General features: G+C 67.2%; 45 protein-coding genes (2 of these 45 running past the window's edge). 23 read left to right on the top strand and 22 right to left on the bottom strand.

All coding sequences use genetic code 11. The annotated features are described in order from the left end of the window. Positions 1-719, top strand: partial view of an amidohydrolase family protein gene (locus IT361_06770; GenBank protein MCC6317382.1) — the 3' portion only. The gene continues 646 nt to the left of window position 1, outside the view; 719 of the gene's 1,365 nt are visible here — the last part of the coding sequence; its start codon lies off the left edge, out of view; its stop codon occupies positions 717-719. Between the two features lie 55 nt (positions 720-774). On the opposite strand, the gene IT361_06765 is transcribed toward IT361_06770, so the two are convergent. Beyond that, positions 775-1,344, bottom strand: a complete 570-nt coding sequence (locus IT361_06765) for a Uma2 family endonuclease (protein MCC6317381.1) — start codon at positions 1,342-1,344, stop codon at positions 775-777. Between the two features lie 367 nt (positions 1,345-1,711). Here IT361_06765 and IT361_06760 point away from each other — a divergent pair, with 367 nt between their 5' ends. Further along, positions 1,712-2,668: a glycosyltransferase family 2 protein gene (locus IT361_06760; GenBank protein ID MCC6317380.1), complete on the top strand. Its 957-nt coding sequence runs from the start codon at positions 1,712-1,714 to the stop codon at positions 2,666-2,668. A 200-nt stretch (positions 2,669-2,868) separates the two neighbouring features. On the opposite strand, the gene nhaA is transcribed toward IT361_06760, so the two are convergent. The 4 genes from nhaA to IT361_06740 form a co-directional block, all read right to left on the bottom strand. Further along, positions 2,869-4,200 carry a Na+/H+ antiporter NhaA gene (gene nhaA, locus IT361_06755; protein ID MCC6317379.1) on the bottom strand — a complete coding sequence of 444 codons (1,332 nt, stop codon included), beginning with the start codon at positions 4,198-4,200 and terminating at the stop codon, positions 2,869-2,871. A 181-nt stretch (positions 4,201-4,381) separates the two neighbouring features. After that, on the bottom strand, positions 4,382-4,564 hold the full coding sequence (locus IT361_06750; GenBank protein MCC6317378.1) for a hypothetical protein: 183 nt from the start codon (positions 4,562-4,564) through the stop codon (positions 4,382-4,384). A 95-nt stretch (positions 4,565-4,659) separates the two neighbouring features. Continuing rightward, positions 4,660-5,934 (bottom strand): multicopper oxidase family protein, encoded by a 1,275-nt coding sequence (locus IT361_06745; protein MCC6317377.1) that lies wholly within the window; start codon positions 5,932-5,934, stop codon positions 4,660-4,662. 132 nt (positions 5,935-6,066) lie between these two features. After that, positions 6,067-6,672, bottom strand: a complete 606-nt coding sequence (locus IT361_06740) for a hypothetical protein (GenBank protein ID MCC6317376.1) — start codon at positions 6,670-6,672, stop codon at positions 6,067-6,069. A gap of 106 nt (positions 6,673-6,778) precedes the next feature. On the opposite strand from IT361_06740, the gene IT361_06735 reads away from it, so the two are divergent. After that, positions 6,779-7,210, top strand: a complete 432-nt coding sequence (locus IT361_06735) for a hypothetical protein (protein ID MCC6317375.1) — start codon at positions 6,779-6,781, stop codon at positions 7,208-7,210. 120 nt (positions 7,211-7,330) lie between these two features. Next, positions 7,331-7,945 (top strand): cyclase family protein, encoded by a 615-nt coding sequence (locus IT361_06730; GenBank protein ID MCC6317374.1) that lies wholly within the window; start codon positions 7,331-7,333, stop codon positions 7,943-7,945. On the opposite strand, the gene IT361_06725 is transcribed toward IT361_06730, so the two are convergent. Both IT361_06725 and IT361_06720 read right to left on the bottom strand, forming a co-directional pair. Continuing rightward, a complete protein-coding gene (locus tag IT361_06725) occupies positions 7,927-8,736 on the bottom strand; it encodes a helix-turn-helix domain-containing protein (GenBank protein ID MCC6317373.1) in 810 nt (269 codons plus the stop codon). The two genes, IT361_06730 and IT361_06725, sit on opposite strands and share 19 nt — an antisense overlap. Before the next feature lie 194 nt (positions 8,737-8,930). After that, a complete protein-coding gene (locus tag IT361_06720) occupies positions 8,931-9,518 on the bottom strand; it encodes a hypothetical protein (protein ID MCC6317372.1) in 588 nt (195 codons plus the stop codon). A gap of 26 nt (positions 9,519-9,544) precedes the next feature. Between IT361_06720 and IT361_06715 the strand changes: the two genes are divergently transcribed. The 3 genes from IT361_06715 (at position 9,545) to IT361_06705 (ending at position 13,012) form a co-directional block, all read left to right on the top strand. Continuing rightward, complete coding sequence (locus IT361_06715; protein MCC6317371.1) at positions 9,545-10,966, top strand: hypothetical protein; 1,422 nt, start codon at positions 9,545-9,547, stop codon at positions 10,964-10,966. 383 nt (positions 10,967-11,349) lie between these two features. Next, on the top strand, positions 11,350-11,793 hold the full coding sequence (locus IT361_06710; GenBank protein MCC6317370.1) for a nuclear transport factor 2 family protein: 444 nt from the start codon (positions 11,350-11,352) through the stop codon (positions 11,791-11,793). Between the two features lie 292 nt (positions 11,794-12,085). After that, a complete protein-coding gene (locus tag IT361_06705; GenBank protein MCC6317369.1) occupies positions 12,086-13,012 on the top strand; it encodes a sulfite exporter TauE/SafE family protein in 927 nt (308 codons plus the stop codon). On the opposite strand, the gene IT361_06700 is transcribed toward IT361_06705, so the two are convergent. Next, positions 13,002-15,116: a S9 family peptidase gene (locus IT361_06700; protein MCC6317368.1), complete on the bottom strand. Its 2,115-nt coding sequence runs from the start codon at positions 15,114-15,116 to the stop codon at positions 13,002-13,004. The two genes, IT361_06705 and IT361_06700, sit on opposite strands and share 11 nt — an antisense overlap. Before the next feature lie 249 nt (positions 15,117-15,365). Here IT361_06700 and IT361_06695 point away from each other — a divergent pair, with 249 nt between their 5' ends. Next, positions 15,366-16,178 carry a substrate-binding domain-containing protein gene (locus IT361_06695; GenBank protein MCC6317367.1) on the top strand — a complete coding sequence of 271 codons (813 nt, stop codon included), beginning with the start codon at positions 15,366-15,368 and terminating at the stop codon, positions 16,176-16,178. A 120-nt stretch (positions 16,179-16,298) separates the two neighbouring features. On the opposite strand, the gene IT361_06690 is transcribed toward IT361_06695, so the two are convergent. The 3 genes from IT361_06690 to IT361_06680 all read right to left on the bottom strand — a co-directional run bounded on the left by IT361_06690 (position 16,299) and on the right by IT361_06680 (position 19,870). Continuing rightward, positions 16,299-16,970, bottom strand: coding sequence for an alpha/beta hydrolase (locus tag IT361_06690; protein MCC6317366.1), 672 nt, complete (start codon positions 16,968-16,970; stop codon positions 16,299-16,301). A 3-nt stretch (positions 16,971-16,973) separates the two neighbouring features. Next, positions 16,974-18,146, bottom strand: coding sequence for a bifunctional glutamate N-acetyltransferase/amino-acid acetyltransferase ArgJ (gene argJ / locus IT361_06685; GenBank protein MCC6317365.1), 1,173 nt, complete (start codon positions 18,144-18,146; stop codon positions 16,974-16,976). Positions 18,147-18,229: 83 nt separating this feature from the next. Further along, positions 18,230-19,870: a DEAD/DEAH box helicase gene (locus IT361_06680; protein ID MCC6317364.1), complete on the bottom strand. Its 1,641-nt coding sequence runs from the start codon at positions 19,868-19,870 to the stop codon at positions 18,230-18,232. A gap of 635 nt (positions 19,871-20,505) precedes the next feature. Between IT361_06680 and IT361_06675 the strand changes: the two genes are divergently transcribed. From IT361_06675 to IT361_06665, 3 genes are all read left to right on the top strand, one after another. Beyond that, a complete protein-coding gene (locus IT361_06675; protein ID MCC6317363.1) occupies positions 20,506-20,934 on the top strand; it encodes a hypothetical protein in 429 nt (142 codons plus the stop codon). Positions 20,935-21,024: 90 nt separating this feature from the next. After that, positions 21,025-24,315: a SusC/RagA family TonB-linked outer membrane protein gene (locus IT361_06670; GenBank protein ID MCC6317362.1), complete on the top strand. Its 3,291-nt coding sequence runs from the start codon at positions 21,025-21,027 to the stop codon at positions 24,313-24,315. A 16-nt stretch (positions 24,316-24,331) separates the two neighbouring features. Beyond that, positions 24,332-25,702 carry a hypothetical protein gene (locus IT361_06665; GenBank protein MCC6317361.1) on the top strand — a complete coding sequence of 457 codons (1,371 nt, stop codon included), beginning with the start codon at positions 24,332-24,334 and terminating at the stop codon, positions 25,700-25,702. A gap of 248 nt (positions 25,703-25,950) precedes the next feature. Here IT361_06665 and IT361_06660 read toward each other — a convergent pair whose 3' ends face one another. The 3 genes from IT361_06660 to IT361_06650 all read right to left on the bottom strand — a co-directional run bounded on the left by IT361_06660 (position 25,951) and on the right by IT361_06650 (position 31,786). Then, complete coding sequence (locus IT361_06660; GenBank protein ID MCC6317360.1) at positions 25,951-28,659, bottom strand: prolyl oligopeptidase family serine peptidase; 2,709 nt, start codon at positions 28,657-28,659, stop codon at positions 25,951-25,953. A 147-nt stretch (positions 28,660-28,806) separates the two neighbouring features. Next, complete coding sequence (locus IT361_06655) at positions 28,807-30,300, bottom strand: oligosaccharide flippase family protein (protein ID MCC6317359.1); 1,494 nt, start codon at positions 30,298-30,300, stop codon at positions 28,807-28,809. Positions 30,301-30,376: 76 nt separating this feature from the next. Next, positions 30,377-31,786 (bottom strand): M20/M25/M40 family metallo-hydrolase, encoded by a 1,410-nt coding sequence (locus tag IT361_06650; protein ID MCC6317358.1) that lies wholly within the window; start codon positions 31,784-31,786, stop codon positions 30,377-30,379. Between the two features lie 166 nt (positions 31,787-31,952). On the opposite strand from IT361_06650, the gene IT361_06645 reads away from it, so the two are divergent. Continuing rightward, positions 31,953-33,248: an MFS transporter gene (locus tag IT361_06645; GenBank protein ID MCC6317357.1), complete on the top strand. Its 1,296-nt coding sequence runs from the start codon at positions 31,953-31,955 to the stop codon at positions 33,246-33,248. On the opposite strand, the gene IT361_06640 is transcribed toward IT361_06645, so the two are convergent. Both IT361_06640 and IT361_06635 read right to left on the bottom strand, forming a co-directional pair. After that, the gene (locus IT361_06640) at positions 33,249-33,677 is read right to left on the bottom strand and encodes an SET domain-containing protein-lysine N-methyltransferase (GenBank protein MCC6317356.1); all 429 of its coding nucleotides are present in this window, start codon (positions 33,675-33,677) and stop codon (positions 33,249-33,251) included. A gap of 40 nt (positions 33,678-33,717) precedes the next feature. Beyond that, complete coding sequence (locus IT361_06635) at positions 33,718-34,233, bottom strand: histidine phosphatase family protein (protein ID MCC6317355.1); 516 nt, start codon at positions 34,231-34,233, stop codon at positions 33,718-33,720. 91 nt (positions 34,234-34,324) lie between these two features. Here IT361_06635 and IT361_06630 point away from each other — a divergent pair, with 91 nt between their 5' ends. The 3 genes from IT361_06630 to IT361_06620 are packed head-to-tail and all read left to right on the top strand — an operon-like array spanning position 34,325 to position 38,605. After that, positions 34,325-35,404 carry an SCO family protein gene (locus IT361_06630; protein MCC6317354.1) on the top strand — a complete coding sequence of 360 codons (1,080 nt, stop codon included), beginning with the start codon at positions 34,325-34,327 and terminating at the stop codon, positions 35,402-35,404. A gap of 7 nt (positions 35,405-35,411) precedes the next feature. Continuing rightward, the gene (locus IT361_06625; GenBank protein ID MCC6317353.1) at positions 35,412-36,221 is read left to right on the top strand and encodes a cytochrome c oxidase assembly protein; all 810 of its coding nucleotides are present in this window, start codon (positions 35,412-35,414) and stop codon (positions 36,219-36,221) included. Between the two features lie 29 nt (positions 36,222-36,250). Then, complete coding sequence (locus tag IT361_06620; GenBank protein ID MCC6317352.1) at positions 36,251-38,605, top strand: carbohydrate binding family 9 domain-containing protein; 2,355 nt, start codon at positions 36,251-36,253, stop codon at positions 38,603-38,605. A gap of 6 nt (positions 38,606-38,611) precedes the next feature. Here IT361_06620 and IT361_06615 read toward each other — a convergent pair whose 3' ends face one another. Together IT361_06615 and IT361_06610 are read right to left on the bottom strand one after the other, a co-directional pair. Next, positions 38,612-39,499, bottom strand: a complete 888-nt coding sequence (locus IT361_06615) for an MBL fold metallo-hydrolase (GenBank protein ID MCC6317351.1) — start codon at positions 39,497-39,499, stop codon at positions 38,612-38,614. Positions 39,500-39,624: 125 nt separating this feature from the next. Next, a complete protein-coding gene (locus IT361_06610; GenBank protein ID MCC6317350.1) occupies positions 39,625-40,377 on the bottom strand; it encodes an ABC transporter substrate-binding protein in 753 nt (250 codons plus the stop codon). 94 nt (positions 40,378-40,471) lie between these two features. Here IT361_06610 and IT361_06605 point away from each other — a divergent pair, with 94 nt between their 5' ends. Further along, positions 40,472-45,139, top strand: a complete 4,668-nt coding sequence (locus tag IT361_06605) for a diguanylate cyclase (protein MCC6317349.1) — start codon at positions 40,472-40,474, stop codon at positions 45,137-45,139. A gap of 122 nt (positions 45,140-45,261) precedes the next feature. On the opposite strand, the gene IT361_06600 is transcribed toward IT361_06605, so the two are convergent. After that, positions 45,262-45,723, bottom strand: coding sequence for a hypothetical protein (locus IT361_06600; protein MCC6317348.1), 462 nt, complete (start codon positions 45,721-45,723; stop codon positions 45,262-45,264). Positions 45,724-45,837: 114 nt separating this feature from the next. On the opposite strand from IT361_06600, the gene IT361_06595 reads away from it, so the two are divergent. Together IT361_06595 and IT361_06590 are read left to right on the top strand one after the other, a co-directional pair. Then, a complete protein-coding gene (locus IT361_06595) occupies positions 45,838-46,062 on the top strand; it encodes an AbrB/MazE/SpoVT family DNA-binding domain-containing protein (protein ID MCC6317347.1) in 225 nt (74 codons plus the stop codon). Between the two features lie 6 nt (positions 46,063-46,068). Continuing rightward, complete coding sequence (locus IT361_06590) at positions 46,069-46,473, top strand: type II toxin-antitoxin system death-on-curing family toxin (GenBank protein ID MCC6317346.1); 405 nt, start codon at positions 46,069-46,071, stop codon at positions 46,471-46,473. A 122-nt stretch (positions 46,474-46,595) separates the two neighbouring features. Here the strand turns inward: IT361_06590 and IT361_06585 are convergent, their stop codons facing one another. Both IT361_06585 and IT361_06580 read right to left on the bottom strand, forming a co-directional pair. Then, positions 46,596-47,075: a hypothetical protein gene (locus IT361_06585; GenBank protein ID MCC6317345.1), complete on the bottom strand. Its 480-nt coding sequence runs from the start codon at positions 47,073-47,075 to the stop codon at positions 46,596-46,598. Next, positions 47,072-47,896: a hypothetical protein gene (locus IT361_06580; protein MCC6317344.1), complete on the bottom strand. Its 825-nt coding sequence runs from the start codon at positions 47,894-47,896 to the stop codon at positions 47,072-47,074. Before IT361_06580 ends, IT361_06585 begins: the two co-directional genes overlap by 4 nt. A 609-nt stretch (positions 47,897-48,505) precedes the next feature. Between IT361_06580 and IT361_06575 the strand changes: the two genes are divergently transcribed. The 5 genes from IT361_06575 to IT361_06555 all read left to right on the top strand — a co-directional run bounded on the left by IT361_06575 (position 48,506) and on the right by IT361_06555 (position 55,787). After that, positions 48,506-51,709: a hypothetical protein gene (locus tag IT361_06575; protein MCC6317343.1), complete on the top strand. Its 3,204-nt coding sequence runs from the start codon at positions 48,506-48,508 to the stop codon at positions 51,707-51,709. Positions 51,710-51,900: 191 nt separating this feature from the next. After that, entirely contained in the window at positions 51,901-53,493 is a 1,593-nt protein-coding gene (locus IT361_06570) for a carboxypeptidase regulatory-like domain-containing protein (GenBank protein ID MCC6317342.1), read from the top strand. 353 nt (positions 53,494-53,846) lie between these two features. Further along, complete coding sequence (locus tag IT361_06565; GenBank protein MCC6317341.1) at positions 53,847-54,680, top strand: helix-turn-helix transcriptional regulator; 834 nt, start codon at positions 53,847-53,849, stop codon at positions 54,678-54,680. Positions 54,681-54,798: 118 nt separating this feature from the next. Continuing rightward, a complete protein-coding gene (locus IT361_06560) occupies positions 54,799-55,218 on the top strand; it encodes a DinB family protein (protein ID MCC6317340.1) in 420 nt (139 codons plus the stop codon). Beyond that, entirely contained in the window at positions 55,215-55,787 is a 573-nt protein-coding gene (locus IT361_06555; GenBank protein MCC6317339.1) for a methylated-DNA--[protein]-cysteine S-methyltransferase, read from the top strand. Before IT361_06560 ends, IT361_06555 begins: the two co-directional genes overlap by 4 nt. A 1-nt stretch (position 55,788) precedes the next feature. Here the strand turns inward: IT361_06555 and IT361_06550 are convergent, their stop codons facing one another. Continuing rightward, positions 55,789-57,671 carry the 3' portion of an ABC transporter permease gene (locus IT361_06550; GenBank protein ID MCC6317338.1) on the bottom strand. 880 nt of this gene lie beyond the right edge of the window, so the window shows 1,883 of its 2,763 coding nt (coding positions 881-2,763); its start codon lies off the right edge, out of view; its stop codon occupies positions 55,789-55,791.

Raw genomic sequence — 57,671 nt, 5'->3', positions numbered from 1 at the left:
CAAAGAGCTACGCCGAGCAGGTGCAGCAGATCAAGGATTGGTTCTCGGAGGCGCGCGCGTACCGCGATGCGATCAAGACGGGCCAATCAGTGCGCACCGACACGCGTTATGCGGCGATGATTCCCGCGCTGGACAAGGCGATCCCCGTCGTGGTGGCCGCCGATGGCGCCGCGCAGATCAACGACGCCATCACGTGGGCAAAGCAGGAACAGGTGAAGCTGGTGATCCGCGGTGGGCGCGACGCGCTGTTCGTCGCCGATCGTCTAAAGGCCGAAAACGTGCCGGTGATCCTCACGAGCACCATGGCGGCGCCGGACCGGCAGTACGAGGGCTACGACAATGCGTACGCCACGCCGGGCAAGCTGCACGCCGCCGGTGTGAAGTTCGCCATCTCCGGTGGCTCGGGTGGACTGTACAGCAATCGTCTGCCGTGGGAAGCCGGCGTGGCGGTCGCGTTCGGCCTTCCTGAGGACGAGGCACTCAAGGCGGTGACGATCAACGCCGCGGAGTTCATGGGCGTCGCGGACAAGGTCGGATCGCTGGAGGTGGGCAAGGAGGGAACGCTGCTCATCACCACGGGCACGCCGCTGGACATGACGAGCGACATCATTCAGTCCTATATCCAGGGCCGCGAGATCAACATGATGGACATCCACAAGTGGTTCTTCCAGAAGTACATGGAGAAGATCAAGCAGCAGCAGCCGAAGATCGTGCCGTAACGTCGGCTGCTTGTGGATGAATGGCGGGCACCGGCGCAGGTCGGTGCCCGTTTCGCTACAAGCCCAATTGACTCTCGATCGACACGAAGAGCTCGTTCAGCTCCATCGAGAACACCTCGCCCACTCCCGCGGGCGCCCAAACGAGGCGCTCGCGCTCGACCACAGGCGCCTCTGCCTCGGGCGTCCAGATTTCCGCTGTGCGGCTGCGCGGATCGATCACCCAGTACAGGGCAACGTTGCGATCCTGGTAGACGCGGCGCTTGTCGAATCGATCGTACGTGCGAGTCGCTGGACTCAGGATCTCCGCGACGAGAGGGACGTGTCGCACCTCCTCCCACCCGCGCGCATGCCGATCCGCGGCGCCCATCACAAAGATGTCAGGCTGTACCAGGACGTCGCGTCGGCCCCACGTGAGATCGGCGATCACGCCGAACGCCTCGCCGAGCCCGTGACGATCACAGAAAACGTGAAGCGCCATCGCGAGTTTCCTGACAATGCGCTCGTGCTGCAAGGTGGGCGCGGGACTCACCAGCAGCCTGCCGTACACGAGTTCATACCTCTGACCGTCGCTCGGGATGGCGAGGACGTCGTCGACCGTGTGGAACCCGAGATCGTGCGCTGGCATGCCCATAGACTCGGCTCGGCGGGACTGGATCCGCAAGTGGGTGGAGGAGGCCCGACCATGTCCAATGTTGCGCTGCCCACCGTGGAGCAGCGTCACCATTCCGCCTCGGGTTGTATCCAGTTCGTGCGTTTGGGTTCGCCCGCGCATATCCAGCCCCGCTGGGTTCGGGCGCCTGGACGCCTGGCGTGCCCACCACGTCCACGGGTCCGCTGGAACGAGCGCACGCGTGCATCGTCCTGTTGTCGGGCACCGGGCGCGAGCATACTACCCTGGCACCGTGCGCAGGCTGCGACACGTGCATCGCTCGACGCCCGGTCGACCTGCCTCGCGCCGAATCCGGTCCCGCCGTCCACTCGTCCGTCGTGACATGATCTCGCTCGTCGTTCCTGCCTACAACGAAGAAGACGGTCTCGAGGAGCTGTATCGCCGCGTGTCCGCCGCGTCGACCAGCTGGGGCGAGGCGTGGGAACTCGTCATCATCGACGACGGAAGCCGCGACCGCACGCTGGAGATTCTCGAACGGCTCGCGGACAAGGACCCGCGCGTGAAGGTCGTCTCGCTGAGTCGCAACTTCGGTCACCAGGCCGCGGTCACCGCGGGCCTGCAGCACGCCGGCGGCAGCATCGTCTGCGTGATGGACGCCGACCTGCAGGATCCACCCGAGGAGCTGCTCCCGTTCATCGAGAAGATCCGCGAGGGCCACGACGTGGTCTACGCGATCCGCACGAAGCGCAAGGAAGGACTGTTCAAGCGCATCGCGTACCACACCTACTATCGCCTGCTCAAGCGACTTGCCACGCTCGACATTCCGCTGGACTCGGGCGACTTCTGCGTGATGCGCGGCGAAGTGGTCGACGCAATCAATGGCCTGCCGGAGCGCAATCGCTTCGTGCGCGGCTTGCGCACGTGGGTCGGGTTCCGCCAGACCGGCCTCGCCTACGAACGCGCGGCGCGATTCGCCGGGGAGCCCAAGTACACGCTGCGCAAGCTGTTCAAGCTCGCCGGCGACGGCATCGTGAACTTCAGCTATCGACCGCTGCAGGCGATCATGCTGCTCGGATTCTTTGTGGGCACGGTGGCGGTGGCGCTAGGTCTCGTAGTGCTCGCCCAGTACATCGGCAACTTCCCGATCCTGGGCTACAACCCGCGTGAGGCACGAGGGTGGACCTCGCTCATCCTCGTGCTCCTGTTTTCGTCGGCCGTCCAGCTGTTTTGCCTCGGCATCCTTGGTGAGTACCTCGGCCGGCTGTTCGAGGAGACCAAGCGCCGCCCCGTGTACCTGGTGAAGAAGCGCATCGGTATCTCGGAGCGTTCAGCGGCGTAGGCGCCCTTCCGGGGAGATGCGCGCACGGGCTGTGGATGACCGTGCTGGTCACACGCCGGCAGAAAGGCCGTGGCGCTCGACCGGTGCGAGGTGGCGCATGACCTTGTCGTCGCTCTTGCCGCTCGCGCGCGACGCCGAGGATGGCGACGATGGCGACGTCGCTGGCCACGCCGATCAGCTGCTGGCGACCCCGCGGCTTCCTACGCCCGCTGGCGTCGCAGCATGAGGTAGCCAGCGACGCCGCTCAGTGTCGAGGCGATGAGGATGCCGATCTTGGCGTCTTCGTTGAGGTCCGCGCTGTCGTACGCGAGCCCGGCGATGAAGAGCGACATGGTGAAGCCGATGCCGCCCACCATGGCAGCGCCTCGCATGTGTCTCCAGGTCACGCCCGCGGGTAGCGCCGCAAGCCTGAGCCGCGTCCCGATCCACGCGAAGACCGAGATCCCGACGACCTTGCCGATGAAGAGGCCGAGGATGACGCCCCAGGTCACCGGCGTGCGAAGCGCCTGGCCCACGGCGCCAAGTGTCACGCCGGCGTTCGCCAGGGCAAACAGGGGCATGAGGCCGTACGACACCACGCTGTTCAGGGCGTGCTCGATGCGGAGGAGCGGTGCATTCGCCCGAGAGGCGGCCAGGTCGAGTGCGAACATCGCGTCCTGCTGCCCTCGGTTGGTGATGACACGCCCATCGCCGGTCTCGTGTCGATCGAAGTCGTCGAGCAGCGAACGCGCCTGCGCCGAAAATGCCGAAGAACCCATGGTGGCGAACGCGGGCACCGTCATCGCGAGGAGCACGCCGGCTATCGTCGCGTGGACGCCGGATTGCAGGACGAAGTACCAGAGCACCACACCGAAGGCGAGGTATGGCCAGATCGCCATCACGCGTGCGCGGTTCAACGCGACGAGCACCGCGAACGTGAGGCCCGCACCTGCCAGCGCCGCGCCATTCAGCGCTGAGGTATAGAACAGCGCGATGACGAGCACCGCGCCCAGGTCGTCGACGATGGCGAGCGCGGTGAGAAAGACCTTGAGCCCGACCGGAACGCGCGGTCCGAGGATCGTCATGATGCCGAGCGCGAAGGCAATGTCGGTCGCCATGGGCACGCCCCAGCCGTGAGCACCCGGCCCGCCGGCATTGAGGGCTGTGTAGAGCAATGCCGGCACGATCATCCCGCCGAGTGCCCCGGCGATCGGGAGCGCCGCCTGACGAGGCGATGCCAGTTCGCCGACCAGGAGTTCGCGTTTGATCTCGAGCCCAACCACCAGGAAGAACACGGCCATGAGGCCGTCATTGATCCAATGGTGGAGCGACATGCGCATCGGGCTGTCGGCCGGTCCGATGGCAAGTTGGACCTCCCACAATTGGTGGTAGGTGGCGGCCCACGGGGAGTTGGCCCAGACGAGGGCGACGATGGTGGTGGCCATGAGCGCGATGCCGCCCAGGGCACCGGTGCGGGCAAATTCGGCGAAGGGCGCCACGAGACGCGCTCGGAGCGCGGTCCGTGCCGATGCCCGAGGGGGCGGCTGGCTCATCAGGTGGCAAGGTAGGTCGCGGAAGGGGGCAAAGCGACACCCGGCGGTATGATCTCCGGCGGAGCGAAGCGCAGGCCCCAGCGCCGGAAACGCCAATCAATCGGGGGTCACCGAGGGTTCGCCACCCTTCCTCACCAGGCATGGCGCGATCTTGGTCACTGCGGGTTCCTTCGATGAGACGTCACGCGAGGCAGGGTTCCGGCCCCGCATGCATCATCGCGGCGCCGCGGGCAAGGGCGAGGCCGTCGGCGAGCGACGAGATCGCCGCAGCCTGCGATTCTACCGGTGCATCAACAATCCGCTCTGCCGTGCACGGACGGCGGCCGTGAAACCGATCCCCGCTTGCCCACAGGGCGTCGAACATGCCTTGGTCGAGGCCACCGGCCGCTCCGATGACTGCAACGTGACGAGGCAGCTGGCGCGACTCCACTGCTGCGGAGGCTCTGCGGAGTTGCGATGTCATGACGGTTCCTGCTGTGCGCGATCGTCACGAACGACCTCGAAATGCGACATCATTCCGGCTGCGTGATGTTCGAGGATATGGCAGTGGTACATCCATCCGCCGGGCCTGTCGTCAGGCAGCCACGCGAGGCGCACGCTACCCCAGGCCGACACATTCACCGTGTCTTCCCATGAGAGTTTGTCGGTCGGTTTGCCGTTCACGGCGAGGATCTGAAAGAAGTACCCGTGCAGGTGGAACGGATGGTGAACCGGCGAACGATTGACGACGTCCCAGACCTGCAGATCGCCAATGCGGACCGGTTCCGCGTGATCATGTTGCTTGTGGTCGATGTTGAACTCGACGCCGTGTTTCGTCCCGAGTCCGAAGCCGAGTCGTATGGTGCGATTCGGCGTGACCGGGCCCCTCACCAGCGGCTCGATCTCTCGCAACCGTCCGGGAAGCTGTGTCATCGATGGCGCCGGAGCCCCAATACGCACGGTCGCGAATAGTTCAGGCTTCCTGTGCGCCTTGAACGAGCCACGATTGAAGGGGAGCGCCTCAATCCGTAGTGTCTCTCCCTTGGCGAATGGGCCGACGACAAGTTCAGTGCGATTCGCTGGGACAAGGAGCACTTCGGTCGCCGCAACAGGCGAAGGAATGAAGCCGCCACCGGTGCCGATGATTCTGAATGGCCGACCACCCACTGACAGTCGCACATAACGAGCGCTCGCAGCATTCACAAAGCGCCACCGTTCGATCTGCCCTGCTGCCATCCGGATCTCTGGTTGCTGTCTGCCGTTGACAAGGCGCGTGCTTCCTTCTCGGCCATCGTGTGACTCGATCCACCAGCCGGGTGACTTGATCTCGCCGTCCCTCTCAAGCTCGACGTCGTCCAGCACGAACGTACGATCGGCGTCGAACACCGGCTCATCCGCAGCGCGCACGATCAGCGCGCCGTACAGACCACGCTCCAGCTGCACCGTCTCGTTGAAGTGCGAGTGGTACCAGAACGTGCCCGCGTCTGGGACGCGAAACCGGTAGGTGAAGGTCTCCCCGGGCGCGATTGGGTTCTGCGTCCGCTCCGTCCCGTCCATCACGGCCGGGATCCGCAGTCCGTGCCAGTGTACGACCGTCGGTTCGGGGAGGTGGTTGATGACGCGAATCTCGAGGACGTCGCCAACCTGGGCCTCGATCGTCGGGCCAGGAACCTGGCCGCCAAACGCCCAGGCACGCGTCCGCTGCCCCGGCACGAACTCCCAGTCGATCTCCCGCGCCTCGAGGTCTACTCGCATGACCGACCTTCCTTCGTCAGCCCGCGCGGACTCATAGGCCTGCATGTACTCGTCGTCTGACGGCGTGCTGTTTCCGTGCCGATGGGAATCCATGGAAGTCTCCGGTTCGCGAAGGAGGGTGATCAGCGAGAACTACAGGCCGACGGCGAAGCGCAGGCCGACGAACGTTGAGCTGAATTCTGAGATCCCACCCCGCTCCTTTTCGCCGAAGATGTTGACTCGCTTCGCGAACAAACCGGCCTCGCTCCGACCGAACCTGCGGCCGACATCAACCGACGGCGCCACGAACAGGCCATTGCCCTTGTAGTACGACCCGGCCGTTGCCCCTTGGGCAGGCTCGGAGCCCTGGCGCGACATCGCGTTTACGATCACTCCACCCATGTGCAGGCCGCCCGAAACGAACCACGACTTGCCGTACGACAGTTCAATGACCGGACCGGCAGCCTGGTAGTTCATCGTCGTCGCCGCAGTCTGGTCCGAGTTGGAGACGAGTGTCTCGATGCCAATGCGCAGGAACGGCCGCACCTTGATGAGAAAGAAGAACCCCGACATGTGCGGACCCTTTGGGCCATCGGGTGCCAGATCCCCAAACGCGGGGTCCAGGCCAGACAGTTCCATCGTGCCGACGATCAGGGCCGACCGAATCCCCACGACGTACTTTCGATCGACATCCTGGGCCGCTGCCTGTGCAGCCACGGTGGCTACCAGGAGACCAGTCAGTGCAAGTGCTCTTACCACGTGTCACCTCGCTGTTGGAGTGTGGAGTCAGGATCGCTCCGCGAGGTCCCGGATGATTGAACAAAGGGGCTGACTACTGCCGCCCGCTCACCGTACCATTGGGGCCATGCCGTTTCTCATAGGGACCGGGATTGCTCTGGCGGTCGGGGTGTTCGGAACGATCACCGAGCTCGATAGGGAACGCGCGTTCTATCCGACGGCGCTTGTTGTCATCGCGTCGTACTACATACTGTTTGCCGCGATGGCTGGCTCACGCTCAGCCCTCGGCCCGGAGCTTCTCCTCTTTTCGCTTTTTGCGGCGATGGCGGCCTTGGGATTCCGGCACGACCTCCGGATCGTGATCGCCGGTCTCGTTGCCCACGCGATGCTGGACTACTTCCACGGCGGGATCATATCGAATCCTGGTGTCCCGTCCTGGTGGCCGGCCTGGTGTGCCGGCTACGACGTCGCGGCACCAGCCTACCTCGCGGTTCTCATCTGGCGAGGGCGGGTTCCGGCACGTCCAATCGGCCGCGACCAGGTGAGACCGAAGACGTAGCCCCTCCGTTCAAGCCCCGCGCATCGGTCCTTGGCGTTCGTTCCTGCACGCCAACACGCGGAGGACGCAGTGAGCACACGACAGCGACTGGTCGATGTCAGTCACGTCATTGAGGACGGGATGGTGACCTACCGAGGACTCCCCGCGCCGATCGTCTGTGATTGGCGCAGCCGCGAGGAGTCGCGCGCGATCCATGATGGCGCCGAGTTCCAGATCGGGAAGGTGGAGATGGTCGCGAATACGGGCACGTATGTCGACAGCCCCTTCCATCGTTACGCGGACGGAAATGACTTGTCGGAACTGCCGCTCGAGTCAGTGGCGAATCTTGCCTGCGTTGTGGTGCGCATCGACCCAGCCAGAGGACCCGCGATCAACGAGATGACGCTGTCGGACCGTGAAGTCAGCGGCAAGGCCGTTCTTTTCCACACGGGGTGGGATCGGCTCTGGCGCACGGACGCCTACTTCGAGTCGCACCCCCACCTCACCGCGCGCCTGGCTGAACGACTGGCGAAAGCAGGCGCAACGCTCGTCGGGATCGACTCCATGAACATCGATAGCACCGCAACCGGCACGAGGCCAGTGCACACGATTCTGTTAGGCAGGGAGATCCCGATCGTCGAGCATCTGTGCGGGCTCGCCGCGGTTCCGCCGAGCGGCGGCCGCTTCTCAGCGGTGCCGGTAAAGGTGAAAGGGTGCGGAACGTTCCCGGTGCGAGCCTATGTCGACTTGGGGTGAGACTCCGCAAGCATCGCCTTCGGGTCTGGTGTCGCGAGAAGCTGAATCCCGGACGGAGCAAAGCCGAATGCCTTCACGGACGTCCGGGTCAGGTGCGCGGCGTCAGCGAAGCCGGCGGCGTGCGCAGCTTCGGAGAGGTTTCTGCCATTCATGAGCAGCTCCCAAACGAGGAGAAACCGCCTCCATAGGATGTACGGCCGCAACCCCATGCCCGTCTGCTCCCCGAACACGTGACGGAACCGGCTTGGCGACAGACAGGCGTACGACGCGACTTCATTGAGTGTGATTGCGCGGTCGAGATGCTGGTTGATGTAAACGATGGCACTCATGATGCGCGGATCGGTCACGTCGGCGCTGTCGACGGTGGCGCCCAGCGTTGTCACGAGTCGGCGCGCGTTCGCCACCGTCTCATCCTTTCGTTCGTGAAGCCACGCGCCGAACATGGCGTCCGAGATCTCGCGCAAAGCAGAGGTGCCGACCTCGGTGATGCCGCTGGCGCACCGTTGCGTAATGGCGCGACCATTGCGGGTCTCGGGCTCAACGAAGATGACGGCACCGTAGTCTGAGGCGGTGACGTCTATGGAGTGCGGCTGGCGCGTCCCTATAGCGGCGATGGAGTAGGTCGCCCAGGGCTCACGGTCACTCGCGCGCACCTTGTGATCGCCCGCTGACGCCACCACAAACTGCATTGACTGGTGGGCGTGGAGCGGGAGCGGCCGATCATGATGTCCGATGAAGAGGCATCCTCCTTCCCACGCGAAGAACTGCCCCACGCCTATGCGCTTGGTCATCGCGGCGAAGGTACGCTGGGCTCGGCGCCGCCGTCAGTAGTCGAATCAGCCACGCGTGAGGCGGAATGAACTCCGCGGGAGCGGAAGGGTTGCTGCACCTCGACGCTGTCGTTCTCGCGCACTAGTCTGGGCGTGCGAGAGACCGCGTTCGCAGAGTTGCCTTCAAACCCCGCACCGACGGCAACCAGCGAACGTCAGGCGGCGCGGGCATGCCCTTCGTTGCGAAACCACCTGGCAAAGCCAACGGCTGTCGCTGGGAGGAATACCGCGGATCCCAGAACACCGATCATCTGCAGCCGCATCTTGCCGACGGCAGCACCAACGAGTCCGATCAGGCACAGGGCACCGGTGATCACGACCAGGCGGCGCAACAGGGGTGGCGCTCGCATCGGATCCAACGCGACAGCTACAAAGATCTGAGAGATGCATAGGAAGAAGTCCCATGCCAACAGCTCGACCGCGTAGGGAGCGGATGGCCATACCAGGCCGTGGGAGCCGAGCTGACGACCAGCCGTAAGCTCGACGAGATGCACACCACAGGTCGTGCCGGCAAACATCACGCTGAAGGCCAGGCCGAGAATCCCCCACGCGCGCCTCTCGACCGGAACGACAAGGAGAACCGCAGTCGTCAACAGTACGAGCGGCAGCGCGGAAGCCACGGTCAGCAGCTCCATCACGGCAAGAAGCGGGTCGCCGATGGGCTCATCTGAGCGGCCTGCGGGTGCAGGCTTGTGACGATCAGCCGGGTCAGACTGTCTGGCGTATATCTTGCGCATGAACACACGCTAAACCGCCACCCGAGACCCAAATGATCCGCTGGTCAGGCGTCCGCACGCTCCCACTCCTCGTCGTCCTCGCCGCTGCCTGCGCGGACGAGGACGCCAATACCCTAAGCCCGACGCCACCGGAATCCGGGGTGCTGACGGACGCGCAGGTCGATGGAGCGCTTTCTCGCGTGCTCGCCTCTCACGGCTTCTCCGGTCGGATCAGTGAGCGCCTCACGCAACGCCTGGGTCGTCCGCTGAACACGGCGCTCTCGGACGTGGGTCGCCTGCTCTTCTTCGACCCGTTGCTGGGGCTCAACAACGACAACTCGTGCGCCGGCTGCCACGCCCCGCAGCACGGCTTTGGCGATTCGCAGTCCATCGCGATCGGGATCCAGAACAATGGGATGGTGGGTCCGGGCCGCACGGGCCCGCGCAACCAGCGGCGCACACCCCACCTGCTCAACGCCGCCTTTTACCCGGCGCTGATGTGGAACTCGCGGTTCCTCGCACGTTCCGGGAACCCATTCGACAACTCGTCGTCGTTTGTCTTCCCGGACCCCGAGGGCACCTCGCTGTCGGGTCTGCCGCACCTCCTCACCGCTCAGGCGTTCATCCCGCCCACCGAGCGCGTGGAGATGGCGGGGTTCGACTTTGTCGGTGACAACGATGCCATCCGCGCCGAGGTGACTCGACGAATCAATCAGGTCTCGGACTACAAGGCGCGCTTTGGTCAGGTGTACGAGACCGTGCGCGCCGGTCAGAACATCACCTATGAACACGTCGGCCACGCCATCGCCGAGTTCACGTTCTCGCTCAACTTCGCCAACGCGCCGATCGACCAGTTCGCGCGCGGATCAACGGGCGCCATGTCGCTGGCGCAGAAGCGCGGCGCCCTCCTGTTCTTCGGCAAGGCCGGTTGCGTGGGCTGCCACGCCGTGGCGGGTCAATCGAACGAGATGTTCTCCGACTTCCGTCCCCATGTGGTCGCCTGGCCGCAGGTCATGCCGGCGAACGCCAACGTTACTTACGATGGCGATGGCGCAAACGAAGACTTCGGCCTCGAGCAGGTGACGCGCAACCCGTCGGATCGCTACGCGTTCCGTACCTCGCCGCTGCGCAACATCTCCCTGCAATCTGCGTTTGGTCACAACGGCGCGTACACCCGCCTCGAGGATGCGATTCGTCATCACCTCGATGCCACGCGCTGGGCCGCGTCATACAGCCCGGCCACGGCCGGCGTCGCCGCAGACCTGCGGGGCCCGATGCCGCCGAGCCAGCCGGTGATTGATCGACTGGATGCCCGGCTACGCACGCCGATCGCGCTCTCGACGGAGGAGTTCCAGCAGCTCGTGGAGTTCGTTCGAACCGGCTTGCTCGACCCGAAGTCGGCCCCGGCCGAGCTGCGCAAACTGATTCCCGCAACGCTGCCAAGCGGAAAGACGCCGCACACCTTCCAGCCGTAGCGCGGTGCCGGAGTTTGCCAGTACACGAGGCGCCACCCGATTTCGCGTGGCGCCTCTTGTTCGCGCGGTTCGAACGCGCGGGGTGCGGCCGGGAGGGTGGTTCCAGGGAGGCAGACTACCCCACCTCACACCGCTACAAGAAGTCAGCGATCCCTGCGACGTACTCGACGTCCTCGCGGCGCCACCGGGACCCTTACGGTGCTCCACATAGAAGGCCTTCGTCAGGATGGTGTCGCGCGTACCGCTCCGCTCGCAATGGCCCGCGGAAGGCAAGGGACGGCACGCACCGGTGAGCTTTGCTCGCGGGGTGCCCCGCATGAGCTGCGTCGTGGCATTCCGTGGCCGGGATGCATAGCGTTCGAGGCCTCGGACCCAGGCGGCCCATGCGCTCATACCTGACACGCTTCGCTGTTGCGGCGGTCGTCGCGACCACGGCGATCTCGCCACCAGCCGCCGCGCAAACCGCGGCCGAGTCCGCGCTCCTGCGCCTCGCACGCTGGCATTTCGAGGCCGACTTCAAGGCGGATCGCACCGCGCTCGACACCTTGCTGGCCGACGACCTCTCGTATGGCCGATCGAGCGGTGCGCTGCACACCAAGGCCCAGGTCCTTGCGCTCGTCGGTGCCAGCGGGCCCTTCGCGCTCGACTACTCCACGCCGGACTCGTTGGTGGCGCGCGCGTACGACGACGCTGGCGTCGTTACCGGGCGCCTCACGGTCAAACTCACGGCGCAGCCGGCTCCATACACCCTTCGCTTCACCGAGACGTGGGTACGGCGCGGTGGGCGCTGGCAACTCGTGGCGTTCCAGGCCACCAGGTTGCCGTGACGCTCGCGACTGTGTGCGGCGCTTCCACGGCTGACCGCGCACTGTTGGTGGCAACACGGCGGCGCGCTGACGGCGCATACCTGCGTGACCCGGTAAGATGACAGCGTCGTTCTCGATGCCACGCTTCGGGTAGCGCTGATAGGTGGAGCAGGACAATCTTGCGCCTTGACCGGGAGATTGTTGGTGACGGCGTGCCACCCGCGGCGATCGGCCCTGGCCCTTGGCGTCGGCCCTAGCCCTTCGCATTGACGGCGCCCATACTCCCGCGCCTCCTACCCGGACCCCCTTCTCCATGCAGGATTCGACCGCCCAGGCCGCCGCGACCCACGGCCCGGACATCGCCAAGTACGCTCTCCTCGGCCTGCTCGCGCTCGTCGCGCTCTACTACATCGTCGCCTTCGCACGCGCGATCGCGGCCCAGCGCGCGTCCGGCTCCTCGGACGGTAAACCGACGGCGCTCGGCCTCGGGCTCGGGTTCGTCACGAACTTCTTCGACACCCTGGGCATCGGATCCTTTGCGCCAACCACGTCGGCGTTCCGGTTTCTCAGGATGGTCCCGGACGAAAAGATCCCGGGCACGCTGAACGTTGGACACACGCTGCCCACGATCGCCCAGACGTTCATCTTCACCACGGTCGTGCCGGTGGAGTCCAAGACGCTGATCCTGATGATCGTCGCCGCGGTCCTGGGCTCGTGGCTCGGCGCTGGCGTGGTCTCAGGACTGTCCCGCACCAAGATTCAGGTGGGAATGGGACTCGCGCTGCTCACCGCGGCGCTGCTGCTCGTTTCCTCGCTCCTCGGGCTGACGCCCGCCGGTGGTACCGCGCTCGGCGTGAGCGGTGGCCTGCTCGTGGCGGGACTCGTCGGCAACTTCATCCTCGGCGCGTTGATGACGCTCGGCATCGGCCTCTATGCGCCGTGCCTGATCCTGGTGAGCATGCTCGGAATGAACGTGACCGCCGCGTTTCCGATCATGATGGGATCGTGCGCGTTCCTCATGCCCGTGGCGAGCACCAAGTTCATGAGGACCGGCGGGTTTGACGCCAAAGCGGCGCTGGGTCTCGCGCTCGGTGGCATCCCCGCCACATTGCTGGCAGCGTTCATCGTGAAGTCGCTCCCGCTCAACACGCTCAAGTGGGTGGTCGTCGTGGTGATCCTGTATACGGCCTTCACGCTGCTGCGCGCGGCCAGCACGTCCAAGCGCGACCTCACGGCCTGACGGCGCGAAACAGGAACTCCATCTCCTTCACGGCGATATCGATCGCCCCGGCGATCGCACGACCTCCGGCGTGGCCCGACCGGAGGTCGTGGTACAGGATGACCGGCTCTCCCGATGCCGTTGCCGCCTGCAGGCGCGCCGTGAACTTGCGAGCCTGCCAGGGAGGAACGCGGGTGTCGTTCATTCCCGTTTGCAGCATCACGCGCGGATAGCGCACGCCGTCCACGATGCGCTGGTAGGGCGAGTACTGTCGGATCGCTTCGAACTCTTCGCGTCGTGAGGCGTCGCCGTACTCGAGGAGCGCTGGCAGGTTGTTGTGCGTGACGAAGGTATTGAACCGCACCATGTCGAGGTCGGGCACGCCAACGAACGCGGCACGAAAGAGGTTGGGGCGCTGCGTGAGGGCGGCGCCCATCAGGAGACCGCCGTTGCTCACACCCCGGATGGCAAGGTGTGCGGCGCTCGTATAGCCGCTGTCGACGAGGAACTGCGCGGCCGCAATGAAGTCGTCGAAGACGTGCTGCTTGTTCTGCAGCATGCCATCCCGGTGCCAGGCCTCGCCGTATTCGTTGCCGCCGCGCAGGGTGGCCTGGGCGAAGACGCCGCCCTGCTCCACCCACCAGGCCGCGCGCGCATCGAACCGCGGCATGAGACTCACGGCGAAACCGCCGTAGCCACTCAGCAGGACTGGCGTTGTGGGGCCTGGCTGAAGGCCGCGCCGCATGAACAGGTACATCGGCGCCCGGCTCCCGCTCGTGGACGTGTACCACACCTGTCGCACCTCGAACGCCGCCGTGTCGAAGGGCACGCGCTGGCGTTCCCACAGGTCGCGCGCCCCGGTGGCAAGGTTCACCCGCCAGGTCTCGGTGGGATGCGCGAAGCGATTGAGTGTGAGCAGAGCCTCGCCCTTCCCAAACCCGCGAATACTGGCCGCCGCGTGCTCAGGGACCGGGACGTCACCGATCGCACGGCCACTGAGTTCGTGCACCGAAATGCGATGGCTGACGTCGTGGATCCAGGTGACGTAGAGTCGGTCCTCGATCACCGTGAACGCATCGAGCGTGTGCTCGCCCTGTGGCACGATGTCCACCCAGCGATCGGGCGACGGGTTGGCGAGGTCGACCTTCACGATGCGTCCACGCGGGGCCTGATGGTCGGTGCGCATGAACAGGGTGCCGCCCACGAACTGTGGGCTGGCGTGTGCCGAGATCCCCGGCGTGAGGTCGCGCACCTCGTGCGAACGCGTGTTCTGCAGGAAGACCTGGTTGCGCGCCCAGCCGTGGCTCACGACGTAGAGCCGGAACCGGCCACCGTCAACTGTCGACGCCGCGAGGAACGCGGTCGGGCCGTAGCCGGCGCCAAAGAGCACCGAATCGGCGCTCGCCGGTGTGCCAAACGCGTGGTACCTGAAGCGCGGGCCATCGATACGCGAACGATGCACGAAGTACAGCCCCTTCCCGTCTGGCGCGAGCGAAACTCCGGCGTAGAGTGCGGCGGGCAGGGAGTCGGGCAGCTCGTGCCCGGAGGTCAGATTCCGGATGTGCACCGACGTCTCGTCGGGGCCGCCGTCGCGCACCGAATACACGAGGAGCTTTCCATCGTTGGACACCGCTTCGATCGCCACGCTCGTCGTGCCGTCGCGTCGAAGGGCGAGCGGATCGACGAGCTGCTCGTACTGGCTGTCCGGTGCCACGCGGGTCGGCACCGCCGGCGCCCGGCGTCGATAGATGCCTGCTACCGGTTCGCCGATACGGCGCAGCGTGAAATACTCATATCCCGCCGCCACGCGCGTCGCGCTCACCGCTGGCACGTCCAGCAGTTCCGTGAGTCGCGTCCGGATCGAGTCGCGCCACGGGGACGCGGGCCCGAGGACGGAGTCGGCATGCTGTTCCTGCCTGGCGATCCACGCGAGTACTTCGGGCGACGACTGCTCTTCCAGCCACCGATAGGGGTCAATGATGGAGACGCCGTGCATCGTGTCGGTCACGATGGCCGTGCGCGTCTCGGGAGGTCGCCATTGCTCCCTGCCACCGCAGCCCCACAGGATGAGCGTCAGCGCAAGCAGGCGAGATCGGCGTGGTGCCGTCTGGCGTCGGTGTCGCATCGAAGCAGACATCTCGGGATTGGGGCGGCGAGGTGCGAGGGCACTGGGCAGGTCGGTCGCGCGTCGACAAGGGCGGCGCCCGGCCCGAGCTTCCCTGCTATTCTACGTGCGGCCCACGGGCCAGCAACGCTTGGCGTCGGCGATGGCTCCGCCCATTCCGATCGTCGAGACTGCGTGGCTCGCCTGTCCCCGAAGCTCCGGCCGGTCGAGGCCGATGCGGGCGAGGAAGCTCATTCACCCGGAGGCACGATGCGCCGTCACTGGTGGTTGATGGTCGCCGTGTTCGTACCGTTCTCGGTGCGCTCACAGGCACGCGATACCGTCCGCATCGATGGCTCCAACGGCGTGATGCCACTGGCGCGAGCGCTGGCCGCCGCTTTCCAGGAGGTCGATCCCTCCACGGTCGTCACGTTCGGCGACGGGCTCGGCAGCCGCGCGCGGATCGACGCACTCGCGCGTGGTGCGATCCAGATCGCCCTGGCCAGTCACGGCCTCGACACCGCCGCGCTGGCGCGCCAGAACATGACGGCGCATCGCGTGGCGGTCACGCCCGTCGTGTTCGCCGTGCATCCGATGGTAACCGTCAACGGCCTGACGTCGACGCAGATCTGTCAGGCGTTTGGCGGCACTGCCACGCGCTGGAATGCGTTCGGAGGCTCGGCGCTCGACGTGCTCCCGGTGCTGCGACCCGAGACCGAAGTGGACACCGAGGTGATCCGTGAGGGGATCGGCTGTCTGCGCGGACTTGCCGTCCCGCCTAACGTTGCCGTGGTCGAGACGACCGACGACATGGCGCGCGCCATCCGCTCACGCCCGGGAGCAATCGGCGTGACGACCAGCACGGTCGTTCAACAGGCCCTGGGCGCCATGCGCGCGATCAGCATCGACGGTGTGGCTCCCACCGTCACCGAGGTGACGGCGGGGCGCTATCGGCTCGTTCGACCGGCGTTCCTTGTGACGGGCCCGCGTGCCACACCGGCGGTGCAGCGCTTTGTGTCGTTCGCGCGCAGCACCACAGGGCAGCGAGTGATTGTCAGCGCGGGCGCGTTGCCGGTCCCCTGATCGCGCGCACGGCCGGCTGTCGTCCTGCGGAGCCGCGCCAGTTCCCGCTTGCGGGGGAGCACCCGACGCGTGAGCGGGTACGACCTGCCGCCGTGAACACCTCGACGGCCCAGTCGGCGATCAGAGCGCGACCGACCAGAACACCAGCGTATCCAGCAGCTGATCGAGGACCTCGGCGTTCGTGTGGCCGCTCAGCTTCCTGCGGACGTTGAACGAATGGTCACCGTCTGCAGTGAGCACGAGCTTCGCCGAGTCACCGAGCGAGGCAACGAGCGGCTGGAGCAGGTCAAGTCTGGCGAACTCATCGCGGGTGCCCTGCAGGAACAACATCGGCACGTGCACAGCCTTCAGGTGCTCCGCGCGTCCAAGGCCCGGGTTCCCCGGTGGGTGCAATGGAAACCCGAGGAACGCGAGCCCGCGCACACCGGCCATTGGGGCGCGGGACTGCGCTTCCGAGGTCATGCGACCACCGAACGACTTTCCACCCGCAACGAGCGGAGCGCCGGCGACCAGGGCCGCGGCCGTGGCAACGGCGCGGTTCACCGTGTCCACGGCCACGTCCGGCGGGTCTACCCGGGACTTACCGGCCTCCATGTACGGAAACTGGTAGCGCAGGCAACCCGCGCCGCGCGCCACGAGCCCGGCGGCCACCGCATGCAGAAAGGCGTGACGCATGCCTGCGCCCGCACCGTGGGCCATCACGTAGACAAACGACGGCGTGCGCTCTGGCATGTCGAGCAACGCGCTCACGGTTCCGCGTGCGGTCTCGATCGTCAGGGCCCGGCTCGTCATGACTCAGGAGCTGTAGTAGGCCGCATTTTCGTCCACGTAGCCGCGCGTGAGGTCGCACCCGTACGCGGTGGCGCTCGCTGTGCCGACGCCGAGCGTGACCTCCAGGTCCACGACGTCCACGGACAGCGCCTGTCGCACGACGGCGTCGTCAAACACGAGTCGACGGCCACCGCCAACGACCTGATACCCGTTGACCCACGCGTCCGTCGACGCCGGGTCGATCGTGCAATCGAAGCACTTGCCGACGGCCATCAGCAGACGGCCGACATTGGGGTCGGCGCCGTGCACCATCGTCTTGATGAGTGGCGAGTTGTTTATGGCCTTGGCCACGGTGCGCGCGTCCGCCTCCGACGCCGCGCCACGCACATGGACGCGAAGCAGGTGCTGAGCGCCCTCGCCATCGCGGGCCAGCGTCTCCGTCATGCGTGTGCAGCCGGCCAGCAGCGTGTCTGCAAGGGCGCCGACGTCGACGGCCCCGGCGTGACCGTTCGCGAGCATCACGCAGGTGTCCGAGGTGCTGGTGTCCGTATCCACGGACAACATGTTGAACGTCGAGTGCGCGGCCTGCCGCAGCAACCGGTCGAGGTCATGTGCATCGACCCGTGCATCGGTGAAAATGTAGGCCAGCATGGTCGCCATGTTCGGCTCGATCATGCCGGATCCCTTGGCCACCCACGTGATGACGGCGTCGCTGCCGGGAATCGCCGCCGAACAGGCTTTGGGATGCGTGTCGGTTGTCATGATGCCGGTCGCGCCGACGAGCGGATCGACCTGCAGGTCGCCGGCCATGCCGACGATGCCGCGCTCGATCTTCTCGATCGGGAGCGGGACGCCGATCACGCCGGTCGAACTCACGAGCACGCGGTCAGCCGTCGTGCCGACTTCGGCCGCACACGCCGCCGCCATACGCCGCGCGTTGGCCACGCCGGCCTCACCGGTCGCGACGTTGGAGCACTTGCTGTTGGCCACGATCGCGCGCAGCGTGCCGCCACGCATGGTCTCGCGACCGAGAATGATGGGTGCACCGGGGAAGTGATTGCGGGTGAAGATGGCCGCTGCCGCCGCATCGACGTCGCTGGCGAACAAGGCGAGATCGGGCGCGCTCGGCTTGAGGCCTACGTTGCGACTCGCGCAACGAAAGCCGCGCGGAAAGCGGGGCACTTCGTGGAACGGCACGGGCGGAGGTGGCAGGAGTGTAGGAGCGCAAACGGGTGAGCGGGTACGCGTCGAGCGGGTGTGCGGGTGCAGCGGGTGCGCGGTTAGCGCTTCGTGTCGCGGCGAACAGTGAGCTTCTTGCCCTTGATGCCTGCCCGTTCCAGCGCCTCGATCACGAGAGTCGCGGAATCGGCTGGTACGTCGATGAGCGAATGTCGGTCGAGGATCACGATACTGCCCAGGCTCTTTGCATCGAGGTGGGTATGCGTGACAATGGCGCCGACGATGTCACCGGGCCGGATCTTGAGCTTGCGACCACCACCAATGAAGAGCCGCTCGCGCGGCCCGGCTACCTCGCGTCGTGCGGACTTGCGCGCCACGGGCGCGTCCAACGGAACGTCATCGCCGCTGTCGACGTCGTCCTGGGCCATCAGCTGACGCACGGCCGCGGCGGCCACGTCCATGATGTCGTACTCTCCGGCCAGGGTCTCCACCACCACGCGCACGGAGTCCAGGTTGCCCGCATCGAGTGTCTCGCGGAGGCTCGCCTGGATCGTCTCGAGTCGGCGCGCGCGCATGTCGGCGAGGCTGGGTACGGGCTTGACCGTGATCCGTGTGCGCGTCTCCGCCTCGATCGTGCGCAGCTGTCGATGCTCACGCGGCTCCGCAAAGGTGATCGCCACGCCTTCGCGGCCGGCCCGGCCCGTGCGCCCGATGCGGTGCACATAGCTCTCGGCGGCGGCCGGCACGTCGTAGTTGATGACGTGGCTCACGTGTTTGACGTCGAGTCCGCGCGCGGCCACGTCGGTGGCGATGAGCAGCTCGATCCCTCGACTTCGGAACGCCGCCATCACCCGGTCCCGCTGTTGCTGCGTGTGTCCGCCATGCAGCGACGATGCGCGCAGCCCCCTGGCCGTGAGCTTCTCGGTGAGCTCATCGACCTCGGTACGCGTACGACAGAAGATCATCGCCGACGTCGGTTGCTCCACGTCGAGCACGCGGCCCAGAGCCGCGATCTTGTGGGCGCGGGCGACGATGTAGGCCTCCTGCCTGACGCGCGGCGTGTCGCTCGCAGCGCGTGGCGCGTGGGCGATGGTGATGCGGACGGGATCGCGCAGGTAGCGGCTCGCGATGGCCACCACGCGTGGAGCCAGCGTCGCTGAAAAGAGTACCGTCTGTCGCTCCACCGGAGTGGCGGACAGGATGGCCTCGAGATCCTCGGCGAAGCCCATGTCCATCATCTCGTCGGCTTCGTCGAGGACCACCGTGCCTAGCGCGTCCAGGCGCAGCGACTTGCGCTGCAGGTGGTCGAGGGCCCGGCCCGGCGTCGCGACGACCACATCGACGCCCCGCCGGAGCGCGCGCAGCTGGCCATCCATCGACGCGCCACCGTAGATCGGCAGCGCGGTGATCCCGAGCGCACGGCCGTAGCGGTGCACGGCCTCGGCGACCTGCATGGCCAGCTCGCGCGTGGGCACGAGGATCAGGGCGCCGGGGGCGCCTCGCTTCCGCGTCGTGGTCGCGAGTCGTTGCAGGAGCGGCAGGGCAAACGCCGCCGTCTTGCCGGTGCCGGTGGCGGCCTGACCGATCAGGTCACGACCCGCGAGCAGCACGGGAATCGCGACGGCCTGGATTTCGGTGGGCTCTTCGTAGCCGAGGCCGGCCAGCGCCTCGACCAGACGCTGGTCGAGACCGAGGTCAATGAAGGCGGGTGCGGCAGGCGCTCGATTCGCAGGTGGCTCCATTCCCCAACCTAAGCCCCCACGGAACACCCCGCTTGGCCGGTGGGCGTTCCGCGTGGGGAGGACCGGTTCACAACGTTTCCGGTCCAGCCTCCGCAGGACGGATTCTCCACACGTTCGCTCCGCGGCGCGGGGCCGTAACCGAGTGCACGGGTGTTGTTCACGTCGCCAGAGGATCCGCCGAATCCGGACGTGCGGCGGAGCGAAGTGTCAGGTGGTGTCATGCCGGACGGGTCTGAGGCAATCTGCGTCTGAATGGCTGCCCGTTGCACGATCTGCCACGGCCTGAACGACGGCGATGGGGCGCCGGGGCCTAACGCGGACCTCAGAGTCGGAGAATCCTTTACGTCGATCCCCGGCTACACCGAAAGGAATTGTATGCGAACCACAACGACTACTCGCACTCACACGTAGTCCTCTTGCTCGTCAGCGGCAGAGGTCGCACGCACGTCGGTCGGTTCACGAGAGGAAATTGCTTGCGATCACGTTCGAAGGACCGGAGAAGCGCGAGGACAGCACCAGATGCGACGTGCTTCCCTGTTGCGACACGATCGACGGATGCGCGTTATCGATATCAATGGACGTGGTCGGTTCGGAACAGGGCGCGTAGCCAGCGGAAAGCCGCTGGGACTCTGCTCGTGCTCCTGATGTCCGCTGGGTGCTATCGCTATGTCCCCGTGGCTGGTCGCGTTCCTGATGCGGGGGCCGACGTGCGCGTTCGGCTTACGCCCGAAGGCGGCATGGCCATGAACAGGCCGCTTGGCGCGGCGATGGCATCGCTCGAGGGTGGTGTACTCGACGCCACGGCCGATTCGCTCGTGTTGCGCGTGAGAACGTCGACCACCGCTTTCACGGCGCAGACGATCCGCTGGGTGGGTGAGCGGATCGCGGTACCCAGCGCAGCCGTCGCGTTCGTGGAGCGCCGACGCATCGATCGTCGCCGTACGATGCTGACGGTGGGTTCGGTCGCCGTTGCCACCATCGTCGCCTTCATCGGCGTTCGCGCCACTCAGGGAGTGGCGGGAGGCGATGCACCCGGTGGTGGAGGAACCCCGCCCCCACCGTGATCGCCGTGACCCAGAGCAGTTCGTTCCCGGTTCGTCCGCTCGTCGCGGCGAACCACCGTCGTTCCCCCCCCATCCCCGAGGGATTTCTGCATGATCCCGAGAACAGTCAGACGGACCGTACGATTCGCTCTGGCCGGAGCCGCCCTGGCTCTGGTCAGCACCGCACAACCAGCCCGCGGTCAGGCAGCACCGACCGCCAGCGGCGGCACGATCGAAGGCATCGTTCGCGACGCCGGAACGCAGCAGCCGCTCTCGAGCGCGCAAGTCTTTGTGGTAGGGACGGGCATCGGGGTCAGTACCGGCGCGGCGGGGACCTTTCGACTCATCAACGTTCCGGTCGGCACGGTCGAGGTGCGCGTACGACTCATCGGCTATGCGCAGTCCACCCGGAGCGTCCCCGTCGCGCTGGGGGCAACGGCACGGGTGGAGTTTGAGCTGCAGCAGTCGGCGTTGCAGCTCGAGGCCGTCGTCACCACCGGTACGGGCACGGCGGTAGAGACGAAGAAGCTGGGAAACACGGTGGGCAGCGTGGACCTGGCCGAGCTCAGGAGTGCGCCAATCCAGTCACCCACTGAAGCACTTGCCGCGCGCGTGCCTGGGGTCTCCGTCCTCCCCTCCAGCGGCATGACCGGTGCCGGCGGGCGCATCCGGATCCGCGGGAATGCGTCGCTGTCACAGTCCAACAATCCCATCATCTATATCGATGGGATCCGCATGGACAACGGTGGATCGGGAGCGGGCGCGGGCGATCGCACGTCGCGTCTCGACGACATCGACCCCACCTCCATCGAACGCATCGAAGTGCTCAAGGGAGCGGCGGCGGCCACGCTGTACGGAACCGAGGCGTCCAACGGCGTCATCCAGATCTTCACGAAGAAGGGGAGCCAGGGGGAGGCCCGGTGGAGCTTCGACTACGAGCGGTCTTCCATCGCGTATCCCGACCGCGTGGCACCCAACGCCGGCTTTGCCACCACACAGACGCAGGCCGACCTGCTGAGCAAGCTCTATAGCCAGACCATCACCCCATTCGTCCCGTTCAGCTACAACGTGACGAAGCAGCTGTTCGAAACGGGATACGGGAACGTCTTCAGCGGCGCGGTGACCGGCGGTACGGACCGCATGACGTACTACGTGGGGGCACGGCACCAGTTCGAGGATGGCCCGTTCACGTCCAGCAAGCTGGGCGGAGGAGACCAGACCGACGTCGCCCGCCGCGACCAGGCGACGCTCAACCTCAACATCTTCCCGCGCGAGAAGATCAACATCGGCTTCCAGTCGCGATACTCGCTCCTGCATAACGAGCTGGTCTCCGGGGGGAACAACATCTACTCGCCGTACTCACAGGCCATGTACGCACGCCCTGATCAGGGCTACTGCCTGGACGACAACGGCGTCAAGTCGCTGGACGCCATTGCCGGCAACGGTCGCTGCAAGCGGATGGGGAACCCGTTCGGCAACACGCTCAGCACCACCGTGCGTGAGGCGTTGCAGCAGGAGATCTTCCAGGACGGGACGCACTACACGGGCGCAGTGACGGCCCGCTATGCGCCGAGCGCCGAGTTCAGCCTCGACGCCACGCTCGGCCTCGACAACACGTCGATGCGCGGCGTGAGTTTCCTCCCGTTCGGCAACGCGGTCGACCGATTCTCCATCAACGCGCCGGACGGATCGCGCAGCGTGGACGATCTCTGGCAGCGCAACTACACGATGGACGTGAAGTCGAGCTGGGATCGGCGGTTTGGGTCGGCCATCCAGTCGACGCTGGTGGTGGGCGGGCAGGGCTTCATCACCGATCAACGGAACGAAGGCGGTTCGAACCGCAACTTCCCCGGCCCCGGTCTGGAAGTGGTGGGAGCAGGAAATACGCCGAGCGTGTACGAGGGGCTCGTGAAGGTGGTGAATGCCGGGTACTTCGTGCAGGAGCAGGTGGGCCTGAACGACTGGATCTTCGGAACGGTCGGAGCCCGGTACGACTACAACAGCGCCTTCGGCGAGAGCGCGGGTGGCGTGCTGTATCCCAAAGCCAGCATTTCGATCGTGCCGTCCGACCGTCAGTCGTGGACGTGGGGAGCGTTGTCGACCCTGCGCCTTCGCGCGGCGGTCGGTCGTTCGGGTCGTCAGCCGGGAGCCTTCGACAAGTTCACCACGTATCGCCCACTCGCGGCATCGACCGGCGGTGGTCTCATGCCGGACAACCTGGGCAATCCGGACCTCAAGCCTGAGGTGTCGACGGAGATCGAAGCGGGGGCCGAGGCCGGCTTCCTGAACGACCGCGTGAGCCTCACACTGACCAACTGGCAGCGCAAGGTCACCGACGCCCTGGTGCAGAAGCAGTTCCCGCTGTCCGGCGGCTTCACGGCCCGGCAGCTGGCCAACATCGGTGAGCTCAAGGCAAGCGGGTGGGAGCTGGGCGTGACGGGCTACGTGGTCAACAAGCCCAACCTGTCCATCGACCTGTTCGCCAACGGCTCGTACCTCCACCAGAACGTGGTGAGCCTGGGCGGGGCACCCCCGATCAAGATCCAGGGGTCGTACGTCCGCATTCGCGGATTCATTCGCGAAGGCTATGCGCCGGGCGCGTTGTTCGGAGCCAAGATCATGGCGCCGTGCACCAGCTACTCAAATCCCGCGGCGCAGGCCATGGGTGGATGTCTCAAGCCGGGCGAGACGCCGTTCACGTTAGGCACCACCGGGCGCCCGGCCACCGAAGCCGAACTGCTGGCCGCGCTGGCCAACCCCATCAACCCCACCAACCTCCGGCTCCTGCGCGCCGACGACGACGGCAACGGCGACTTCCTGGATCACTATCAGGGAAAGCCGATGCCCGACTGGCAGGGAGCATTTGGCGGCAGCGTCCGCGTGGCCAAGCGCTGGAAGCTGTCGACGCTGTTCGAGTACAAGACCGGGAACTTCACGGTCACCAATCTCACCGATGCCTTCCGCAACTCCAGTCCGTCTCTGGGGCGCAACAAGATGGAAGCCTCGAAGGTGACGGCCACGCTGCTCAACCCGGCCTCCACCGCGCAGGAGCGCTACGACGCTGCGCAGAAGTGGCTGGGGCTGGTGGCGCTCTCGCCGTACGACGGCGTGAACCAGAACGATCGCGGCGACTTTGTGCGGTGGCGTGAGCTCAGCCTGAGCTTCACGGCGCCAAACAGCCTGGCCTCGCGCATCGGCGCCAGCGAGATGTCGCTGATGTTTGCCGCTCGAAACCTGCTGCTCTGGACGCGCTACCCGGGCACCGACCCGGAGATCAACGTTGCGGGGGTCTCCAACAGCCTCTCGTCCAACCAGATCGACAACAACTTCTACGACTCGAGCGACACGTTCGCGCTGCCCATTCCGCGTCGCTTCACGCTCACACTCCGACTCGGCTTCTAAAGGAGCATCGACGATCATGAATATCCGACACACCGATCCGATGCGTGCGCGCCGGAAGGCGCGCGCCGTGGCGCTGGTGGCCACGCTGCTCGCCGCAGGAGCGACGAGCGCGTGCGGCAGCCTGCTGGAAGTGGAGAATCCCAACAACGTCAATGCCGAAGCGCTTGCCGTGCCGGCCTCCGCCACTGCACAGGTCAACGGTGCGCTGGCAGCGCTTACGCGCGGTGCCGCGCAAGTGGTGGGGCACGCGGAAATCGCCAGCGACAACATCATCTGGAGCGGTTCGCTGGACGGCGTTGACCGACTCAACCGCGGGGAACTGCGCGACCCCTACAACGAGTTCCTGGAGGATGCGTTCAACGGGATGACGCCGGCGCGCTTCATGTCGGCGCGTACCATCACGCAACTCGAGCAGTTCAGGAAGGACGGGACGCTCGCCGATCCGACGCAACTCGCGCTGGCCAACCTGTATGCCGCCATCACGTACGATCTCCTGGCCAACAACTTCGACAACTTCGTGATTGCGTCGAGCCAGCGTGAAGCGGGCGACGCGGTGGGGCCGGACAAGATGGTCACGCTGTATGACTCGGCGGAGACCGCGTTGACGCGTGCGCTGGCCTCGGTGCCATCGGCCAACACGGTGCTGAAGGGTCAGGTGCTGGCCATGCGCGCCCGAGCCAAGTTCGACCGTGCGGTGTGGCTCAAGCTGAATCCGTCGGGCAAGACACCCGCGCAGCCGCTGGTGGACGTGCAGGGTGCAGCCGACGATGCCATCGCCGCACTGCCCCTCATCGGCAGTGATTACCGCTTCAAGCTGGAAGTGCAGAGCGGGATGGGATGGGGGAACTGCTTCTTCCCCTCGTGCGTGAACTCCCGGCGTGAAGTGATCTTCAACCCGGCGCTTGCCACGTACAACTACACCACCAAGGTGATGACCGTCGCGCTGAAGGATCCCATCACCGGGCAGGCCGACCCGGTGGTCGCGGCGCTGCTCACAGAGTTCGTGAACGGAAGCACGTTGTCGCCGGTGACGGTGACCGGCTCGCGCGACATGCTGCTGATCGCCGCCGAGGTTGCATTGGCGAAGGGGAACAGCGGTGAGTTCAGCGCGCGGATCAACCAGCTGCGTGCGCTCAATGCCCTGCCGTCGTGGACCGGCGGCGCTGGGCAGCCCACGGCGATCGACATACTGGTGCATTCACGTCGGGTGAACACCATCATGCAGGGACGGCGCCTGAACGACATGTTCCGTTTCGGGATCAGCGATCCCGATTGGACCTCCACATCCGACGCCAAGGTATGCCCCGGATCGCTGTTTCCGATCACAAACGGTGAGCGACTGGCGAACGCCAAGGTGAGCACCGTGCAGCCAGGGTGCGGGCAGTAGGAGACCCGAGATACGGGAAGTGGCGGGGGCGGCACCGGAAGGTGCCGCCCCCGTCGCCGTCTGAAGGGTATCTCAATCCTTGTCGCATCTGTGGACGCCACCAGGCACGCGCCGACCATCGCGTCGACCAACGCCACCGGTGGTGCAGCCGCCGGAGCGTGATGCGTTCGGGCAGCGGACGCATCACGTCCCCACGGACGATCCGCGATGCACACCGGGCAAGACGTTGATGTGCTATGTCGGTGGCCTCATCGCTCGGCCCCGGCCGCCGCCCGCTGCCACGCGACACCGCTTCGGATCCACGCCGGCGCCGGCTCACCCTTGAGCCAATGGCCGAACCACTCGAGGATGCGCCGGTGGTAGTCCACCTGGTTCTCCTTCTTTCGCAGACCGTGATCCTCGCCGGGATAGACGAGCATCACGAAGTCCTCCTTGCCGGCGCGGCGCGCGAAGTTGTAGAACTCGACGCCCTGATGCCAATCGACGGTGCCATCCGCGTCGCCAAACATCATGAGCATCGGGCGCTGCAGCTTGTCCACGAACGCGGCGGGCGAGTTGCGCACGTGGCCCTCGAAGTCCTCCCACGGCGCCTTGCCCATGCGCGCCTGCCCCGTCTCCCAGTGATCCAGCTCCGGCATGCCCGGCGTCCAGTGAAACGCGCCCGGGAACGAGAGAAAGTTGGTGATCGCCGCGCCGGCGATCGATGTCGCGAACAGATTGGTCTGCGTGGGCGCGTACGCCGCTTCGTAGCCGCCCCACGAATGCCCTACCAGTCCGATGCGGGCTGAGTCCACCACACCCATGGCGATCACCGCGCGGACCGCCGGAATCACGCACTCGAGGTACGAGCGACCGGGATCGCCGGCGCGGAACACGACGTCGGGCGTGAAGACAAAGTAGCCGCGGCTCGTCCACACCGTGCGGTTGTAGTACGAGCGCTCCGAAGGCGGCACATAGTTGTGGATCGCACCGCTCATGAGCTCGTACGTGTTCACGATCATCGGGTACTTCCGCGACGGGTCGTGGTTGGCCGGGTAATACAGCACCCCCTGCAGCACGCGCCCCGAGTCACTCCTGAACTCCACCAGCTCGGCGCGTCCCCACGCGTAGTCGGCCTGGAACGGATCGAGATCGCTCACGCGGCGCGCCGCGCCCGCGGGACCCGGTGTCGCTACATACCAGTTGGGCGGTTCGTCGAACCGCTCGCGCACCCACGCCACGGTCGCCGCACTATCGGCTCGGAGCAAGCGTGAGAATGCCGCCGCGCCACTCGCAACGAGCTGAACGCCCTGCCCTGGAACGAGACGCGCAATGCCGTTCTCCTTGCTCCACTCACCGGCAACCTGCAGGTAGACGGGGCGCGCGAGGTCCAGCGGGCCACGCTGGTCGAACGGTTCCGTACGAAGCACGCGATGCACCCGGCGCTCTGCCGCACCACTCGTCAGGCGCTCGGCACGCGAGCCGTCCGCGGCCAGCCGCCAGACGTCGTAGCGATCGTAGGCGATGAACCAGCGGCTGTCGGACGACCAGCCCGCGTTGCCCCAGGGTCCGCGCTCCGGCACCGGATGGTCGTCTTCGGTATCCGTGAAACCGCTGCCCGCCGGTGTGGTGGCCGCCTGGGTGGCGCCGGTGACCAGGTCCGTGAACCGCCACTGCCCTGAGCTGAACCAGGCCACGCGGCGCCCATCGGGACTGGGCAGCGCCCCAAACCGCGTTCCGCTGAGCACACGCTTCCGCTGCCCGCTGGCCAGGTCGACCACATCGATGTCGCGCTGCGGCCGACCAAACATCTGGCCAAAGGCGTATCGCTCCGCGTTGGTCTCCAGGGCGACGTTGCCGGTGTCCGCGACGGTGACTTGCTCGGCGAGCGCACTGCCGATCTGCACCACCCGATCGTCGTCGAGCCACCAGACTGAATAGAAGGTGCGTCGCAGATCCGCCTGCTCCTGCACCTTCTGCATCGGGATGGGACGCACGTCTCGCGCGTGCCAGACCTGCACGTCCGAGGCCTTCTCGCGCGGCGATGCCGTGTCGGCCGTGACGAGGCGTGGCCGAAGGCCGATCGCGAGTCCTCGGCCGTCGCGGCGCCACTCGGGTTTGCGCTGCTCGGCGACGCGCAACGTCGCCAGCACCCCACGACCGCCCGCCGGATCGAGGGTGAAGCGACGTTCGCTGGCAGATCCCACGCCGCGCCAGGCGAGGACGACGTTCGTGCTGTCACGGTAGCCGTTGGTGGGCTGGGAGCGCAGCACCGCCAGGTCCATCGCGCCCCGTCGCCACGCCAGGCCGCGGTACCGATCGGTGGACGAGGCCAGCGTCCGCAAACGTCCGTTGCCAGCGTCCAGCAGCTGCACGCCGTTGCCGGCCTGCCCGTCGGTCTCCAGCGCAAGAGCGAGCTGGGCCCCCCGATCGGACCACGCATAGCTCGCCACGTTGCCGATCGTTTGGCTCGTACCGGCGGCCAGGTCACGCACGAGCAGATCTGCCGCGTCGCGCTTCGCCGCGTCGGTCGGCACCAATCGCACCGCGAGATGGCGTCCGTCGGCGCTGAACCGATGGGACGATGACTGGGCCAGCGCGTGGCGCGCGAGCGTTCCGAGCTCGAGCAGACCCGTGGACGTGCGCACCGGTTTCCGGTCGCGTTCGAGCCGTTCCCGTTCCGCCGGCGTTGGCGACACGGTGTATGCCAGCCACCGCGAGTCGGCGTTGAACACCGGCGCCGACGCGTTGGCGATGACGAGGGTGGAGTCGCGGTCGAGCCGACGCACACGCACCTCCACCTGTTCGTCCACACGCTGCACGGTGTACGCAATCCACCGACCGTCCGGAGAGAGCGACGCCGGGCCCGGGGTCTCCCACTTGCCGTAGTCGGCGGGAGCAATGGCGGGACGGGACTGTGCAGCAGCAGGCGCGGCGAGCGCGCAACTGAACCACGTCACGGCGAGGAGACGGCGCATGGAACGACGGTGTGGGTGGACGAACGCTTGCCGCTGGAACGTGGCGCCGTGCACAGGCGCCGGGAAGCGTGCGTGAGGCGATCCCTGACCGCGGCCCGCGCCGGCGCGTCTCAGGCCGTGTTGAGATCCTCGCGAGCGATTCGACGATCAGGTCGCGCGCGCAGAGGGTCGGAGTCCGCGAAGCATCCCTCGACCGCCGGGGATGAGGAGCCAGAGCACGACGTACGTTGCCAGAAAGACGAATCCGCGCTCCACCAGTCCAACCAGGCGCCCGCTCGAGGGCAACGAGGGATCGAGCAGACGCAGCGCAGCGACGCCCCCAACAGCTGCCAGCATTGGCACCGTCCACGTCGCCAGCAACGGACGCACGCGCAGGCTCGTTGTCGCCAGCAGGTAGAACACGCCGGGAATCGACGTGAGCAGGTTGGCGACGGCGAACCCCACCGCCACGCCGAAGGGACCCCATCGCGCCCCCACGAGAATGCCGGCGAGAAATACGGGTGTGATGATCACCGTCCAGCGGAACTGACGCGTGGTCTGCCCGGTGGAGAGCGAGACCCAATACGCCAGGCGCCCGATGCTGCCGACCGCGGTGGCGACGGCGATCGCGCGCATGGCCGGCGCCGCGGGCACCCACTGCGCCCCAAACAGGAACAGCAGCACGCCATCCGCCTCGGCGAACAAGAAGCCCAGGATGGGCAGCGAGATCGCGAGGACGGGCAGGAAGGCGTTGCGCACCTGTGTGGCCTGAGCCTCGGCATCGCGGCGCACGGCGCTCAACGTGGCGATCGCAACCTCTGAGAGCGGCGTGTACACCTCCACGAACGCGAACTGTCCCCAGCGCCTGGCAAAGTCGTAGAGGCCAAGCGGCGCGGCGCCGCCCATCACACCCACCGCGATGCGGTCGGCCTGTTCACTCATCCATCCCATGAATCGTGCACCGGCGAAGCCGCGCCAATAGGCCCGCAATTCGGCCGACGCCGCGTGTCGTTCGGGCCCGAGGCGCACCGGCGAGAGCGGGCGCCACGGGAGAAGGCGCCAGACGATCGCGACACGCACAAACTCCACCACCGCCATCTGCAGGATGATCGCCCAGTGACGCGCACCGAGCCGCGCGGCCACCACCGCCACACCGATCGAAAGGACGAGCCCCGTGAGATGCGCACCGAGCACCGCACCAAAGCGGAACTGCCGCTTGAGCAGTGCTTCATGGATCGCCGAAAGCGTGGCGCCGAGTGTGATGGCGGCCCACGCGATGGTAACGGGCAACACGCGCGGCTCGCGGTTGATCGCCATGAGCAGGACGCCACTCGCCGCCATGCCCGCGCACAGCAGGGCGTTCCATCGCAGGGAGGCCCAGAAGAGTGCGCTCGCCTGCACGTCGTCCAGCGACTCGTGCTGGATGATCGCGCTCTGCAGTCCGCTGTTGGCGATCCCCTGGACGAGGAGGGCGACCGGAAACACCATGGCCTGTACACCGAAGTCCTCGGGAGAGAGGAGTCGGGCCAGGAGGATGGCGAGGCCGAACTGCAGGACCAGCTGCGCGGCTCGCCCTACGACGACCACCACACCGGACCGCGCGGACTTCGATCCCGACCCGGTGGCCGGATCGCGCGTGAAAGGCGGAGTGAAGGACGTCACGAGTGAGGAACGTGGTCAGGAGGGCGCGTGAATGATACCCGGTCCGGTCCCGCGCTCGGCACGCGCCAGCACCAACCTATTGCACGACCTTCACCGTCGACGACACGCCCTTGACGAGTCGGTACATGAACTCGAGGCCGTCGTAGAACCCTTTCACCGGGATCCGCTCGTTCATGCCGTGCGAAAACGTCTCGCCGTAGAACAGGCCCGAGACGCCGTAGGTGGGGATCCGGGACGAGCGCAGGTACACGCCATCGGTCGCGCCGGTGCTCATGGTGGGAATCACCGGGATCCCGGGCCACATCTCCCTGGTGACGCGCTCGATCTCGGACATCAGGTCCTTCGTGAGTGGCGACGGCGGCGAGTTCCGCGCCTCGCCCTCCATGGTCACCTTTACCTTGTCGGTGGCGATCGCGCGTTCGAGCGCGGCCTTCACGTCCTGCGGTGACTCGTCAGGCAGGATGCGGCAATTCACGTGTCCGCGCGCCCGCTGCGGCAGCGCGTTCGGGGCGTGGCCGCCGTCCAGCATCGTCGCCACACAGGTCGTGCGCATCTGCGAGTTGTAGCGCGGGTCGCGCGAGACCCGGGCAACCGCGGCCGCATTTCCGGGGTTGGCCACCACCGCGCGCATCGCGGAACCCAGCTCCGGATCCACCGTCTGCGACAGGCGCGAGAAATACGCCCGCGTCACCTCGTTGAGGTGCACGGGAAAGTCGAACTCGCCGACCTTGACCAGGGCCTTCGAGAGTTCGGTGATCGCGTTGTCCCGCACCGGCACGGAGCTGTGCCCGCCCGGGTTGGTCGCCTCGAGCGTGAACATCTGGTACTTCTTTTCGCTCGCCTGCACGTCGTGCGACACATACTTACCGGCCGGCCCGACGCGGCCGCCTCCGCCCTCGTTGAAGGCGTACTCCACGTCGAACAGGTCCGGACGATTCTTCAGGATGTGGTCCACCCCGTTGGCGGGCCCGCCTTCTTCGTCCGTGGTGAGCGCGACGACGATGTCGCGGTCGGGCACGAATCCCTCCCGCTTGAGGCGGATCAGGTTGGTGAGGCCGATCGCACCCTCGTCCTTGTCGTCGGCGACGCCGCGCCCGTAGAACGTGCCGTCCTTTTCGATGAACTCGAATGGCGGGAGCGTCCAGTCTTCGGGCCGCGCTTCCACGACATCGATATGCGAGAGGAGGAGGATCGGCTTCTTGCCCGAGGCCCGACCGCGCAGTCGCGCGACGAGATTGCCCTTCTTCGGCGCGTTTTCGATCACGACGACGTCGGAGTCCGGAAAGCCGTGCGCCTTGAGCCGCGCCGCCATGGCCTGCGCGGCGGCGAGTGTACTCCCGGTGCTGCCTTGCGTGTTGATCTCGACGAGTTCCTCGAAGATCGACCGGGCAAGGGAGTCCCATGCCGTGCGCGCGCCTTCCTGAGCGGTGACCACGGAAGGCAGGAGCAACGCAGCGAGGCCAGCGACAGCGCGAGAAAGACGCATGGCGAGAGAGGTGAAGGCCCCGCACGCTGCGACGCCGCGACCCTCGTGTCAACCGAGTCCGCGGGTGCGACGGGCGGGTAGTCCCTCCGCGACCCGACCCGTAGGTTGACGGGGCTCCGGAACCCACCCGTCGACCGTGCCCGACTCCGACCGACCGTCCGTCCCCATCGCTCCGGCCACGCCCCTCGAGCGGCTCCTGCAGCGCATCGTTGACGTGCGCCCAGGGGAAGTCCGGGTCATGCTCCTGGCCTGCGCGTACTTCTTCTGCGTGTTGTCCAGCTACTACATCATCCGGCCGCTGCGCGAGCAGGTGGGGGTGGCCGGCGGCGTGCGCAACATCCCGTGGCTGTTCACCGCGACGCTGGTCGCGATGCTGGCCGTGCATCCGCCCTTTGCGGCACTGGTCGCGCGGCTCCCACGCCGACGGTTTATCCCCTGGGCCAACCGCTTCTTCGTCGCCAACCTCGCGATCTTCTTCATCGTGTTCCGCGTCATGCGGCCCGAACACGCCCTCTGGGCCGGCCGCGTCTTCTTTGTGTGGACCGCGGTGTTCAACCTGTTCGTCGTGTCGGTGTTCTGGTCCTTCATGACGGACGTCTTCACCAGCGCGCAGGGCAAGCGACTCTTCGGGTTCATCGGGTTCGGTGGCACGCTGGGCGGCATCGTCGGATCGATCGTCACGGCCTCGCTCGCGCAGGCCCTCGGCCCGATCACCCTGCTGCTCGTATCCATCGCCCTGCTCGAACTGAGCACGCAGTCCGTGCTGGCGCTCGGGCGGCACATGGGAGCCACGGCCGACCGTCGTTCGGGCGACCACGACGCGGTCATCGGCGGTGGCACGCTCGCCGGCGTGTCGCACGTCGTGTCTTCGCCGTACCTCCTGGGGATCTGCACGTACATGGTCCTCTTCACCATCGGGTCCACCACGCTGTATCTGCAGCAGGCGACGTTCGCCGACCGGGCCTACGCAGACGCGGGCGCCCGCACCGCGTTCTTTGCACAGCTCGATCTCGCGGTGAACGTGCTCACCCTGCTGACCCAGGTCTTTCTCACCGGACGCATCGTGAAGCTGCTCGGCGTGGCCATCACGCTGACGCTGCTCCCCGCGCTCTCGGTCATCGGTTTTGCCACGCTCGGCGCGGTGCCAACGATCGCCGTATTCGTCGTCTTCCAGGTGCTCAGGCGCAGCGGCGAGTTTGCCGTGGCGAGGCCGACGCGCGAAGTGCTCTACACCGTGCTCTCCCGCGAAGACAAGTACAAGGCCAAGAACTTCATCGACACCTTTGTGTATCGGCTCGGCGACCAGATCGGTGCCTGGTCGACAGCGGGGCTGGCACGCCTTGGTGTCACGGCCGCGGGTGAGGCGCTCGTGGCGGTCCCGCTCTCGCTCGCGTGGCTCGGTGTCGGACTCTGGCTCGGGCGACAGCAGGAAGCGCGCAGCCGGCAGCGCGAGGATGCTTAGTCAGCGCTTCTTGCCGAGGATCGTCCCCCGACACGCGCGCGATCCGCACTGGCACGGATAGCGGCGCTTGGCCGCGGGCGAGTGGCGCTCGTCGAGGATGTAGGCGTAGTCGTACGCGAGTTCCTCGCCGGGCGCGATGTCGCGCAGGCTCTCGATCCAGATGCGCCCGTCTTCGATCACCGCGTCGCAATTGGGCTCGCAGGAGTGATTGATGAAGCGCGCCTCGTTGCCGCCGACCGCCGCATCGATCACCACGTCGTCATCGATCGCAAACAGGAACGTGTGATGCCGCACGCCGGGCACGTCAGGGTAGCGTGCCTCCGACTCCGCCGGTGTGAGCCGCTCGCCGACGTACTCCACGATCCGCGTTCCGGCGGGAATGACGCGTACGGCAAAGCCACCCGACCCCTGAATGGGCGAGTCACGCACCTCGAAACACGGAATATCCGTTGACAACGAACCCGTCGCGCTATTGACCGTAGCGCACGCGCACGAGCGTCGCGGGACCGTTCCCGACCCGGGTGACCACGAAGAAGTGCTGGTACTCCGTATCGGCAATCGCCGGCGGTGGCGCGATGCCCAGGGCCTGGATCACCGCGGGCACCGTGTTGGAATGACCGACATACAGGATCGTCTGCCCGACGAGACCCTGCACGCGCTGCACGACCGCCTGCGCGTGCTGCGCCTCCGTACCGGTCGCAGCCACGACTTCGGCGACGACGCCAAGCCGTGTGGCCAGCGGTGCAGCGGTTTGCTGCGCCCGCTTGAACTGGGTGTGCAGGATGGCCGAGACGTTGCTGCGTGCCAGGGACACCGCCAGCGACTCGGCGCGCGCACGTCCGGCCGCGTTGAGATCCGGGTCGGTGCCCGGCGGGCGTTCGGCGTGCCTAACAAGGATCACCGTGGTCGTCGCCGGTGTTCGGTGACATGCCGCCACCGTGAGCAGGGCCAGCAGGAACAGCGGTCGTCGAAGGGCGGTCGGCATGTGCAGTGGGAGGGACGCCGGAAGGTACGGCCGGCTCCCAATGCCAACCAGCGGCACCGGGTTAGCTTATGGCAGCCCCTCAGCGCCCCTTATGCGTCGACGTTTCCTCCTGCTCGTGGCCCTGGCCGCCGGCCTCGCCTGTGATCGTGGCGCGATGCCTGGCCGTGAGGCCGCCAGCGCCTTCCGCGGCGTGCTGCTCACCCCACCGCTCGAGAAGCCCGATTTCACGTTCACCGACGTCAACGGGCAACCCTGGAACCTGCGCGTGAAGACGGCGGGCAAGGTTGCGTTGCTGTTCTTCGGCTACACTCACTGCCCGGACGTCTGCCCGCTCCACGCAGCCAACGTGGCCGCCGTGTTGCGCACCATGCCGTTCGAAGTGCGCGACAAGGTCATGTTCCTGTTCGTCACCACGGACCCGGCGCGCGACACGCCCGAGCGCCTCAAGGAGTGGCTGGCCGCATTCGACCCGACGTTCGTCGGCCTCACGGCCCCACCCGAGGCGCTTGGCCAACTGCAGGTGTCGCTCGGCATCGCGCCGGCACGCATCGAAATCCCCCCCGGCGCCGACTCGGCAAACTACCTGGTGGGCCACGGCGCGCAGGTCATTGCGTTTGGCCTCGATGACCAGGCGCGCATCGAGTATCCGTTTGGAATCCGGCAGGAGGATTGGGCCAACGACCTCCCACGCCTGGCGCGTGGTGAGGTGCCCACGAGCGCGGCGCGCACCGGGCCGCCACCGGCGACCATCGGAGCGGCGAACATCCCGGAGGCGCCACCCATCGAAGTCCGCGCCGCGCTGATGGCCGCCCCGGTTTCGACGAGCGAGGCGTCGATCTATCTCGTCGTGCAGAACAACGGTGAGGCCGACACGCTCACCGGCGTGTGGAGCCCCGACGCCGCCAGCGCCGCGATGCACGCCACGCGTCGGGACGGCGGCACCATGCGCATGGAACACGTGGCCTCGCTTCCGCTCGCACCAGGAGCGCGCCTGGAGCTGCTGCCGGGCGGCACCCACGTCATGCTCATGGGCCTGACGCGAAAGCCGATCGCCGGGGAGTCGTTTCCCCTGCGACTGCGCTTCGCCAGGGCTGGTGAGTACGTGATCGCGCCGATGGTCGTGGCATACGCCGACCTCGACGCCCAGCTGACCGCGGCCCGCCAACCCTAGCGACGACATGCAGTTCTGGTGCTCCGCCAGGGACACGGCCTGGACCTGGACATGGACGGCCTATCCAGGCGTCTGGCTCTTCATCATCCTGCTCGCCGTCGGCATCGCGCGGTGGAACCGGGCCGGGGCGCGCCGAACGGGCACGGTCGCGCCGCCCATGCATCCGCTGACGGTGCTTGGCCTCGTGCTCCTCTGGCTGGCGCTGGACTGGCCCATCGGCGCGTTAGGCGCCGGGTACCTGGCCAGCGTCCACATGGTGCAGTTCCTGCTCATCGGACTGCTGGCGCCGGCCGCGCTGTTGGCGGGAATCAGCCCTGACGCGGCCCGTCTCGCCGGCGGCTCGCGCATCCTCGAACGGCTCACGCGACCCATCCCCGCCCTGATCGCTTTCAACTCGCTCGTGCTCCTCACGCACCTGCCACCGGTGGTCGATGGCCTGATGAGCAGTACCCTCGGGCCCGTGCGCGCCCAACTTGGCTCCATGGTCATCGATCTGCTCTGGCTCACTGGCGGTGTGCTCTTCTGGTGGCCGATCCTGCTCCCCGCCCCGGAACGGCCTCGCTTCGTGCCGCCGCTCCGTATGCTCTACCTCGTGGCCGGACTGATGTTCTCGCCGGTCATGTTCGGGCTCGTGGGGTTCATGGTGAACGCGGAACGACCGCTCTACGGTATCTATGAACTCGCGCCGCCGTTCCCCGGCTTCTCCTCGCGCGACGACCATCAACTGGCTGGCGTCCTGATGTCCATGACGGGCGCCGCCGTCGCGTTCGTTGGTCTGTCGGTGATTTTCTTCCGCTGGAGCCGGACCGACGGCTGATCGCGGCGCTCCCCTTACCTCCCGCTCACGTGCGTCTCGCCGTTTTCCTGCTCGCGGTTGCGAGTGCCGCGCCCCTGTCCGCACACGCACAGGATCGCACCTATCACGGCCGCCGCGGCGGCCTGGTCGCCGAGGTGCCCCGCTTCGACGATAGCGTGTCCGTGGATGGCGTGCTCGATGAGCCCGTCTGGCAGCGCGCCGCCCTGCTCACCGGGTTCTCGGCGTATCTGCCCATCGACGGGCGCGAGGCGCACGACTCGACGGAAGTGAGGGTCTGGTACTCGTCGACCCACGTCTACTTCGGCGTCGTCGCGCACGAGACACACGGCTCGGTACATGCCACGCTCGCCGCGCGCGACAAGATCGACATGGATGACTACATCCAGCTGCTGATCGATCCCTTCAACGACCGGCGACGCGCATTCGTGTTTGGCATCAACCCGCTGGGCGCACAGGCTGACGGTGTTCGCACCGAGGGGTTCAGCCCACCGCAGCCCCGCGGCCAGACCTTTGGCGGCAACCCGCCCGCGTTCATCGATCTCAGCCCGGACTTTGTGTTTGCCTCACGAGGGCGCGTGACTGACACCGGCTACGAGCTCGAGGTGGCCATTCCGCTCAAGAGCCTTCGATTCCAGGGCACGAACTTGCAGGACTGGGCGCTGCAGGTCGTGCGATTTGTCCAGCACTCCGGCTACCAGCAGACATGGACACCGGCACGTCGCGGCGCGGCATCCTTCCTCGTGCAATCGGGCACGCTCCGGGGCCTGCATGACCTGCGCCGCGAGGCCGTGGTGGAGCTCAACCCCGAACTCACCGAGTCGCTCAACGGCGCACCGACTCCCGAGTGGACGTACACGTCAAAGCCCAACCTCGGTGGCAATCTCCGGTGGCGCATCGTGCCCAACCTGACGATGAACGCGACCGTCCGTCCGGACTTCTCCCAGGTGGAGGCCGACGCGGCACAGGTACCGGGCGACACACGCTTCTCGCTGTTCTTCCCCGAGCGGCGCCCGTTCTTCATTGACGGCATCGAGCAGTTCGATGCGCCCAACAACCTCGTGTACACACGACAGATCCTGCAGCCGGACCTCGCGACCAAGCTCACCGGGCGCTTCGGTCGCACGAGCGTCGCATACATGGGCGCACTGGACAGCGACGACGCCTCACAAGACGGGAAGGACCGTCCGCTGTTCAATATCCTGCGTCTGCGTCGTGACGTGTTCCAGGCGTCCACGATGGGGCTCACGCTCACCGATCGCACCGAGGGCGACGGCTTCAGCCGAGTAGGCGTGGCCGACACCCGCCTGGTCTGGAAGGGCGCCTACAGCTTCAATGCCTCGCTCGGGGGAAGCGCTACGCGCGACCCGGCCGGTGGCGACACGCGCACCGCACCCCTCTGGGACTTCGGCGCCAACCGCACCGGCCTGCGCTACGGCTATCGCTACACGTTCAGCGGCATCGGCGAGGACTTCCGCGCCGCGGCCGGCTTTGTCCCCCGCACCGACTTCGTGTCGACCACGGCGTACAACCGCTTCTCGTGGTTCGGCAAGCCGGGCGACTTCATCGAGAGCTATCTCATTCGGCAAGGCTTCGACTGGCTCTGGACCTTCGATCGGTTCCGCGATGGCAAGAGCGTGCAGGAAACCAAGATCCAGGCGGAGAATGTCTTCAATATCCGGGGCGGCTGGGTGCTGAGCGTGACGCCGGTGCGCGAGACCTTCCTGTTTGACACGCGCACCTACGCCCGCTATCGCGTGCTGCGCCCCGCGACCGGCGGCGCCATCGACACAGCAGCGTTCACGCCGTCGCGCCGAACGCCGACCGCCGTGGTCCTCCTCCGGCTCAACACACCGCAGTTCGAGCGTTGGACCGGGCGGTTCACGGGCTTCATCGGACGCGACATCGAGTTCTTCGAGACGTCCACCGCGCGCCGCGTGGACCTCACCGGCGAGGTGGACCTGCGGCCGACCGATCAGATGCGCCTCACCGGATCGTACCTCTATTCGCACTATACGCGCTCTCGGGACGGCACCACGCTTTCGCGTGCCAGCGTGCCGCGCCTGCGCCTGGAGTATCAGCTGAGCCGCGCACTCTTCCTGCGCTTCGTGGGCCAATATGACCACCGAACGCGCGACGCCCTGCGCGATCCCGCCACCGAACTGCCGCTCGCCATCCTCAACGGAGCCACCTACCGCCGCGCAACCGCAACGGCCACGCGTGACCTCCGCATGGACTGGCTGTTCAGCTATGTCCCGAGCCCCGGCACGGTGGTGTTTGCCGGCTATGGCAGTTCGCTCACCGAGCCCGATGCCTTCCGCTTTCGGCACTTCGAGCGCGTACGCGACGGGTTCTTCGTCAAGCTGTCGTACCTCTTCAGGCGCTGAGCTCGGCTACTTCCGTCCCTTCGAGAACCCGTAGATCAGCTGCCGGGACAGCTCGCTTGCGCGCCGCGTGCCACCCAGCAGGCTCTCGAAACCGGCAACGGCACGTTCGGCCAGTGAGTCCGACGCCACGCCGCTCGCGATCCCGGTTCGCACCCGCTCACTCACCGTGACGAGCATCGCGCGATAGCGCACGAGGTCGTCCCTGGTTGAAGTCGGACCATGCCCGGGCACGATGGCCGTGGACGCGTCGACCCAGCCGAGCACATCGTCGATGGCGCGCACCATGCCCTCGAGTGAACCACCCGCCCACCAATCGATGAACGGCGGCGCGCCCACCTCGAGGATGTCGCCGATGTGCAGCACGTTCTGCGCGGGAAGCCAGATCATCGCGTCGCCGTCCGTGTGCGCATCGCGCGGATGCAGCACGACCACGCGTTCGCCCCCGATCTTCAGCTCGCGCCGATCGTCGAAGGCATCCGTTGGCGTCGCCGAGTCGGCCAACGGCGTGCGGTGCCAGTCACGGTCGGTGATCGTCGTGTCCTTCGCCGCCTGAATGGCCACGTTGCGGTGCGCCAGCACGCGCGCCCCTCGGGCACGGAACCACGCGTTCCCCTCGGTGTGGTCGGCGTGATAGTGGGTGTTCACCACCCATCGCACCGGCGCCTTCGTCACATTCGTGATGGCCGAGTCCAGGGCGCCGACCCGCTTGCCGCTCTGCGCATCGACGATCAGCAGTCCGTCGTTGGTCTCGAGCACCAGCACGTTGCCGTTCAGGAATCCCGAGAAGACGTGGACGCGCGGCCGCACGCGCTCGTGATCGATGCGCATCGGGGGCGCCTGCGCGGCAAGTGGCAGCGCGTACAGCGTGGCAAGCAGGAGGGCGGCGCGGATCATGACTGCTCGGGCGTGTCGGGACGACGAAGATCGCGATGCCTGCCGACCGGGCCGCGCGCGATGGGATGACGCGCGCGAATCGCTGGACGGCCCGCAGCCACGCGGGCCGCCATGTGCGCCACTCGTCACCGCGCCGCCGCGATGACGGATTCGGCGTAGTCGATTCCCCGGGGCGTCCGCGAACCGTGCCACGAAAGCAGCTCGCCGTCTACCAGTCGAAAGCGGCCCACCTCCCAGCCCAGCGTGGATGACAGCTCGTCGACGTGTTTTTCAGCGAACGGAAACGGTTCGCTCGACAGCAACACCACCGATGGCGACCGTTCTGCGAGCTGCTCGAGCGTGATCGTGGGATATCGGTCTTTCGCGTCAGCAAAGACGTTGCGGCCGCCGGCCATGCCCAGGAGCCCGGCGATGAAGGTGTCGTCGCTCACGGTCATCCAGGGCTCGCGCCAAATGAGGTACGCATAGTCGACGTGCGGCGCAGACGTCGCGGCCGCACGCACGCGCGCCGCCCGCCGCTCGATGTCGCGCGCGACCGCCTCTCCGGCATCGGTGGCGCCGAGCGCATCAGCGATCGATCGCACCATGGCGGCCGTCTCCTCCGCGGTGATCGGCATGGTCGAGTGGACGCGAACTCCGGCCGCGGTCAGCGCCCCGGCGTCTTCCCGACGATTCTCCTCGTCGTTCATGAGCACGATATCGGGACGCAAGTCGATGATACGGGCCACCTTGGGCGTCTTTGTCCCGCCGACTGTTTCCACGTTGGCCACCCCCGGTGCAGGATGCACGCAGAACTTCGTGCGGCCGACGAGCGCGGGGCCCATCCCCAGGTCGAAGACGAGCTCGGTGAGCGACGGACAGAGCGAAACGACACGCATACACAGAGGGGTCTGGCGTAACTCCCGCGCGGCACTCGACTTCCGCAACCGGGGCCGCCGTGAATCGTCTATAGTTGCCTTGCTGAACCGTGAAATGCCATCGCGTCTCGATCCGCACTCCCTGGACCCCGGCCGCCTCGCTGAAGCGCGAGGTGAGTTTCAGGCCGCTCGCGAATACTACGAGCGCGCGATGCGGGAACTCGATCACGACGCCCCACCGCCTGCAGTCGCTGCGCTGCTCCTGCAGATCGCCCGGACGTTCGTGGCGTCGGGTCGGAACGCGGAAGCGCGGGATTGTCTCGAGGCCGTGTTTGCGCTCCCCGACTTTGGCGACATGGATGCGATCGTCGCCGAGGCGCTGGAGCTGCGCGGTCGGCTGGCGTGCGAAGCGGGCGCGCTGGACGACGCCGAAGCCGACTTCCGCGAAATGGGCGTGCGGGCCGCGGCGGCGGGGCAGGGCTGGCTCGTCGCGTTAGGCAGCGAGCACCTTGCCTCGGTCGCGCTCGTGCGCGACGACTGGGGCGCGAGCCTCGACCAGCTCGAAGCCGCGGCCGCGGGCTTCCGCGAACGCGGGGATGACGCCGACACGGTGCGGGTACAGCTGCAGCTCGCCCGCTTCTACGTCGATCTCAAACGATGGAATGCCGCCGAGCAGGCGCTGGCGGACGCACTGCCGCGGGCGCAGCGGGCGAGTGACCTGCCATCGCTGGCCCGGCTCGAGCTGGTGCGCTCGCAGATGGCGATCGACCGGTCCAACGTCGAGCGCGCCCGCGTGTCCGCCGAGCGCGCGCTCGACATGGCGCGGCGCGCCGAACATCCGGGGCTCGCGACCGAAAGCGTGGCGATGACGGGCATCGTCGCCCGCGAGCTGGGCGACCTCGATCGCGCGCTCCGGCTGTTCGAGGACGCCGAGCGCCAGGCGCATGCCCTCGACGACGCCATGCTGCTGGGCGAGCTGGCCTGCGAGCGCACCGAGGTCCTGGCCCGTCGCCCCGACCATCGTCGCACGCTTGGCGCACTCAACCATGCCTACCGAAGCCTGGCCCGGCTCCTTGGGCAGACCGGCTCGGTGGAACGCGCCCGACGACTCCGGCGGCTCGAACGCACGTTCCTCGACGTGACCCGGCACTGGGCCCAACGATTCGAAGCAGTCGATCACGATACCGCGGGTCACGTCGATCGCGTGGCCGACCTTACCGTGGAGATCGCACGCCGCATGGGTATCGCCCCCACGGCACTGTTCGGCTACCGGGTCGGTGCGTACCTGCACGACCTCGGAAAGCTCGCGATCGCGCCGGCAATCCTCAACAAACGCGGGCGCCTCACCGCGGACGAGTGGTCGGCCGTGAAGCGGCACCCCGCCGCAGGCGCGGAGTTGCTCGCCGATACCGACTTCCCCTGGGAAGTGCGGCCCATCGTCGAGTCGCATCACGAGTGCTGGAACGGGTCGGGCTATCCGCACGGTCGCGCCGGCGAGGAGATCCCGCTGGCGGCACGCATCTTCTGTGTGGCCGATGTGTTCGATGCGCTCCTGGCTCGGCGCGCTTTCAAGGATCCGCTGACCCGCGACGAAGCGATCGAGGTCATGCGGCGCGATGTGGGGCGACAGTTCGACCCCGCCGTCTTCCGCGTGTTCGAGGACGTGGTGCGCGAGGGCGTCGCCATCCCCGGCGTGACGTCTTCGGTTGCCGTTCCCGTCACGCCGCAGGGCAACGCGACCGCGCTGGCCGACGACCCACTCACCGGTGCGGCCGACTTCGTGTCCTGGAGCGCGCGCGCGAGTGCGGCACTCGGCGCGCGACGCGGACCTGAAGGTGATGTCGCCATCCTCATCGTCGACATCGACGACTTTGCGCGTGTCAACGCGACCTGGGGTCGGCTGCAGGGCGACGACGTCTTGTGGGCCGTGGCCAAGGTGCTGCAACGCGGCGTGCGCACCGGTGATCTCATCGGCCGTCGCGGGAGCGACGAGTTCGTGGTCCTGCTGCCGGAGACCACGGTCAACGTGGCGACGGAGGTCGCCGAGCGGCTGCGAGACGCGGTGGGTGGACTGCGCTGCGCGCTGCGCCACGCGCCTGACGAGACGCTCGTGGTGGTCGCCTCGGTCGCGGTGGCGGTGGCGCCCGGTGATGGCGAGACGGTGGAAGCCTTGCTCGCCGCCGGCGATCGGGCGCTCTTCCGTGCGCGAAGCGAAGGCGGTGGCCGCGTCGTGGTGGCCGACCACGGTGAGTCGGCGCGCGCGCGACACGGGCTGGACTTCGACGTGTTCACCGGCCGCGAAGAAGAGCTGCGATCCGTCGTCGCTCAGCTGGACCTCGCCGCGCGTGGCGAACCTCGGCTCGTCGGCATTTCCGGCGAAGCCGGGGTCGGAAAGAGCGCACTCGTCAGGCAGCTCGAGCCCGAGGTGCGACTGCGCAACGGGCTCCTTGCCACCGGGATCACGACCGCCGACGGCTCCGGCGGACCGCTCGCGCCGTGGCCCGCGGTGGTGAGCGCGCTGGCCAAGGCCGGCGTCGTGCATGATCGCGCCTGGCGCGCGCTGCCTGCGCTTGTGCCGGGCGAACTGGCGCCGGCCGACGTCGAGGACGAGGAGCCCGACGCGACACTGCTGCAGCAGGAGATCACCGCGGTGGTCCGTCGAGCGGCGCGGGAACGACCGCTGGTTGTCGTGCTCGAAGACATGCACCTCGCCACGCCAGCCAGCTGGGCCGTGCTCGACGCCCTGCTCACCGCGGTGGACGACGAGCACCTCCTCGTCATCCACACCATGCGGCCCGAGGTGCATCCCGGCGCGGTCGAGTGGCGGCGACGGATCCTGGCGCACGCGCGCACCACGCATGTGACGCTGCGGCGCTTTGGGCTCGACGAAGTGCGACGCTGGATCCGGCTCGTGTTCCGCGATGCGGCCCCCGGTGACGACGTCGCGCGCTGGATCCATGACTACGCCGAAGGGATCCCGCTGCACGTGCTCCACCTGCTGCGCGCCGGGTGCGACGACGGCACGATCTGGTACGGCGGCACGCGGTGGGAATGGCGCGAACCGGGGCCGCGCGACGTGGCGAGCGGTATCGGCTGGGTGCTCGATCGACGACTCGATCGGCTCTCCGGCTCCTCGCGCAGCATCCTGTCGTCGGCCGCCGTGCTGCAGAACGTCCTCACCGTCGAGCTGCTGGTGTCGGTCACCGGCGTCCCTGAGGGCCAGGCGCGACTCGCCCTCGAAGAAGCGGTACGCGCATCGATCCTCGTGGCGGTCGGAGACCCCGCGGAAGGACGCTACGCCTTCGGCCACCCGCTGCTCGTCGAGGCCTGTGTGCGCGGGATGGCGGAGCGACAGCGCCAGCAGGTGCACGACCTTGCGGCTCGCGTGATGGAACTCCGTGCCCCGTCCTCGGTGGACGCGATCGCCGGCCACTACCACGCCGCCGGCAACGATGCCGCCGCCTTTGCCTACGCACGCGCAGCGGCGGAGCGCTCGTTAGGTACCGGTGTTCACGACGCGGCCATCGCCGCCCTGCTGGTCGCGCAGCGCCACGCCCCCTCGTCAGCAGACCTCGCGACCATCCGCGTCCGGCACGCCGAGGTGGCGCTGCAGGCCGGCCGGCTCGCGCAGGCCGAGGCCCAGGCGGACCTCGCGCTCGAGTGGCTCGACCGCCAACCCGTAGACGCGACCGCGATCCGCGGACGCCGGGTCCGCGCGTGGATCCGGCAGCGGCGCGGCGCCTTCTCCGGCGACACGATGGACGCCTTGCGACGACTCGTCGACGACGCCGCCAGCGTGCACCCGCGCGAAGAGGCGCTGAGCGCCCTCGCCGCTGCCGCCAGCGCCGCCGAGCGTGCCGACTGGCCGATGGCCGAGCACTTCGCGAGCCGGGCGCTCGAACTGGGTGTTGCGCACGGCGACGACGCCATCGTCACCGAGGCCATGCTTGAGCTGGGAACCGCGCAACTGGCGGAGTCACCCGAGCTGGGCCTGCCACGTTTGCGTCAGGCGCTGGAACGCCAGCGCGCGCGTCCCCACGCGACGCACGACGCACGCGCGCTGCAGGTGCTTGGCGAGGCGCTGTGTCGTCAGGAGGCGTCGTCCGAAGGTGAGGACCTGCTCGTGCAGGCGCTGGAACGGGCGCGCGCGAGCCATCACGCCCCGCTCGCGGCACGCATCTCCCGCGCGCTCGGCGTCGTACGTACGCGCCAGGGCAATCATGACGAGGCGCGCCAGTGGCTTGGTGACGCGGAGCGACTGTTCACGACCATGGAAGACGAGCCCGAGCGCATCGGCACGCTGTTCGATGGCGCGCGGCTCCTCAGGGACGGCGGTGATCGTGATCGGGCGCAGGCGCAGTTCGATGCCGTGGCTCGGCGAGCGCGCGACCTCGATCTGGCGTGGATGGAGCTTGCCGCGACGGCGGGCGCCGCATTGAGCAATGGTGGCCCGACGTCGGCGTCGACGCAGCAGCGGTGGGCGCGTACGAGTGCGCTGGTCGCTGATGCGCGTCCGGACTGGTGGTTCCCCGGCCGCGAACTCGTGGACGCGTTCGCGGTGCGCATGGCGATTGCTGGCGGTCATCCGAACGTGGCGCAGGACGTGTTCGCGCGTGCCGTGGACCGTCTCGACGGGCTCGATGCCTACGCCAGCGTGTGGCTCGTGACCGAGTGTGCGCCGGAGCTACAGCGCGCCGGACTCAAGTCCGCCGAGCGTCGGTTGGTGGAGGCAGGGGTGCGTGCGCGCCAGCTCGGGTTTCCGTTGTTGGCGCGAGCGACTTGAAGGGGCGCCAACGGACCTCCACACCCAAAAGTGTAAAGCGTCCGGAGAACGGGTCTACGCCAGGTGGGCTCTCAGCGTTTAGGTGGGGACCCGCGCCGAGGCTCAGCGCCCCGCCCCAAGGCTCACGTCAGCCCGTCGCGCCCGGTGGCTGCCAGCACGGGCGACGCATCGCCGACCGCGTCCCGGGCTCCCGCAGAGGGATGCGCGGGCAGTGACCTCTGTTCGGTCAAGGCGGCGAAGCGCACTCCAATCTGTTCCATCTGCGCGGCGCGCACTCGGGCCCAGCGGGGCAGGCGAAGTGCGAGGACCGACAGCCCCGCCAGGCCGACCACGCCGGAGAAGGCGGTGAGTCCGATGGTGGCCCAGCCCGGGGCGACCGGCATCGCCGCCGCCATCATCGTCGACAGAGCGAAGGCCGCGGCGCCCAGCCGCAGAAGGACCGGCCCCTCACCCTTGCGCGTACTCGATCGCAGTCGATGGCCAGTTTCCGTCGGCTCAAGGCGCGCGTGGAGATCTCCGTTGGTCCACTGCCGAAACGCGCCATCGCGACGCAGGGTGCTGCGGCGGAATGGGGCATTTCGCACTGTGGACACGAGCGCGGCGAGTGCCTCAGCGCCCTCCATAGCTCCGCCGTCAGCTGCAACAATGGACTGGAGGCTCCTTGGCGCAGTAGCACGGGTGTGCTACCTTGCAAGATGGTGCGTCCCATCAAACTCCGGCAAGTCGGCGGGTCCGTCGGCGCGACCCTGCCGAAAGATATGGCCGACCGTCTCCACCTCGCCGTCGGCGACTCGATGCTGGCGATCGAGACCGAGAACGGGATTCTGCTCACGCCCTACGATCCCACCATCGAAGCCGGCCTGGCGCTCGCGGCGCGCGCCGCGAAACGGTACCGGCACGCCCTCCGCGAACTGGCGAAGTAACGCGGCGTGCGCGAGCCTCGCTGGGTTCCACGCGCGCTCGTCGAGGCGGTGCATCTCGATCAGCTGCGCGCGCATGGCGGCATGCCTGGTCTCCGGGATGAGGGGGCACTCGAGAGCGCCCTGGCGCGGCCGTGCAACAAGCTGGCCTACGGCAAACGCGTCGATCATGCCTCGCTCGCCGCCGCGTATGCCTTCGGACTGGCCCGGAACCACCCGTTCAACGACGGCAACAAGCGCATCGCATTCCTCGTGGCGGTCATTTTCCTGGGGCTCAACGGCTGGGACTTCGTCGCGCCCGACGCCGACGTGGTCGCGCACATGGTCGCACTGGCCGACGGGCGCCTTACGGAGGCAAAGCTCGCGAAGTGGCTTCGCGCAGGGTTGGTCAAGTTGCCTCAGGGGGCCGCCTAACGTCAAGTTGTGCCGCGGCCGATTCAATAAGATGCAGGTGGGCGGCCGCGCCGTACCGAAAGGTACGATAAGGTGCGGCCGCCCACCAGCTTCCCTAGACGGCCGTCGGTCACCAACTGCCGTTAGACCGAGCCGCGCAGGAAGTCCGCCCTCGCGTGAGCATGCCGAATCGCGGCTAGCGTGCTGAGCAACGTTGCGACCAAAGCATAGGCGAGCAAGGTGGAGCCAATTAGAAGCCCCGACCGATGTTGAAGTCGCACTCCAGCCTCAATCTGAAACACGGTCCACGAAAACGCGCCGATGCTTGAGACAAGGGCAGTGAAGAGCGCGAGAAGAGTAGACTTGAATCCGAACAGAATGTCCCTATAGATCCCCTCAGACTCAAGCCAGCGCACAAACTTGTCGTCGGGGGACGAGATGATCACCGCGAGAGCTGCCGTAAATACTGAGAACACGATTGACAGCACCGAAGCGCTCACGCCGAAGAACTCTTTGGCGACCTGAACGGGCACGAACGTCGGCAGTGAGGCAAGCAGCACGGCAAGCACAATGAGTGCGGCGATGACGTCGATGCCGATGAGCATCCCGAGACGGCGGCTCACTCGGAGATCCTCCGAAACAGGGCGGCGAAGTCGTCCACAATCGCACCTAGAATCTGGCCCGCTGATCGCTCTCGGGTATCCGCGTGGGTTGAGACAGGATTCTGGCTTGTGGCGATCGAGGAGCGCTTCCCGTTGCGCGTCCCGACCGCGACTGCCCGGCCATAGCCGTCCTCAGCCATTGTCACCTTTCGCGCGACATCCTCATCGTCGCCTACTACCAGGCCTGGACCCTCGCGGGAGGCGGCGATCTCCTCGCGGTAGGACTTCGCCTTAATCCGCTTTAGGCGCTCGTCCACCGTTCGATAGATCTCCGAGAAAGATGGGTTCGTTGGATGCAGCTCGAGTGTGAGGAAGGCAACGCGCTCCATTGATGCGAGCGCTTTCATGAAGCTCTCGCGTGCCTCAATAGTCTGCAGGTCCGCGGACACAAAGAACTTCTGGTGCCCCTCTTCGAAGAGCCGCGCAAACTGCTCCTCGAACACCGGCCGCGTAACGTGGTTTGAGATCACATGGTACGCGACGATACCCGTCCGGATATGCAGAAAGAAGCGAGACTTCGCTACCGCTAGGTTCGCTACGTCGGAGGTGCCAAGTTGATGAGTTTCGAGATTCCCGACCTCCTCGGCATACAGCGGCTTGAGCTTCGTGAGGTAGCCCGTTACGTAGTCAGGAAAGTCGGGTAGCTCTTCGACCTCGAAGAATCCCCACAAGTGCGATCGCACCTTGCGGGTCTGGTGGCCACTGAGCCCCTTCAGGACGAACGCCCGCTTGTCGTCGTACTCGGCGATGAGGTTCAGTCTCGCGAAGAGGAAACGGGACATCGGCAATCGTGAGTTCCTCGCAAGAGGGTGTGCTTCGGTCTAACGTGTATTGGGCTGCGCTGCAAACCCTTCGCCGCACGTCGAAGGTCTTATCCAGCACGCCATCCGCAGCATACGACCTGCGCCCTGCCTCAGGAAGATGGCGGCCAAGTCCCACACCACCATCACCTTGGGCGTTGGTCACCAGAACGCCGGTCGACTTCTTATGCTGCGCCCGAACGGCGCACAAGACTCTATGATGGAGAGCATCACTCGAGAACGACAGCGCGGAGGAAGCGCGACCGGAGCAACGCGAACGCTGTACCACGATCAACACACGATCGCACCACGGCCAAACAGGCCGGTTATCTGCCATCGCTGAGAAAGCCTGGAGAAGGCAACGACGCAGCACAGGTCGATGCCGTACTTGCGCGAATGTCCGACCACTCCCCAGCCGGTCGCGCGTAGACCCTCAGGATCCTCCCCACAGCGCAAACTCCCCAGCGACCGCTGGCTGGTCCCGCGCCCGCACCCGTGGCCCCGCACGGCATTCCCTCCCCATGCTTGTGGCCCCCACATAGAATCCGGCGCGCTCACTCATGCGCGGTCTCCCCACCTCGCCACCGTCACATGTCTCATCCCGCGCTCCGACTCGCCGCCGCGTGCGTACTCCTGTGCACCACCACGCCCGTGGTCTCTGCACAGATAAACGGGTACGACGGCGACACGCTCGCCATCGCTGCGCTCAAGTGGCGCAACGTCGGCCCGGCCAACACCAGCGGTCGCGTCTCCGACGTCGAAGGCATTCCGTCGCCCTCCAAGACGTTCTTCCTCGCCGCCGCGGCCGGTGGCATCTGGAAGAGCACCAACAACGGCGTCACGTGGCGCCCGGTCTTCGACCGCGAGCGCGTGATCTCGATGGGCGACCTCGCCATCGCGCCCAGTGACACGATGCAGATCTGGGCGGGCACGGGCGAGGCGAACTCGCGCAACTCGATCTCGCCCGGCGGCGGCGTCTACAAGTCCAACGACGGCGGGCTCACATGGAAGCTCATGGGCCTCGAGCGCACGCAGGCCATCGGCCGCGTGGTCGTGCATCCGACCAACCCCGACATCGTGTACGTGGCCGCGGTGGGCGCGATCTGGAACGCCAACAAGGAGCGCGGCCTGTACAAGACGACGGACAGCGGCCAATCGTGGGAGCTGGTCAAGTTCGTCTCCGACAAGGCCGGCGTGGTGGACGTGGCACTCGATCCGTCGAACCCCGACGTGGTGTGGGCCGCGAGCTGGGAACGCGTACGGAGCCCGTACTCCCTGCAGTCGGGGGGCCCTGGATCGGCGCTCTGGAAGTCCACCGATGCCGGTCGCACGTGGACCGAGATCAAGGGCGGCGGCTTTCCGGAAACAATGAAAGGCCGCATCAGCATCGCGATCGCACCATCGGACCCGCGCGTGATCTACACCATGGTCGAAGCCGACACCGCGGCCAATCCACAGCCGCGCAACGCGCCGAAGAAGGCGCCACAGACGCGACCGTCGGGACTCTACCGCTCTGCCGACGGCGGCGCCACATGGACGCGCACGAACAACGAAAACACGCGGCCCTTCTATTACTCGCAGGTTCGCGTGCACCCGAAGAATCCCGATCGCGTGTACTGGTCCTCCACGCCGGTGAAGGTGTCCAACGACGGCGGGAAGACGGCGATGAACGCGACCGTAGGTCTGCACGTGGATCACCATGGCATGTGGATCGACCCGGTCGACCCCGAACGCATGATCGTCGGCAACGACGGCGGCGTGGGCGTGAGCTTTGACCAGGGCGGCAGCTACGTGTTCCCCAACACGTTCACGCTGGCCCAGCCCTACAACGTGTCGTTCGACATGCAGGTGCCCTACCGCGTCTGTGCCGGGCTGCAGGACAACGGATCGTGGTGCGGCCCCTCGCGCCGCCGGAGCGGCGTGATCACGAACGCGATGTGGGCCACGCTCAGCGGTGGCGACGGCTTCGTCACACAGCAGGATCCGGTGGAAGCCCACATCGCGTATTCCGAGACGCAGGGCGGCAACGTCGGACGTGTGGACATGCGCACCGGTGAACGCACGTCGCTGGCCAAGCCGACATGGCGTGCCACCTGGCAGGCGTGGGAAGACTCGATCATCGTCGCGCGCGGCGACACGACCGTGCGCGAATCCTCGGCGATCAGGAAGCGCATCGCCGAGTTGCGCGCGCGCCAGAAAGCCGACTCGGCCGGCCTCGATCTCCGCTGGAACTGGAACACGCCGTACTTCATCTCACCGCACAGCAACACTACGCTCTACCTCGGTGCCAACCGCGTGATGAAGTCCACGAAACGCGGCGACGAGATGTTCCCCATCTCGCCGGATCTGAGCTACGCGGACACCATGAAGATCCGCGTCTCCACTCGAGCCACGGGCGGCATCACCCCAGACGCCACGGGCGCGGAGACGTACGGCACGATCGTCTCGCTCGCCGAGTCGCCGCTGCGGCCCGGGCTGCTCTATGTCGGAACCGATGACGGGCGCGTGTGGAGCAGCCGGAACGATGGCGGCAGCTGGGACGAACATTCGAAGAACTTCCCCGGCCTGCCGGCCAACGCGTATGTGAGCGAAATCGAGCCGTCCCCGCACGACTCCTCGACGTGGTTCGTGACGTTCGACAATCATCGCGTCGGCGACTTTGCGCCCTACGTGTACCGCACCACCGACTACGGCAAGAGCTTCGTGTCGATCGCCGCGAACCTGCCCACCGGTGGCCCCGACTTCGTGCACGTCATCAAGCAGGATCTGGTGAACCCGAACCTGCTCTTCGTCGGAACCGATGTCGGCGCTTATGCGTCGTCCAATGGTGGCGTGTCGTGGCGACGGTTCATGACCGGCTTGCCAACCGTCCCCGTGACCGATCTCAAGATCCATCCGCGCGACCACGAGCTCATTGCCGCCACGCATGGACGTGGCGTCTGGATCGTCGACATCCTGCCGCTGCAGCAGGAGACGCCAGCGGTCGTGGCAACCGCAGTACATGTCTATGAGCCACGCATCGCTTTCCAGTGGGGCGATCCGCCGATCGAAGGCCAGGGCCCGGGTGGCGCGTCGTACGGTCACATGTGGTTCGCTCAACCGGTTCCGACCTATGGCGCTGAGATCACCTATCGGCTGACAGAGCGCGGCAACACCGCGACGCGCATCTATATCCAGGACGTCACCGGCGACACGCTGCGCACGCTCACCGGCCCGTCCGGGATCGGGGTGCACAAGGTCGTTTGGGATTTCCGGGGCAAGGCGCCGCCCCCGCGGCCGCTCAGTCCCTCGCAGCGCCGCGACTCCGCGGTGGCTGCCAATCGGCGGGCCTTCGTGTTCGACTCGCTGCTGAAGTCAGGCATGGATTCCGCGGCCGTCGCCAACTTCCGGCGTATGGTCGAGGGTGGCGACATGAATCAGATGATGCAGGCGTTCGGCGTCGGCGGCGCGGCATCCGGCCCCACGCCCGCGTTCGCTGGTGATCGCTTCAATCCGCGGCCCGGTGAGCAGGCCGCCATGCCACGCGGGGGCGGTGCCGGTGGCGCGGCCGGCCGCGCAGCGCAGGCGGGCATTACCGACCCCCAGGTCGCGTTCCAGATCATCCAGGCCATTTCGCCTCCCGGCCAGAACGCTTTCCAGGCCCTGCAGGGTCGGCCTCAGGCGCCCACGGTGGGCCCCGGCGAGTACCTGGTCACGGTCGTCGCCGGGGGCACGTCGGTGCGGCAGCGCCTGAAGGTCGTGCGCGCGAGCGGTACGGGCGCCGCGTCCTCGCCGTTCGAGCAGGACGACCGCTGAGGCCAGGCTCGTGGGGCGAACCGAAGTCGGGTTCGTCCCACGGTGACCGAAAGTGGAACGCGAGGCGGCAGAGGCAGTACCATCTCGTCTGCGCCCGGAGGCAAATCACGAGGCCTGCCCCGAGCGCCTGATCTCGCCCGGTCGTATCTTGCCTGACCGCAAGGTCATTCGCTCTTCCCCGATCGTGCCGTATGCGACTTGCCCCCGCCAGCCGCCACGCCGCCGTGCTGCTCTGCCTGGCGCTCTCGTCCAGCAGCAGCGTGCTCGCGCAGCAACAGAAGCAGCCACCGCGGCGACCGCCCGCGCGGGCGGCCGCCAAGGCGGACTCGACCAGGGCCGCCGATAGCAGCGCAACTGCAAAGCCCGCCGAGGTCGTGGTACCGCGAGCGCCCTCGGCAACGCTGTTTGGCACGGTGTTCGATTCCGTGCACATGTCGCCGCTCGCTGACGCGCGCGTGATGGTCGAGGGGACGAATCGCTCGACGATCACCACCGACAAGGGCGTCTTTCGCGTCGACAGCATCCCGCCGGGCACGTACAAGGTGCGGGTCGATCATGTGATGCTTGACTCGCTCGGCATGACGATGATCACCAACGACATCGAGCTCAAAGACGGCGCGGTGGAGAGCGTGCAGCTCACGGTGCCGTCGGGCGCCACGCTGGTCGAAGTGTCGTGCCCGGCGGCGCGGCGTGCGCTCGGCCCGTCGGCGATCATCGGCCGGCTGCTCGATGCCGATACCGAACAACCGGTGAAGGGCGGGCGCGTGTCGGTCGTGTGGGAAGAAATGTCGATCAACGCCGGTTTGCGACGCGTGCCGCGGCGACGCGACGCGCTCGCCGGTGAGGACGGCGTCTACCGTATCTGCGGCCTGCCCAACGCGTTCGAGGGCACGCTGCAGGCCGACTTCAAGGGCATCACGACATCGGAAGTGCGTGTGAAGTTCGAAGGTGACGCGCTCGTCGTGCAGGGCCTCAAGATCGGCAGCGCCAACACGGTCGCGGTGTCCACCGGCGACAGCGCCACGCGACGCATGCGCGAGGCCGCGGTGGGCAAGTCGTTCTCGGCGGCCACCCTGCAAAAGGGCAGCGCGAGACTCACCGGCCGAGTGCTGAACGCGGCGGGTGCGCCGATCGTCGGCGCGCGCGTCGACGTGCTCAACACCGCGGGAATGACGCTGACCGGCGAGGGGGGCGTGTTCCGGCTCGACTCGCTGCCCTCGGGCACGCAGTCCGTCGTCGTCAGGCAGATCGGCCTTGCCCCGGTGGAGCAGGCGGTGGAGCTGTCGACCCGACAGGTCGCGGACATGACTATCACGATGTCGCGCGCGGCCACCGTGCTCGCCGAGGTGCGCGTCGAGGCCCAGGCCGACGCCGGACTCGAAAAGGTCGGCTTCACGCAGCGCAAGAAGTCCGGGTTCGGATACTTCCTGAACGGCGACGACATCACCAAACGCGCACCGAACCTGCTCACCGACGTCTTCCGCACCATTCCGGGGCTGCGCGTCGTGCCGTCGGGCACGGACTACGTGGTCCAGAGTTCGCGCAACATGGTGAACGGGTGCGTGCGCTACTTCGTGGACGGTGCCGTGTGGGAGGCGATCTTCCCCGGCGACGTCGACCGGCTGGTGCCACCGTGGGAGATCGGCGCGATCGAGGTCTACAACGGCACCTCCGTGCCAGCCCAGTTCCAGATGGCGGGCTCCACCTCGTGTGCGGCGATCGTGATCTGGACCAAGACGCGCCTCAACGCCCCGTCGGGCAGGGACCGCAACCGCAGCCAGTAGTTTGGCACGGAGGCAGGCGTCGAGCCCTCGCGTTCGAACCGGCTGATCGACATCGCCAGGGACCGCTCGACGCGCGGGATCACCGTTCGCCCGCCCGCAGCCGGTCGTTCGGGACGGAGGCCGGCGTCGAAGCCCTCGCGTTCGGACCGGATGGTCGACATCGCCAGGGACGCTCGACGCGCGGGATCACCGTTCGCCCGCCCGCAGCCGGTCGTTCGGGACGGAGGCCGGCGTCGATCCCTCGCGTTCTGGCTGACTGATCGACATCGCCAGCAACCGGTCGGACGTGCTGAATCACCGTTCGCCCATACGACGACCCGGGAACCTTCTCGCCGGCCGTACCTTGGTGAACCATGAACCGCCACGCCCTGATCCTGGAAACGCCGGCCGTATCGCTGGCCGCGTTTGATCACCCGCACGGCGTCGCGCACACGGACCCGGACGTCGAGTGTACACGCCGGCACGCCGTGGCCTTCGTCGACGAAGGCTCATTCGACGTAGTGATGGGCCGCGATCGGTGGCGGCTGGGGCCGGGATCCCTCTTCCTCACCACACCGGGCATGACATTCTCAGTGCGTCACGACTGCGACACGCCGACGGATCGCTGTCTCTCACTCTCCTTCAGTGAACACGCATGGGAGCACCTGCGCTCAGCGGGAGTCCCGGAGCTGGCGCCGCCTCACGGGGTGGTCGATAACCGGCGCGCGTTCGTGCGTCGCCGGCTCGCGACCTGCGCGCCCGGACAGGAGATGCGGCTTGAGCTGCTCGCCGCGTCACTGGTGGACTCGTTCGGCGACGTGCCGGCTCCGCGCCGCCGCGCTTCCAATGCGACGGCCATGGCCCGACAGCTGGATCGCGCAGTTGAGCTGATCGATACCTCGTACGCCTCCGCACTCACGCTCGATGCGCTCGCGAAGGCGGCGCACATGAGCCCGTTTCATTTCGCGCGCATGTTCCGCGAGCAGGTGGGCATGCCGCCGCATCGCTATCTGATGACGGTGCGCCTGCGCGAGGCGGTACGACTGCTCGAGCAGGGTGCGAGCGTGTCCGATGCGTGCTATCGCGTCGGGTTCGCCTCGCTCAGCCACTTCGTCACGATGTTCCGCGAGCGGTTCGGTGTGGTCCCTTCGCGTGCCAACCGCGCCACGTTGCGCGCGATGGCACTCCCCCGTTGGGCGCGCCGATGACGGCTCCCCGAAATCGCGCAACAATCCGCAAGCTTCGCCGACAGCGGATCGGGTAGGCTGACGCGCGTCCGACTCGGTGAGTCGGCGCGCTCAACCCCCGCATCGGAGTGAATGCACCATGCACGAGACCCTGCAGGCCCGCTGGACGGAGATCGGTGACAAGCTCGTCGAGCTGGCAAAGGACTTTCCCGAGGACCGCTACGACGCCGCCCCGTCGAGCGGCACGCGCACGTTTGCCGAGCAGCTGCGGCACGTCGCATTCTGGAACGACTACGCAGCCCGCAGGCTGCAACAGCAGGACGCCGACGGTAGCGCCAACGAAGTGCCAAGGTCCGCGGCACCCACCAAGGCCAAGGTCGTCGATGTTCTTCGGCGCTCCTTCGATGACGTGGGCAAGGAGATCCGCCACATGAATGGCTCGACGGCGGCGGCGGACGTGGATACGGTCATCAGCTTCATCGAACACAACGGCGAGCACTACGGACAGCTCGTGCTGTACTTCCGACTCGCCGGACTGGTGCCTCCATCGTCGCGATGACGCATGGTCCGGGTCACGCCGTCGGCTACGCCGTGTTTGACACGGCGGTGGGACGTTGCGGCGTGGCCTGGAGCGAGGCCGGCATCGTTGGCGTGCAGCTGCCCGAAGCGGGCGGACCTCACGCCACGGGCCGACGTCTCGCGAAGCGCTTTCCGGATGCGCGCTCGGTGTCCGCGCCACCGCCGGTAGCCCGAGCCATCATCGGCATGACCGCACTGCTCGAGGGCACACGCGACGACCTCCGGGACGTGGTGCTCGACGTGCGTGGCGTCCCCCCGTTCAACGCGCGCGTGTATGCCCTGGCCCGTGCCATCCTCCCCGGCTCGACGTCAACCTACGGCGAGCTTGCGCGGCAGTTGGGCGATCCGACCGCAGCCCGAGGCGTTGGGCAGGCGCTGGCGCAGAACCCGTTCCCCCTCGTGGTCCCCTGCCATCGCATCCTCGCCGCGGGCGGAGGGCTCGGCGGATTCTCGGCGCGCGGTGGGCGCGACACCAAGCGCGCGCTCCTCGCCATCGAGGGCGCGACGTCGGTCGATCAGCTGCCGTTGTTCGGAGGAAAGTCGGACTGAGTCAGTCGCCCCGCAGCACGTCCGCCGGTGCCACCCGCGCCGCGCGGCGAGCGGGCAGGAGGCACGCCACGGCGGCGGCGCCCAGCAGCACGCCCGCCACGATCGAGTAGGTCACAGGGTCGCGCGGCGCGACGCGATACAACATGCCGGACGCCAGCGGGGCAAAGGCCCACGCGACAACCCCGCCGATCACGAGCCCAACCATGGCGTGCCGCACACCATCGCCCACGATGAGCCCGCGCAGCTGCCCCGGCCGCGCGCCCAACGCCGAGCGCACCCCCAGCTCGTGCCAGCGTTGCGAGACGTCGTAGGCGACCACGGCGTAGAGGCCGATGGCCGCCACCAGGAGCGCCAGTCCCCCAAACACACCGAACATCGTTGCGCCAAGCTGCCAGGGCTCGATCTCCGGCTCGATGATCGATCGCAGCGTTCGGACGTGCGCGTAGGGGAGGTCGGGCCGCTGCGTCTGCAGGCGTTCGCGCACCAGTGCCGCGACGACGGCAGGATCGCCGTTCGTACGCACGAAGAGCGAACGCCAGGTCGGTTGCTGCCACGTCGCCTGTCCGAGCACCACGAGGTACTGAGGCACGGTCTCTTCACGCAGGTTGTCGCGGAAGCTGTTCTCCATGACGCCGACGACGGTGGTGCAGGGCACCGAGTCGCCACCGACTTTCATGCACTGCCCGATTGGATTCTGGCCGGGCCACAGACGAGTCGCCATCTCCTCGTTGATGACTCCGACGGGTTCGGCGCCCTTCACGTCGGTGGGCAGGAACCCCCGGCCGCGTGTCACGCGGGTGCCCAGCGTGGCGAGGAAGGCTGGACTCACCGAGTTCACATATGGTCCTTCGCCACGCAGCTCCGGGAGCGAGTCGCGCCCGGGCAGCTTGAAGTCGCTCGCCCAGCTCGACGCAAACGGCGTCGTAACGCCGAGCGCGGCCGAAGCCACGCCCGGCAGGTGGCCCACGCGCTCCAGCGCTTCGGCCCAGAAGCGATCGACTTCCACGTCGACCGAGTCCCGGTTGGCGCCCGCGAAGACCGGGCCCAGGTCGACATCGGCCACGAGCACCTTTGACGCGTCGTACCCCAGGTGGACGGACGCCACGTTGCGCAGTGATCGCACGAACAGCCCAGCGCCGACAAGCAGCACGACCGACAGCGCTGCCTGCGCCACGAGCAGGGCGCGCTGGAGCGTCGTGCGGCGATGCCCGCCGCCGCGTGTGCCGGCCTTGAGAGCCGTTGTCAGGTCCTGCCGGCTCGCGACCAGCGCCGGTGCCAGGCCGGCCATGACGACCGTAACCAGGCACGCGCACAGCGTGAACGCCACCACGCGTGCATCGATCGCCGCGGAGTCCCACGCCATCTCTGCCAGGAACGTGCGTCGCATGAACGCACTGCCCCACCATGCCAGCAGCAGGCCGACCGACCCGCTGGCGAGGGACAGGAGCAGCGTCTCGCTCAGCAACTGCCTGACGAGTCGCCCGCGCCGTACGCCCATGGCGAGGCGCACCGCGATCTCCCGCCGCCGGCGGCTGGCGCGCGAGAGCAGCAGGTTGGCGAGGTTAGCGCACACGATGAGGAGCACGACCGCCGCCACGCCGCCCAACCAGGCCGCAATGCGGCCTTGCGGCGTGAATCCAGCGCGACCGCCCTGCTCGATGCCCGGCGTGCGCTCGACGCCCGCCCCGCGCGCCGGCACCATGGACGCGAACACCACCCGCGCCAACGAATCGCTCTGTTTGGACTCCCGATTGGCGCGCTGATGCACCAGTGTCGCGCGCTCGGCGGCCATGGTCAGCGGGACGTCGGCACGGCGCTCGGCCACCACCTTGATCCAGAACCAGTTGCGCGACGTCTCGAAGTCGGCGCCGATCGTGCGACCAG

It is taken from the genome of Gemmatimonadaceae bacterium (assembly GCA_020846935.1).
Classification (GTDB): domain Bacteria; phylum Gemmatimonadota; class Gemmatimonadetes; order Gemmatimonadales; family Gemmatimonadaceae; genus RBC101.
The sequence above is the reverse complement of the archived record's forward strand: the minus strand, read 5'-3'. Positions and strand labels throughout refer to the sequence as shown.

Excerpts from the sequence above, each read along its gene's own strand:
- IT361_06765 (MCC6317381.1), bottom strand. The coding sequence starts at position 1,344 with ATGCCAGCGCACGATCTCGGGTTCCACACGGTCGACGACGTCCTCGCC.
- IT361_06760 (MCC6317380.1), top strand. The coding sequence starts at position 1,712 with ATGATCTCGCTCGTCGTTCCTGCCTACAACGAAGAAGACGGTCTCGAG.
- nhaA (MCC6317379.1), bottom strand. The coding sequence starts at position 4,200 with ATGAGCCAGCCGCCCCCTCGGGCATCGGCACGGACCGCGCTCCGAGCG.
- IT361_06750 (MCC6317378.1), bottom strand. The coding sequence starts at position 4,564 with ATGTTCGACGCCCTGTGGGCAAGCGGGGATCGGTTTCACGGCCGCCGT.
- IT361_06745 (MCC6317377.1), bottom strand. The coding sequence starts at position 5,934 with ATGCGAGTAGACCTCGAGGCGCGGGAGATCGACTGGGAGTTCGTGCCG.
- IT361_06735 (MCC6317375.1), top strand. The coding sequence starts at position 6,779 with ATGCCGTTTCTCATAGGGACCGGGATTGCTCTGGCGGTCGGGGTGTTC.
- IT361_06730 (MCC6317374.1), top strand. The coding sequence starts at position 7,331 with ATGGTGACCTACCGAGGACTCCCCGCGCCGATCGTCTGTGATTGGCGC.
- IT361_06725 (MCC6317373.1), bottom strand. The coding sequence starts at position 8,736 with ATGACCAAGCGCATAGGCGTGGGGCAGTTCTTCGCGTGGGAAGGAGGA.
- IT361_06715 (MCC6317371.1), top strand. The coding sequence starts at position 9,545 with ATGATCCGCTGGTCAGGCGTCCGCACGCTCCCACTCCTCGTCGTCCTC.
- IT361_06710 (MCC6317370.1), top strand. The coding sequence starts at position 11,350 with ATGCGCTCATACCTGACACGCTTCGCTGTTGCGGCGGTCGTCGCGACC.
- IT361_06705 (MCC6317369.1), top strand. The coding sequence starts at position 12,086 with ATGCAGGATTCGACCGCCCAGGCCGCCGCGACCCACGGCCCGGACATC.
- IT361_06700 (MCC6317368.1), bottom strand. The coding sequence starts at position 15,116 with ATGCGACACCGACGCCAGACGGCACCACGCCGATCTCGCCTGCTTGCG.
- IT361_06695 (MCC6317367.1), top strand. The coding sequence starts at position 15,366 with ATGCGCCGTCACTGGTGGTTGATGGTCGCCGTGTTCGTACCGTTCTCG.
- IT361_06690 (MCC6317366.1), bottom strand. The coding sequence starts at position 16,970 with ATGACGAGCCGGGCCCTGACGATCGAGACCGCACGCGGAACCGTGAGC.
- IT361_06680 (MCC6317364.1), bottom strand. The coding sequence starts at position 19,870 with ATGGAGCCACCTGCGAATCGAGCGCCTGCCGCACCCGCCTTCATTGAC.
- IT361_06670 (MCC6317362.1), top strand. The coding sequence starts at position 21,025 with ATGATCCCGAGAACAGTCAGACGGACCGTACGATTCGCTCTGGCCGGA.
- IT361_06665 (MCC6317361.1), top strand. The coding sequence starts at position 24,332 with ATGAATATCCGACACACCGATCCGATGCGTGCGCGCCGGAAGGCGCGC.
- IT361_06660 (MCC6317360.1), bottom strand. The coding sequence starts at position 28,659 with ATGCGCCGTCTCCTCGCCGTGACGTGGTTCAGTTGCGCGCTCGCCGCG.
- IT361_06650 (MCC6317358.1), bottom strand. The coding sequence starts at position 31,786 with ATGCGTCTTTCTCGCGCTGTCGCTGGCCTCGCTGCGTTGCTCCTGCCT.
- IT361_06635 (MCC6317355.1), bottom strand. The coding sequence starts at position 34,233 with ATGCCGACCGCCCTTCGACGACCGCTGTTCCTGCTGGCCCTGCTCACG.
- IT361_06630 (MCC6317354.1), top strand. The coding sequence starts at position 34,325 with ATGCGTCGACGTTTCCTCCTGCTCGTGGCCCTGGCCGCCGGCCTCGCC.
- IT361_06625 (MCC6317353.1), top strand. The coding sequence starts at position 35,412 with ATGCAGTTCTGGTGCTCCGCCAGGGACACGGCCTGGACCTGGACATGG.
- IT361_06615 (MCC6317351.1), bottom strand. The coding sequence starts at position 39,499 with ATGATCCGCGCCGCCCTCCTGCTTGCCACGCTGTACGCGCTGCCACTT.
- IT361_06610 (MCC6317350.1), bottom strand. The coding sequence starts at position 40,377 with ATGCGTGTCGTTTCGCTCTGTCCGTCGCTCACCGAGCTCGTCTTCGAC.
- IT361_06605 (MCC6317349.1), top strand. The coding sequence starts at position 40,472 with ATGCCATCGCGTCTCGATCCGCACTCCCTGGACCCCGGCCGCCTCGCT.
- IT361_06580 (MCC6317344.1), bottom strand. The coding sequence starts at position 47,896 with ATGTCCCGTTTCCTCTTCGCGAGACTGAACCTCATCGCCGAGTACGAC.
- IT361_06575 (MCC6317343.1), top strand. The coding sequence starts at position 48,506 with ATGTCTCATCCCGCGCTCCGACTCGCCGCCGCGTGCGTACTCCTGTGC.
- IT361_06570 (MCC6317342.1), top strand. The coding sequence starts at position 51,901 with ATGCGACTTGCCCCCGCCAGCCGCCACGCCGCCGTGCTGCTCTGCCTG.
- IT361_06565 (MCC6317341.1), top strand. The coding sequence starts at position 53,847 with ATGAACCGCCACGCCCTGATCCTGGAAACGCCGGCCGTATCGCTGGCC.
- IT361_06560 (MCC6317340.1), top strand. The coding sequence starts at position 54,799 with ATGCACGAGACCCTGCAGGCCCGCTGGACGGAGATCGGTGACAAGCTC.
- IT361_06555 (MCC6317339.1), top strand. The coding sequence starts at position 55,215 with ATGACGCATGGTCCGGGTCACGCCGTCGGCTACGCCGTGTTTGACACG.